We start from the raw sequence: 56,053 nt of genomic DNA, 5'->3' as shown, positions 1-56,053 counted from the left end.
CGCCGATCGCGCGGCATTCCTGCGCCGTGGTGCGCATCAGCGTGACGTTAGGATTGTGTTCGTAGAACAGCCGACCGTGATAGTGCTCCGGAATGGTCGAAGGAGCCCAGAAGTTCACCATGTCGAGCGCGCCGACCGAACCGACATAAGGCAGCCTGGTGCGGGCGATCGCTCCGAAACGATCCTCCGTCGCCGGTAAAACACCGCCGAACAAGAGATCGCAGACCTCGGTCGTGGTGATATCGATGACGCCGGACAGCAGGCCACTGTCGGCCAGCTTCTCCATGCTGCGGCCGCCAGTGCCGGTGGCGTGGAAGACCATGCAGTCATAGGCCGAACGGAGTTGGTCGGCGATCGCGGTTACGCAAGGCGTGGTGACGCCGAACATGGTGAGGCCGATCGACGGCTTGCCGTCGGGCGGTGGCGCCGGCGTTGCCGCCATGCCCGATATCGCCTGGGCGGCATTGTGCAGGATGACGCGGGACAGCCGGTTCAGTCCGGCCATGTCGGTCACCGCAGGCATCATGATGATGTCGGAAACGTCGACGTAAGGCGCGGTATCGCCGGAGGCGAGCGTCGAAACCATGATTTTGGGCAGGCCGAGCGGCAGGGCACGCATGCCCGACGTGATGATCGAGGTGCCGCCGCCACCGCCAATGCCGATCATGGCGGCGATATCGTTTCGCGATTGGGCAAAGCGGGCAAAGGCGATGCCCATCGCGGCGACCGCGGCGCCACGGTCATTGCCGCCGAGCACGGCGTCACGGCCGTCGGGATGATGGCCGGCAATTTCCTTTGCGGTGATGTCGACGGGAACTGTTGCTTCGCGTGTTCCGACATCGACGCGGGACACCGCGGCACCGGTGGCGGCGATCGCATCGGCCAGGAAGGCGAGTTCCTCACCTTTGGTGTCGGCGGTGCCCACCACATAGATGCGCTTCATCGCGTTTCCCCGCCGGCTGCTTGCCCGACCTTCCGGCAAGCGAAGGCCATTGCAAATTTTTGAGACGCGCGTATCGTATTGATATGGATGTCTCACGTCAACAATCCACAGCGAGCGACAGCACTGAGCCGGGAAACGGCCAGGCGATAGAGCGCGGGCCGCGCGCGCGCACGAAACGACTGATGCTGGAGACGGCGACGAGGCTGATGCAGGCGGGCGTCACGCCCTCGGTCAGCGAAGTCGCCGAGGCGGCACAGGTTTCCCGTGCCACCGCCTACCGGTATTTCCCGAGCCAGGCAGCACTGGTGCAAGCGGTAGTCGACGAGGGGCTAGGGCCAATCCTCACCTGGCAATCGACCTCCGCGGATGCGGAGCGCCGGGTCGCCGATCTGTTCGACACGGCCATGCCGCGCATCGAGGCCTTCGAGGCGACGTTCAAGGCAGCGCTGAAGCTGTCGCTCGATCAGTGGGCGCGGCGTCAGGCCGGCACGCTGGACGGCGAGCCGGCTTTCACGCGTGGTCACCGCATCGACTTGCTGAAACAGGCGATCGCACCGCTCAAGGGCCGTTTGCCGCCGCGCGAATTCAAGCGGCTGGCGCAGGCGCTGTCGCTGATCTTCGGCGTCGAGGTGCTGATCGTGCTCAAGGATATCTGGGGGTTGGACAGTCGCCGGACGATGTCGGTCGCGCAATGGGCGGCCGGCGCGCTGGTGCGTGCGGCGGTCGCGGAGTCGGAAGGCAGCGACGGCATTAAAGTACAGGTCTTGTCGGTGGGATAGCGTAAATCTGGTTCGACCAGATTTATTTTCCGACGATTCGATATTTCTGTTGGATCCAAATGTAGGTACAAGCTTTCCGAGCCTGTTGAAACGAAAAAGAAGGAAAAATATAGGGATAGGCGAGAAGATGGAAGATTCCGATTGGCGGCTACGCTCAAGAAAAGCGCTTGACGGGCGTCGGGAATTGGTAATACCAGATGAAGAAGAAAGGGCGGATCAGGAATGACAGCCGCAGTCGATTTCGGCAGGGCGAGGAGGATCATACGGATGGCGCGTGTTCCGTCCGCACGAGGTGGCGCATCGTGACGCAGGCGTCGCCTGGTGCCGGCAACGGCATTGCGCTCCGCCTCGACAGGGTTAGCAAGACCTATGGATCCGTGCGGGCCGTCCACGACCTGAGCTTCGCCGTCGACGAAGGCCGCTTCTTCGTCCTTTTCGGGCCGAGTTCGGTCGGCAAAACGACGACGTTGCGCACGATTGCGGGTCTGGTGCCGCCCGACAGCGGGACTGTCGAGATCGGCGGCAAGGACGTGACCCGCGCGCCGATCATGGGCCGCGGCATCTCGATGGTATTCCAGTCCTTTGCGCTCTATCCGCACCTCAACGTCTACGACAATTTCGCCTATCCGCTGCGCGAGGAAAAAACCGCGCGCGGCGAGATCGACAAGCGGGTGAATGAGACCGCCGAGATCCTCAAGCTGACGCACCGGCTGAGGGCCAAGCCGGCGACCCTGTCCGGCGGCGAGCAGCAGCGCGTCGCGCTCGGCCGCTCGCTCATCCGCCGGCCGAAGATTCTCCTCCTTGACGAGCCGCTCACCAACCTCGATGCCAAGCTTCGCCACGAGACGCGCGCCGAGCTGAAGCGGCTGCACCGCCAGTTCGGCATGACCGTGATCTATGCCACGCCCGATGAGCTAGAGGCGCTGTCGATGGGCGAGGAGATCGCGGTGATGCGCGACGGCAGCATCGTCCAGATCGGTACGCCGGACGAACTCTACGAGCGGCCCGTCCATGCCTATGTCGCCAGCAAGATCGGCTCGCCGCATATGAATCTGTTCAAGGCTTCGGTGCGGGCCGACGCCAAATCTTTCGACACGCCGCTCGGCACTCTGGTTCCGGCGGCGCCATGCAAGACCGCCAATGCCGGCGAGGCGGTGCTGATCGGCATTCGCCCGAGCGACATCCGGCTCGCCGCCAAGGGCGAAGCTGCGGTCGCCTCGAAGGTGCATCTGCTCGAGCCGCTCGGCGACATCACCATCGTCTCGGTCGAGGCGGGCGGCGAAATGTTGCGCATGGTGCTGCCGGAAGCGACCGCCGCCAGCATCAGGACTGGCGATTCGGCATCAATCGCCATCGACAGCAGGAAAATCCACGTCTTCGACGCCGCGAGCGGCCAGGCAATGACCTGACGCGAACGGCGAGAAGTAATCCGGTTTACCAAAGGGAGGAAACCCGAATGACCGCGATGACGAAAGTGAAAGGGCTAGCGACAGCCGCCAGCTTCGCTGCCACGCTACTGGTGGGGGGCGTGACCTATGCCTCTGCCGACGAGGTGAAACTGACGATGGTCGGTCCCGATTGGCCGCCAATGCGCATCATGAAGAAGTTCTTCGACGAGCAATACAAGCCAGCTTCCGGCAACAAGGTGACGCTTGATATCGACTTCATTCCGTGGCCGGATTTCTATACCCGTGTCAATGCGTCTCTTACATCTGGTGAACAGAAGTACAATTTCGCTGTGTCGGATTCTCAGTGGCTTGGAGCGTTTATTGAGGGGGGCTATTTCCGCAAGATCAATGATCTGATCGACGCCGACCCGGAACTGAAGGCCACAATGGACTCTATGCATCCGGCGATTGTGAATGCCTATTCAACCTATCCGAACTCGACGCCGAACTACTATGGTTTCCCGCAGTTCCCGGACGTGCTGGTCACCTACGCCCGCAAGGACGTGATCTGCGACGAAGGCGAGCAGGCCGCCTTCAAGGCGAAGTACAATGAGAAGCTGCCCTGCACCGGCGAAGAACTCGACAACATGGACTGGAACACGTTCGCGCATGTTGGCGAATTCTTCCAGCGCAAGAAGGGCGACAAGCTCGCCGGCCAGGTGCTGGATGACGATTTCTACGGCATCGCCTATCAGGCCGGCAAAGGCTATGACTTCTCGACGAGCTCGGTCCACTCGTTTGTCTGGCAGCATGGCGGCGGCATCTGGGATGAAACGAAGGCACCGACGGGACATGCCGAAGGCGTCGTGAACTCGGCGAAGTCCATCGAGGGCATGGACCATTTCATGAGCATGCTCAAGTGGATGCCCCCGGTGGTCAAGACTGGCACCATGGACATCTTCGTCTCCGACCAGTTGTTCCGTGAGGGCAAGGTCGCCATGAACGTCGACTGGATCGGCCTCGGCGAAGCCTCGCTCGATCCCAAGACCTCGAAGGTTGCCGACAAGTTGGTGTTCGGAATGGCGCCGGGCCTGCGCGGCGCCGACGGCAAGATCAATCGTACGTCACAGATCGGCGGACAGCCTTTCGTGCTGACCACCTGGACAACGGACGCGCAGATCAAGGAAGCGGTCGGCTTCGTCAAGTGGTGGCTCTCGCCCGAGATCCAGCACCAGTTCGCCGCGGCTGGCGGTCAGTCGGCTATCACCTCCGTGTACACCGATCCAAAATACGTGACCTACCGTCCGTGGAACCGCGCCTGGGCAAACTCGCTCGACTGGCAGAAGGATATGTGGCACGTGCCGCAGTTCTTCGAGATGCTCACCCAGCAGCAGGACCAGTACGATCTTGCCATCACCGGCAAGCAAGACGCCAAGACCACCATGAATAATGTCGCCAAGTTCCAGGAGGACCTCCTGAAGAACGCCGGCCTGATCCAGTAACTCTCCAACAAATCTGCGGGGAGCGGCAAAGCCGCTCCCCGTCACTGTAACGTCAGACGCTCCACATTCCGGACTCCCATGACCGCTGCTTCACACTCCCTGCCGGCACCACTGTTCACCGCGGTTGTTGCTCACAACTGGAAACTCGCCATCGCCGTCGCCGTCGTCGTCTCGGCCATATCGATCGCGGTCTTGCCGGCGGCACTATCCTTCTGGGTGGTGGGCGTGACGGCGACGTTGGTCGCGGCCGCATTTACCGTCAACGCGTATCGGCGCCACTACTTCGGCGCCCTGCTGGTTGCCCCGGCGATCGCCGTTCTGTTCGTGATGAATATCTTCCCCCTGCTGTGGTCGCTGGGCCTTTCGTTCTTCGCCTATCAGGCCAACCAGCAGACGATCCGATTTATCGGCCTCGGAAATTACGCCCGGATTCTCACCAACGATCTCGCCGCCAACGCGACCTGGAGCGCGCTGATCAATACCGCGATGTTCGTGGTGTTCACCGTCTCCGCGCAGATGATCGTCGGCTTTTTGCTGGCCATCCTGTTCTCCAAGCAATTCCCGCTGCGCAAGTATCTGTTGATCCTGGTGCTGACGCCGATGATGCTTTCGGTTGTCGCCTCCGGCGTGTTCTTCACCTACTACTACGACCCGACCTTCGGCATCCTCAGCTACGTCATCAATTCGATCGCCGGCGACCAGTTCATCCTGATGAGCACCAAGGTCGGTGCGGTGACGGGAATCGTTTTCGCCGACGCGTGGATGTGGTCGCCCTTCGTCATGCTCCTTGTCCTGGCGGGCCTCGTATCGGTGCCGAAATACCTCTATGAGGCGGCCGCCATCGACCGTGTGTCGCGATGGCGGCAGTTCTGGATGATCACCTTCCCCTACATCCGCGGCCTTCTTATGCTGGCCCTGCTGTTCCGCACGATCGAGGCCTTCAAGCTGGCGGATCTGGTCATCCTGCTCACCAAGGGGGGCAACGACACGCTGACGATTTCCTATCACCTGATCCGCATCGCCAACGAGCAGAACAAGACGAGCGAGGGCGCGGCGATCTCCTATCTGATGCTTTTCATGGTGATTGTTCTCACCAACCTCTACCTTTACCTCGCCAACCGCCGCACGCTGGGAGCCTGACCTGTGGCCGAATCGATATGGGGAAAGCTCGGCCTGCGTAGGGCGAGCGGTGTGGACAAAGCCGGCTGGGGGCGGACGCTCGGCGTGGCCGTCGTCGCCTTTATCTATTTTCTGCCGGTGCTGTTCATCATATTCACCGCCTTCAAACCGCAGGGCGACGCGCTCCTCGTCCCGCCGACGCTATCGCCCACCTCGCTGTTCGGTTTGATTCCAGACCATTTTGTCTTCACGCCGACGCTCGAAAATTTCGGGTCCGTGTTCTCGCGCTCGATGACCCCGGGCGGCGCCCCCGAAGCGACGGGGTTCGATCGTTACTTCTTCAATTCGATCTTCATCGCGTCGGTGTCGGTGCTGCTCGCCCTCGCCATCGGCACCCTCGCGGCCTTCGGCTTCTCGCGCTATCCGCTGAAAGGCAACGACACCTACCTGTTCATCATCCTGACCACGCGCATGCTGCCGGCGATCGTGGTGATCATTCCCGTGATCCTGATGTTCCGCGTGGTGGGCCTGTCGGGTTCATATTTCGGCATCATCATGCTCTACACCGCCTTCAATCTTGCCTTCACCATCTGGATGATGAAAAGCTTCTTTGACGAATTGTCGCCCGACGTCGAGGATGCGGCCCGCATCGACGGATCCTCTGGAATCCGGGTGTTCTTCAAGATTGCCCTTCCCCAGGTCATCGCCGGCCTCGCCGCGACGTTTGTGTTTGGCCTGATCCTCACCTGGAACGAGTTCCTGTTCGCCCTGTTGCTGTCGGGACCCGACACGCGGACGGTCCCGGTTGCCATGAACCAGGCCGTGTCTTCGGGCGGACGCGGCACCGATTGGACCTTGCTTGCCGCCATTGAAACCCTGTTTCTCATTCCCGTGTTCCTGGTCACCTTCTTCCTGCAAGACCATCTGTTGCGCGGCGTCACCTTCGGCACGGTGAAGCGCTGACATGTCAACCATCGAACTCCGTAAAGTCACCAAGCGCTTCGGCTCCTTCACGGCGGTCAGGGACGTCGACCTGTCGGTGGCTGCCGGCGAGGTCGTCTGCCTTCTCGGCCCGTCCGGCTGTGGCAAGACGACTACCCTGCGCGTGATCGCCGGGCTCGAAAGCGTCTCAGGCGGCGAGGTCGTCCTCGCCGGCAGGGTGATGAACAACCTGCCGCCCGAAAAGCGCGACATCGCAATGGTGTTCCAATTTTACGCCCTCTACCCGTCGGCGTCGGTCGGAGAGAACATCGCCTTCCCGCTCTACCATGACGGCATTTCCGCGGCTGCCCGCACTGCCCGCGTCAACCGCGTCGCGGCGATCCTGCACCTGGAGCAAGTCCTCGACAGGCTGCCCAGCCAGATATCCGAAGGTGAAAAGCAGCGCGTCGCCATGGCCCGCGCCATCGTCCGCGATCCCAATTGCTTCCTCTTCGATGAGCCGTTGTCGCGTCTTGATGTCGAGCTCCGCCAGACCATGCGTGGCCAGATCAAGGAGGTGCTGCAAGGCCTATCCAAAGCGACCGTGATCGTCACCCACGACCAGCTCGAAGCCCTGACCATGGCCGACCGCATCGCCATCATGAGGGACGGCCTGATCGAGCAAGTGGGCTCACCGCACGAAGTGTTCGCCAAGCCCGCCAATGTTTTTGTGGCGAGCTTCATCGGTACGCCGCAGATGAATCTTCTGGAGGCCGACCTCAAGACGTTCGCCGATGGCATGGCCGACATGACCGTCGCCGGCAATACCCTGGCGATCACCACCGACGCGGCCGTCGAGCACCTGCGGCCCGGAAAGGTAACGATCGGCATCCGCCCCCGTGCCTTCACCGCAACCGACGCGGCAGACCGCGGCACCATCGCCGCCCAGGCCGAACTCATCGAGCCCATGGGCGCCGAAACCCTTATTCATGCCCGCACGGCCATGGGCGGCGACATCCGCGTCGTGGTGCCACGCAGCCAGCGGGTCAAGATCGGCGAGGCTCTGAACCTGCGCCCCGATCCCAGGCAAACCCACGTCTTCGATGATGCCGGAAGGGCGGTGCGGTCATGAGCGACAGTTCTTCCGGCATCAGCCCCGCCGGCGCGTTTCGCCTCGAGGTCTTCATTATCGGCCTCGGTGTCCTGGCGCTGGTGCTGATCTTCCAGCCTTTTTCTATCGGGCTGTACGCGGTCGGCAGCGGTCTCGTGGTGCTCGCCGGACTCGTCAACAACCTGCTGCCGTTGGCCGAGCCAGGCGTCAAGCCACGCAGCGTAGTGAAGGTTGCGCTGGTGGTGGCGATGATCTTCTGCATTGTGCTGCTGGTTTCGATGACGGTAGCCCATCTCTACGGCGCCTTCTTCCTCAAGCCGCCGGACCCCAATACGATCGGCGGCAAGGCGCAGCTCGCCACGCCGCCGTTCTACAAGCAGGTTTTCGTGTGGGAAGTTGCCGCCGCGACAGTGATTCTCGCGGCGATCGTCACGGTTCTCAACAAGACTACGAGATGATCAGCAGCTGACGCTATCCGGCAGGTCGCGTTTGCGCCGGTCCGCGCCGGTCGGTGTGCGTCGCCCTCTCAACTCTCACGCCGTCATCCTCCGGCTTGACCGGAGGACCTGACGCCGAGATCAAGGATCGCGTCGACCGTGCCGCCCGAACGCTGCGGATTGAGCATCTGCTCGACCGCAAGACCGACAAGCTGTCAGGCGGTGAGATGCAGCGCGTATCGATCGGCCGCGCCATCGTGCGCAAGCCACGCGTGTTCTTGATGGACGAGCCGCTGTCGGCGCTTGACGCCAAGCTGCGCGAGGCGCTGCGCACGGAACTGAAGAACCTGCAGATGCAGCTCGGCGCCACGTTCCTGTTCGTCACCCATGACCAGATCGAGGCGATGTCGATGGGCGACAAGGTCGGCGTGCTCAACCATGGCCGCATCGTGCAGACGGGTACGCCGCACGAGATCTACAACAATCCGCGCGATACCTATGTGGCGAGCTTCGTTGGCTCGCCGCCGGCCAGGACCGATGTTGCGATCGAGCAATCGGTGCGTTTCGCCTGGAACCCGGACAAGGTGGTGCTGTTCGATAAGGGCAGCGGCGTCAGCTTGCGGCACGCTGTGTGAACTCCAGCTGGAGCGGGTGTTGGAGGCAGCTCAGCCGGCCTGGCGGATAGCAGTCTGTTCCTCGGCGCGAAGGTGGCCGGGCGCCGAGCCGATGACGCGTTTGAAGGCGCGGCTGAAGGCGGCATCCGATTCGTAACCGAGACGCCCGGCAACGACGGAGATTTTCATCCGGTCGCGGATCAGCCATTGTCTCGCCTGATGCAGCCTGACCTGGGTGACATATTTTGCCGGCGTTCCTCCAACGACGGTGGCGAAGCGCTCGGCAAATCCCGATCGCGAGGCGCCCATCATCCGGGCCAGGGACTCAACCGTCCAGCCGTGGTTCGGCTCGAGATGGATGGCGGCCAGCACGCGGCCGATTTCGCGGTCCCTGACTGCGGCGATCCATCACGGCAGCCGCGTTCGACCCATGAGCGGATCACCGTGGCGGCAAGCACGTCGGCCAGCCGCGCCAGGATGCCGCCGGAGCCGACGTGCTCTTTGGCGGCCTGCTGGTCGACCATGCCGGCGTGGCCACTGCCTTCGCCTATTGCGGCGCGGCGACACTGCTGGCGGCCGTCGTGGTGTTCCTGCGCGGTCCGAAACGCGCCGAATAGCTTCCTATTGCCAGGACCAAGCCTCCCCGACGCCGCGCATCGGCCCGATAACCATCACGGTTTCGAGCCGCTGCCGTTCTGATGGCGGCGGCAAAGCTGCCGTTGACACAAGGCGCCGGCGGCGGGTTCAGACAGCGCGCCCGTCGAAGTCGAATATCGACAGGGTAGAGGGATCGAGATTTGCGACGCAGTTGATGTTGACGTAGGCATTGCGGTCACCGTCTTCACGGACATCCTCTGCAAAGGGATGGATGCCGCAAGTGCGACAGAAGCGGTGCGCGATGGCATGGTTGCCGAATGTGTAGGTGCCGAGATCGTCGCCCCAAGCCAGCACCTGCAAGGTTTCGTGCGGGATGGCGCACAAGAGGGCGCCTTTGCGCGCGCATATCGAGCAATTGCACCGCACGGCCCCGGTCAGTTTGGCCTTGAATTCAAGCGTGACCTTTCCGCAGTGACAGCTACCCTTATAGAGCATCGGTGTCTTCCTTCCGTTCGGCAGGGGTGCAAAACCGTCCGCGCCGGGTTAAGTCTCGGCAAGCCATGCCGCTGCACTAAGGACGTTCGAGGCGTCTGGAGTCCGACACCGAAATGCAATCAGTCCGGGATCATCTGGAAATCATCCTCGCGCGCCTTGCCGCCCGTGCCGGTGAAGAGCGCGTGTTCACCAAGGTTTATGCGGAAGTCGCACGAGCGGCGGCTGACGCCAGCGATGCCCGCAAGCGGGCGGGGGTGAAGCTCGGACCGCTCGACGGCACCATTGTCTCGATCAAGGATCTGTTCGATGTCGCCGGCGAAGCGACCACGGCCGGTTCGCTGATGCNTCGACGGCACCATTGTCTCGATCAAGGATCTGTTCGATGTCGCCGGCGAAGCGACCACGGCCGGTTCGCTGATGCGCAAGACCGCCGCGCCTGCACTGCTCGACGCCGCGATCGTCAGCCGGCTGCGGCAGGCCGGCGCTGTCATAATCGGCAAGACCAACATGACCGAATTCGCGTTCACCGCGATCGGTGACAACCAGCATTTTGGCACGCCCGGCAATGCCGTTGACGCCAGCCGCATACCCGGCGGATCCTCCTCGGGCGCCGGCGTTTCCGTCGGTGAGGCGACGAGCGAGATATCGATCGGTTCCGACACCGGTGGTTCGGTACGCATTCCGGCATCGCTCAATGGCGTGGTCGGCTTCAAGCCGACGGCGCGGCGTGTGCCGCTGACCGGTGCCTTCCCGTTGTCCGCCACGTTGGACTCGATCGGGCCGCTTGCCAGAACCGTCGCTCAGTGTGCCGCTGCCGACGCCGTGATGGCCGGCGAGATACCGACCGCGCTGGCGCAGATTGCTCTTAGGGGGCTTCGTATTGGCATCCCGCGCGGCATTCTTTTCGAAGAGACGGAAGGCGAGGTGACGACCGCGTTTGACCACTACCTTGGCAAGATCGAGCAGGCAGGCACGCAGGTCGCAGACCTGCCGATCGACGATCTGCTTGGAGAGATGCGCGCGGCCACCAAGCGCGGTTCGATCGCAGCGATGGAGGGTGCCGAAGTGCATGCCGACTGGTTGGCGACGGGAGCGTCGGTGCCTGTCGACCCGCACGTCAGCGGGCCTCTGTCACGGGCAGCAATGCTGCCGACGCCTGTCTATATCAGGGCGATACGCCGTCGTGCAGCGCTCGCCGCCGCCATGGATGAGCGGCTGGCATCGCTCGATGTGCTGGTCTTGCCGACCACACCTGTGATGGCGCCGACCATCGCTTCGATGGCCGGAGATGCCGAACTGCGCGACCGCATCGAAGGCCTGCTGCTGCGCAACACACAGGTCGCCAACCAGTTCGACCTCTGCGCGATCTCGCTGCCTATGCCGCGCACGGCGCTGCCTGCCGGATTGATGCTTGCGGCGCGCAGCGGCCATGACCGGCGTCTGTTGCGGATTGCTGCTGAAATTGAGTCGCTGCTTGGCTCGTGACCGGAGCTGGACCGACGATCAGTGCGACGAACAGTGCTTGCGTTCACTATCCTTGGCGGTCCGTACGATGCGGGTCGCGACCAGCCAGGGGAGGGTGTATTCCTTGCCGGTGACGGTCTGGGTGCGTTGCTCGATCGATCCCCTGACGACGATCTTTCCGGCATAAAGCGCGTCGGAGAGATCCGTTATCGCCTTGTCGGCCTGCGGCAATCCGCTGGGGTCGATCGCCACGCCCTTGACGATCGTGCCGGTGCCAAGGTCAAGCGCGCTGCTCGATGGGCACGGCGCCTTGAAGCAGCGCAGCCCGTTATCGCAATAGACGTAGCTGCTCTGGGCCTCCGCAAATGACGGCAAGACGCAGAGTGAAGACGCGGCAACGGTCAGACATTTGAGGCGAAGGCCGAACATAGTTCTCAGCGTCTCCGAGAATTGGGGCGAAACCGCGATGCTTCAGCTGTCGGCCGGAAACCGCCGCCGGTAGTGATCGACCACTTCGGGGTTGCGCAGGTTGACCGGCAATTTGCCCGCCAGCACCAGCAAGGCTTCGCCCGCCGCGCCAATGCCCATCCGCATCATCGACTCCTCGGTGATGCCGGCCATATGCGGAGTGATGATGACATTGTCGAAGCTGAAATAAGGATGATTTGACGGCAGCGGCTGCGTCGTAAAGACATCGAGCGCAGCGCCGCCAATCCGGCGCTTCCGCAAGGCTTCGATCAGTGCGTCGTCGTCGACGACCGGTCCGCGCGAGACGTTGATCAGCAACGCATGCGGCTTCATGCGCGCGATCCGCTCGCGGTTGATCAAGCCGCGCGTCTCCGGCGTCAGCGGGCAGCACAGAACGATGATGTCGCTCTGCTCGACCAGGGCATCGATCGACAGGAAGCCGACCTTCTCCGGCGCCGGCTGCATGCTGCGCGTCGTTGCCACCACATTCAGGTCGAAACCGTGCGCCGCAATGTGGCCGACAGCCTGGCCGACGGCACCAAGGCCGACGATGCCGATCGTCTTGCCGGCGAGTTCGCTGTTGGCGTTGGCGTGCTCGCGGCCGGCGAGCCAACCTCTTGCCCGCAGGTCGCGGTCGACGACGCGGAAGTTGCGCAGCAAGGCAAGGGCCACGAACATGACGTGTTCCGCCACCGAGCGCGCGTTGACCGCCGGCACGTTCGCCACCAGCACGCCGGCGGCGGTCGCAGCTTCCATCGGGATCATGTCGAGCCCGGCGCCATGGCGGATCGCCGCCCGCAGCTTCCAGGCGCCCTCGAACAGCGCCGGCGGCAGCGGCGCGCGGACGATGACGATGTCGGCATTCCTCGCCTCGGCGGCCAGCGTGGCTGGATCGATGGCAGAAGCGACGACGAGTTCGCCGGCGCCGGCCAGCATGGCCGAGGCGCGCTGATGTAGCGGGTGTGTCGTGAGGATGCGGGCCATGTCGATCAGGCTTTTTCGAGCGCCGGGCTTTGCGGTTGCTCGCCATGGCCCTCGATCAGCCCCTTCCAATAGCTCTCGGCGCCCTGCAGATGGGCGCTCATCAGCGCCTGGGCGAGATTGCCGTCGCGGCGCAGCAGCGCCTCATAGATCTGGATGTGCTCGGCGTGCGAGCGCACGCTGCGCTCCAGATCGTTGAAATAGATTGGCAGGCGCTGTTCGCCCATCATGTAGTAGACGCTGCAGACATTGTGGAAGACGCTGTTCTTGGTGGCACGCACGATCTCGAGGTGGAATTCGCGGTCCTCCTTGGCGAGGCCTTCGCCCGCCGCGATGCGCTTTTCCGAAGCTTTCAGGATTTCGCGCAGTCGCTCGAAATTCTCCTCGGTGGCGCGCGAACAGGCTAGCTCGGCCGCCTTGATCTCGTGGATCTTGCGCAGTTCGACCGTCTCGTAGATCTGGATCGGGTCGAGCGGCAGGCCGGCGCGCGCAAAAAGCGCCATGGCTTCGACGCTGGCCTGCTTGGTGTCGATATAGATGCCGGACTTGGCGCGGCGCTCGACGATGCGCATGGCCTCGAGGATGGCGAGCGCCTCGCGGATCTGGCCGCGGCTGACGCCGAAATGCTCCGCCAGTTCGCGTTCCGACGGCGTTCGGCCGGTCTCCTTGTCCGAATGGGAGAACAGGTAGGCGGCGAGTTCCGCAAGAAGGTTCTTTTCTTTCATCTTCAATCGCGTTGCGCGTGCGCCTCCAGGAATCGCTCCGAAATCGTGAATCCCAGACCCGGCCTTTCGGGGATCGCTATCATACCGTCCTTGGCTTCGACAGTCTCCTCGATCAGATCGTGGATCATCGGGTTCGCGCCGAGCGAATATTCGACGGTGAAACTCGACGGCGAGGCAGCGCAGACATGCAGCCCGGCGAAGAAGCAGGGCGCACCTGCCCACAGATGCGGCGCAAAGCGCAGGTTGAAGGCACTGGCGATGGTGCCGATCTTCATCGCCTCGCTGATGCCGCCGCAGAAAGCAGGGTCGGGCTGAAAGATGTCGGCGGCCTTGAGCATGGCGAGGTCGCGAAAAGCATAGCGGGTCGCTTCGCTTTCGCCAGTCGCGATCGGAACCGCGCCCGATGCCCGCACTTCAGCCATGCCGGGCTTGTCATCGGCAATAACAGGCTCCTCGAACCAGGCGAGGTCGAGGTCGTTGACGAGGTGGATGAAGCGCTTGGCTTCGGCCACGGTGTAGGTGCCATGTGCGTCGACCATCAACTCGATATCGGGGCCGAGCGCCTGCCGTGCGGCATGGACACGGGCGGCAGACACGTGTGCTGCGCCGTCCATGGCACCAACCCGCATCTTCAGCGCCTTGAAACCGCCTCTGGCGATATACGATTTCAACTGCTCGCCGATGGCGTCGGTCGCCGCCCAGCCGCCTGATGCGTAGGCCGGCATGCGGTCGAGCTTGCGGCCACCCAGCAGCCGCCAAACTGGAACCCCAAGCGATTTGCCCAGAATGTCCCACAGCGCGATGTCGACGGCGCTGATGGCGGCGATGCTCATGCCGCGCCGCGCCAGTTGCGGCATGGCGTGGCCAGCGCGGGCGGCGCTATCGTGGCGCACGCCATTGTAGAGCATTTCCCAGATCACACCGATATCGGCCGGATCGCGGCCGATCAATTGCGGCCCGACCTCACAGTTCAGCATGTGGACCAGGGCGCCATAGCTGCCGGCGCTGCCGGCGGCGTTCTTGCCTTCACCCCAGCCGACCAGTCCGTCATCGGTCTCGATGCGCAGGATGGCGGCGTCGAAGGTCGTCACCTGGCCGAAATCGCTGCGGTGTTGCCGAGCGGCTTCGATCGGGACGCGGACCCACCAGGCTAGGACGGTCTTGATGCGCATATTCTTCCCCAACCCTGCCGCCCGGTCAGGGCGGAAAGGCGAATTTCCCAGAGGTAGTCGGCTACTTGATCAGCGGCAGCAACGTTTCGGCGTTGATGCGCATCTGGTCGGTGTAGAATTTTTCCGTGAGCACGCTCGAGCCGTGATCCTGGATGAACTTCAGCTGTTCCGGCGAGATGTCGACCGGATTGCGCTCGACCATGTCGGGATAAGGGGCAGCCGGCGTGCGGTCGACAGGAGCGACGAATTCGTTGGTCAGCGCGCCGTCGTAGCCGATCTCCCGCAAGGTGGCGACGATCTTCGGCCAGTCGATCTGGCCGAGGCCGGCGGCGAAGCGGTTGTTGTCGGCGACGTGGAAATCGAACAGGCGCTTTCCTGCCTGCCGGATCGCGTCATAGACATTAAATTCCTCCATATGGATGTGGTAGGCATCCAGGCAGACGCCGCACTCGGGACTGACTGCATCGGCCAGCGCCAGCGCCTGGGCGCCGCGATTGAACAGATAGGTTTCAAAGCGGTTGAGCGGCTCGACCGCAATCTTGACGCCGACTTTCTTGGCGTGGGCGAAGCATTCACGAGTGGCGTCGACAACCCACTTCCATTCCTCTTCCTCGGTGCCGTCAGGAACGACCTTGCCGACTGTCGCCGGAACAAGCGTGATGATCTCGCCGTCGAGCTCGCTGACCATCGTCAGCACGTCCTTGACATACTGAACGGAACGCTCGCGCTGGCCCTGGTTCCTGGCAGCGAGATTGCGCTCGCCCAACATCAAGGTCACCGCACCCCAGCAGCGGATGCCATGCTCCTTCAGCAGCGCCCGGGTCTCCTTGGTCTTGTACTGCTCCGGCTCGCCGGAAATCTCGATCGACTCGTAGCCGAATTTCTTGATGCGCTTGAGCGTCGTCTCCAACGGTTCCGCGCGCATCCAGTTGTGCGTCGAAAGATGCATCGTCTGTCCTTCCCAAAAATCGCCTGCGACGTGCGTCGCTAAAGGCGACGCATGGGTTCCTCCCCAGGCCATCCCCAGCCATTTTTCACAAACTGGTTCGACCAATTGGGTCTGAAACGAGGTCTACAGCAATTTCTTCTGGACGGCAAGAAGACTGGCGGTGCTAGCCCATTATTTCGTTGATTACATTGATGTATATGCCCCTGCTTTCCACGTCGGGAGGGCTTCCATAGCGCATTGCGAGACTTGACCAAATTCCCGCTTTTGGTAATACCAGAATTATGGCGTACACAATGCGCCGATGTGAAAAAGACCAAAGTGGCTGGCCCTGCTTCCAATCGGCGCTATGCTCGGTCGCGGGACAAATTGAGGAGATTGCCGATGCCGACGACAATGAAGGGCCCTGGACTGTTTCTGGCACAATTCGCGGGCGATGCCGCGCCGTTCAATTCACTGGCATCGATCACCAAATGGGCGGCCGGTCTCGGCTACAAGGGCGTACAGATCCCCACTTGGGACGCGCGGCTGTTCGATCTCGAGAAGGCGGCCTCATCCAAGACCTATTGCGACGAAGTTAAGGGCATCTGCGCGGACGCCGGCGTCGAGATCACCGAACTATCGACCCATCTGCAGGGGCAATTGGTGGCGGTGCATCCGGCCTATGACGCGCAGTTCGACGGTTTTGCACCGGCTTCGGTGCACAACAATCCCAAAGCGCGGCAGCAGTGGGCGGTCGAGCAGATGACGTTCGGCGCCAAGGCCTCGAAGAATCTCGCCCTTGGGGCTTCGGTGAGCTTCTCCGGAGCATTGGCCTTTCCTTACCTTTACCCTTGGCCGCAACGGCCGGCCGGGCTGATCGAGGAAGCATTCGCCGAACTCGGCAAGCGCTGGAAGCCGATCCTCGATGTCTATGAGGACAATGGCGTCGACGTCGGTTACGAAATTCATCCGGGCGAGGACGTATTCGACGGTGCGACCTTCGAGATGTTCCTCGACGCGGTCGGCGGCCACAGACGCTGCAACATCAATTACGATCCGTCGCACTTCCTGCTCCAGCAACTCGACTATCTCGAATTCATCGACATCTATCACGAGCGCATCAAGGCGTTCCACGTCAAGGACGCCGAGTTCAATCCGACCGGCCGGCAAGGCGTCTATTCCGGCTATCAGAGTTGGACCAACCGAGCCGGCCGCTTCCGTTCGCTGGGCGACGGACAGGTGGATTTCGGCGGCATCTTTTCCAAGCTCACCCAATATGGCTATGATTCCTGGGCGGTGCTGGAGTGGGAGTGCTGCTTGAAACATCCGGAAGATGGCGCGGCCGAGGGCGCCCCCTTCATCCAGCACCACATCATACGGGTGACGGAAAAGGCGTTCGACGATTTCGCTGGCGGCACCACTGACAAGAAGGTGCTGCGGGCCATGATGGGAATTTAAAGGACATACTCTCCCCCTTGAGGGGAGGGTGGCCGAAGGGCCGGGTGGGTCGGTTCATGCCGAGTTCTATGCCCGGCAAACCCACCCGATCCGCGCGCGGATCGACCTCCCTTCAAGGGGGTGAGCAACACGAGGGAGAAAGACATGGTCGCCGCATCGAAGTCGGAAACGGGAGGCGGCCCGATCCGCTATGGCATGGTTGGCGGCGGGCAAGGTGCCTTCATCGGCGCGGTGCACCGGATCGCGGCGCGCCTGGATAATGACTTCGTGTTGGTCGCCGGCGCTTTGTCATCCGACCCGGCGCGTGCAAAAGCCTCTGCCGCCGAACTCGGGCTCGACCCCGATCGCAGTTACGCGTCGTATGCCGAAATGGCCAAGGCCGAGGCCAAGCGGTCCGACGGCATCGAGGCGGTGGCCGTCGTCACGCCCAACAATGTTCATGTGCCGGCGGCCAAGGCCTTCCTGGAGGCCGGTATCCACGTCATATGCGACAAGCCGCTGGCGACGACGCTGGCCGAAGCCAAGAAGCTCGCGGCGATAGTCGAGAAGACTGGCAAGGTGTTCGTGCTGACCCACAACTACACCGCCTATNGAAGCCAAGAAGCTCGCGGCGATAGTCGAGAAGACTGGCAAGGTGTTCGTGCTGACCCACAACTACACCGCCTATCCGATGGTGCGGCAGGCGCGCGAAATGGTCGCCAAGGGCCTGCTCGGCGACATCCGCATCGTGCAGTCCGAATATCCGCAGGACTGGCTGACCGAGGACCTTGCGGCCACAGGCCAGAAGCAGGCGGCGTGGCGCGGCGATCCGAAACAGGCAGGCGCCGGCGGCGCCCTGGGCGATATCGGCACGCATGCCTACAATCTCGCCCGCTTCGTTTCCGGGTTGGAGCTGGATTCCCTTTCAGCCGATCTCGACGCCTTCGTGCCGGGCCGGCTGCTAGATGACAACGTCAATGTCATGCTGCGCTTCAAACCGGCCGGCAAGACGCACCCGGCCAAGGGCATGATCTGGGCCAGCCAGGTGGCGCCCGGCCATGAGAACGGGCTGAAGCTGCGCATCTATGGCTCCAAGGGCGGGCTGGAATGGGTGCAGGCGGACCCGAACTATCTCTGGTACACGCCGTTTGGCCAGCCCAAGCAGTTGCTCACCCGCAATGGCGCCGGCGCGCTGCCGGTAGCAGGCCGTGTCAGTCGCGTGCCGCCAGGTCATCCCGAGGGCTATCTCGAAGGTTTCGCCAACATCTACCAGGAGGCCGCGCGCGCCATCCGCGCGGCGCGCCGCAAGGGCGGCAAGCCGGCAAAGGATGTCGTCTTTCCAACCGTTCAGGACGGCGTCGAAGGCATGGCCTTCATCGAGGCCTGTGTGAAGTCGTCGAAGAAGAATGGGGCGTGGACGAAGCTATAGCTCCGACCTCGCGGGAGAATTGATGGGGGAGAGGCGTCGATGAAGATCGGCATGTGCATGTTCTTGTGGACGACGGCCGTATCGAAGAAACACGAACCGTTGCTCAAGGATATCAAGGCGACCGGCTTCGATGGCGTCGAAATACCGATCTTCGCCGGCGCGCCCGATGACTATAAGAAACTCGGCGATCTGCTCGACCGTATCGGGCTGGAGCGGACCGCGGTTTCAGCCATCGGCGATCCGGCGATGAATTTGATCTCGGCCGATGCCGCAACGCGCAAGGCCGGTGTCAGCTACATGAAATGGGCGATCGACTGCGCGCAATCGCTTGGCGCGGACACGCTGAGTGGCCCGCTGCATTCGACGCTCGGCGCCTTTTCCGGCTCAGGGCCGACGGCTGCAGAGAAGAAGCGTTCCGTCGCCTCGCAACGCGCGATCGGCGACCATGCCGGCAAGAATGGCGTCACTATCGGTCTTGAGGCGCTCAACCGTTTCGAATGCTATCTGCTCAACACGATGGCGGACCTGTCGGAACATATCGACGCCATCGACCGGCCGCACGTCAAGGCGATGTATGACACCTTCCACGCCAATATCGAGGAGACCGACCCGATCGGCGCCTATGCAAAACACCGCCGGAATGTCGTGCATATCCATATCTCGGAAAACGATCGCGGTGTGCCGGGCCGCGGCAACATTCCCTGGAAGGAAACTTTTTCCGCCATCCGCAAGAGCGGCTATGACGACTGGCTGACGATCGAGGCGTTCGGGCGCTCGCTGAAGGATTTGGCGGCGGCGACCAAGGTATGGCGCGATTTTTCCGAGACGCCGGAGGCGGTCTATCGCGATGGCTACAAGCACATCAGGAACGGGTGGAAACGAGCGGCTTAGGCACCCTGATCTGGCGACAGTCACGCGAAGAAGACCTGCGTCGACGATCCTAGGCGCGAGGCGAGACGATGATTGGGCTTCTGCGTCACAAGGCTACCCCTGCTCGGCCTGGATCCTGTTGTAGTCGTGGATGGTCTGGCTCAGCCGGCGGCGCAGGAAGTTGGAAATGTTGTCGAAGATGAAGACCACGAGCAGGATCAGCAGCACCATGTAGAAGACGTTGGCCCAGTTGGAATTGGTGCGCATCGCTTCCCATAGTTTCAGGCCGATGCCGCCGGCGCCGACGGCGCCGATGATTGTCGCGCCGCGGGTGTTGGATTCCCACTGGTAGAGCGTCTGGCTGATGAAAACCGGCACCACTTCCGGCAACACGCCGTAGCGCTGCACCAAAAGGCCGTTGGCCCCGGTCGAGACGACGCCTTCGCGCGGCTTGTCGTCGATGTTCTCCAGCGCCTCGGAATAGGTTTTGCCGAGCGTGCCGATCTCGGTGAAGAAAACGGCTGCACTGCCCGCCAGTGGTCCCGGCCCGAAGGCGCGGGTGAAGAACAGTGCCCAGATCAGCATGTCGATGGAGCGCATGAAGTCGAAGAAGCGCTTGAGCACCTGGTTGACCAGCCGGCTGGGCGTGATGTTGCGGGCGGCGAAGAAGGCGAGCGGGAAGGCGACGATGCCGCCAAGCAAGGTGCCGAGAAAAGCCATGACGATGGTCTGCAAGAGTTTCGTCCAGACATCGCCATGCTGCCACTGGGCGTTGTTCCAGATGTTGTCGCCGGCCAGCGCCAGGTTGGACGTGCCCGGTTTCAGTTCCGGTCCGGAGACGATCATCGAGGCGACTTCGCCTGCCGACTTGCCGAAGAAAGGCGAGCGGGTGTCGAAGACGAAGTTTGCCCAGCCGAGAAAACGCTTGCGTATCCTGACGCGGTCAGCGGCGACGCGGACCTCGCCGGCGAAGCCCATGTCGGCCACGACCTCATCTTCATGCGCTGTGATCCAGCCGGGAACCGGTCCGGAGATCAGCGGCCTGCCGGTGCTTAGCCCGACCGCAACGGTTTCATCATTGGCAATGATTGTGGCTTGCGTCTTGTTGAAGGTGACCGACTTGGCTGTGCCGTCGATCAGGATCGTTACCGAACCATCGGGATTGGCCTTGACCCAGTCCGGGCTGGGATTCGGGCCGAGCACCGAGAAGCGCGGGTATTTGGCGGTGATCTGCGGTTCATCGAGCCGGAAGATCGGCTGCACATCGTAGCTGATCCATTGAGTCAGGAACAGCGGCAGGCGCTCCCAGTGCGATTCCCGCATGACTTGCGGCAGGTTGAAGAACCACAGTGCGTAGAGGAGATAGAAAAAGGTGCCGCCAAGCAACAGCAGCGGCCCGAAGCGTTTTTGGAATGGCCGCTTGAATACCTGCGGAAAGCGTTCCTCGATCGACCGGATTTCATCGGCGGTCATGGTCGTCGTCATTTACGAACCCACAGCAAAAGCCTGTTCGCCGACCAGCTTGCGACGCAACCAGGCGGAGAACTGGTCGACGATGAAGATCGTCGTGAACAGGAGCAGCACGAGAGCTATCGTCTTGGCGCCGAAGCCTCGCGAGATGGACAGCTTCAGTTCCTCACCGATGCCGCCGCCGCCGACCGCGCCCATAATGGTGGAAATGCGGACGTTTATTTCAACACGCAGCAGCGTGTAGGACATGAAGTTGGGCAGCACCTGCGGCAGGCCGGCAAAGCGCACCCGCTCGAACCAATTGGCGCCGACGGCTCGCAGGCCTTCCTCGGGTCGCATGTCGATGTTCTCGTTTATCTCGTAAAACAGCTTGCCCAGCGCGCCGATCGAATGCAGGCCGATGGCGATGATGGCGGCGATCGGGCCGATCGAGACGATGGCCGCGAACAAGCCGGCGATGACGATCTCCGGGAAGGCGCGCAGCAACTCCATGAAGCGCTTGACGATCAGCCGCAGCACCGGATGCGGCGTCAGATTGCGCGCCGCGATGAAGGAAAACGGCACTGCAAAGAGGAAGCCGACGAAGGTCGAGACCAGCGCCACGTTGAGCGTGGTCAGCATCAGCTCGAAATATTCGGGAATATAGAAGCTGCCCCAGACATAAGCGCGGCCCAGCGGAAAGTTGAATTCCTGTGTGCCGGTGTCATGCGGGGAAGCGATGTCGAACATCGCCCGCCAGACATCGTTCCAGTCCTTGGGAACGAGCCAGCTCAGAAAATCCAGCAAATGCGGCAGCCGGTCGAAGAAATGCCCGGCATTGGCCTCGTCGGCGAACCACATGGTGCCGCCGAGCCCGACAAGAAGCAGGCCGAAGCCGATGGCGGTGTAAAGCCGGCGCAACGATGTCTGGCGACGCCAGGCGTCGGCCATCTGGTGAGTGGCGCCGGAAGGGGCTGTCTCGGAAAGGGTCATGATCGGACATGCAAGAAGGGCGGCGTTTGCTAACGCCGCCCTTCCTGATTTTGCCATTAGCCGCCAATGGCTGCCTTACGGGCTTCGATGATGACTTTGTAGAAGTCTGCCTTCACCGGAACGTAGCCGGTAAAGTCGCCGCCTTCGACGCCTTCGAAGCAGGCCTTGTCCTTCTTGGGCAGCTGCGTGAAGAAGTCGGTGAGCTTGGCGGTCATTTCTTTGCCGAGCGCGGTGCGCACGACCAGCGGGCCGTTCGGGATCAGGCCGGAGCGCCAGACTTCAACGAAGTCGTTGGGATCGACGGCGCCCTTGGCGACTTCCTTGTGGAAGGTGCCGGAGGTGTAGCCGTCCTTGAAGTGGCCAATGCCGGACGAATCGTCCACCGCCACGTCGACCTTGCCGTCACGCACGGCCAGAACGTTGTTCTCGTGGCCGCCATTGAACTGAGTCGAAGCGAAGAAGGTTTCGTTCGAAGCGCCGGTGTCCTTCGGAATTTGGGTCAGCGGGATTAGATAGCCGGAGGTCGAATCCGGATCGGCGTAACCAAGCTTCTTGCCCTTGGCCGACTTGATGTCGGTGATGCCGGAGGATTTCAGGGCGAGGCCGATCGAATAGTAGCCTGTGGCGCCGTCGGTCTGCTGGGTGGTGAGGATCGGGGTGACTGCCTTCGGGTCCTTTAGAGCGACACTGGCATAGCCGGAAGCGCCGAGCTCGGCGAAGTCGAGCGTGCCACCGAGCAGGCCCTGGATCACGCCATCATAATCGGCGGCGGGGAACAGCGAGACCTTTTCGAAGCCGAATTCGGTCTTCAAATGGTCGGCGAGGCACTGGTAGTTGCGCAGCCGGTCGGTTTCGTTTTCGCCGCCGAGAATGCCGACGCGAAATTCCTTCATATCGGCCGCGTGGGCCATGCTGGTCGCCATGGCGAGCACCGAAACGGCGCTAAAAACCATCTTCCTGAACATTGGATATCTCTCCTGTAGGTTCCGGCCCCGCGCCGGCAGCGTTATCGATTTTGACAGGTGCCCTTGACGTGGGCTGGCGATCCCAACCGCTCTCAGTATCCCGGGAATGCGGGCTCGAGCGGTCCGGCGGATGCGGCGATCTTTCGGCTGAAGGCAACGCTGGTCGAGGTGATGGCCTCTGAGATTTCCTGGCCATTGTTGTCTGCGCCGTAGACGAGGCGCACGGCTTCGCGGTTGAGCTCTTCCGGCGGCCCGTCGAAAACGACCTTGCCGGCGGCCATGCCGACAATGCGGTTGCAATAGGTGCGGGCGGTGTCCAGCGTGTGCAGATTGGTGACGACGGTGATGCCTTCGCGCAAATTGATGTCCTGCAGCGAGTCCATCACCACCTTGGCGTTGAGTGGATCGAGCGAAGCGATCGGCTCGTCTGCGAGGATAACCCTGGGCTGCTGCATCATGGCGCGGGCAATGGCGACGCGCTGCTGCTGCCCGCCCGACAAAGTGCCGGCGGGCTGCAGCGCTGTACGGGCAATGTCGAGCCGCTCGAGTGCCGCGACCGCCTCGGCGCATTCGGCGCGAGAGAACATGCCGAACAGGTTTGACATGGTCGAACGGTGGTTCAGCTTGCCGAGCAGCACATTGGTCAGCACGTCGAGGCGCGGCACCAGGTTGAACTGCTGGAAGATCATGGCGCAGTCGCGTTGCCAGCGCCGCAGCGGCGAGCCGCTCAACTGGGAGACCTCGGCGCCGTCAAAAAAAATCGACCCCTGGCTGGGATCGATGAGGCGGTTGATCATGCGAAGAAGGGTTGATTTGCCGGCGCCCGAACGACCGATAATGCCAACCATCTGACCCTGCGGGATCGCGATGTTGATGTCGCTGACGGCGGTGTTCTTGCCAAATCGTCGGGTGACACCGCGGATTTCGAGCGTGGCAGAGGTTACTGACATGGGGCAGGTTCCAGTCCGGACCATATTGATCGTCAGGCACTCGCCTAACGCAGCCACATGAACCTGCCGTGTCGCGATGATGTCAGTTTTGTTACGCTCCACAGGCGTGGAGTTACGGTCGGCCCAAGACCTGCAGTTCCTCGCAGTGGAGGCATCGAACAGGTCCTGCCATGCGGCTGCCATGACGATGATGTGAAGAATTATCCTTCGTATTTTTCCAGGAAGGCCTCGGCCGATAGTTCCCGGAAATCGTCGAGCGAAGCGCGCAGCCTGGCATGATCCCAGTCCCACCAGGCAAGCGCCTGGTAGCGTTCGGCGGTTCGGCGGTCGAAGCGCTCACGGATCGGTTTTGCCGGCACGCCGGCGACGATGGTGTAGGGGGCGACATCCTTCGAGACGACAGCGCCGGCACCGACCGCCGCACCGTCGCCGACTGTGACGCCGGGCAGGATAGTCGAGCCATGGCCGAGCCAGGTGTCGTGGCCGATGGTGACGCGTTTGGCGCGGCGCTGGGCGAAGAACTCGCTCTCGTGTTCGGCGTCGTCCCAATAATCCGAGGCGCGATAGGTGAAGTGATGCAGTGTCGGCCGCCAAGTCGGGTGGTTGGTGGCGTTGATGCGCACGCTTGCCGCGATGTTGGAAAACTTGCCGATCGTGGCGCACCAGACAGCGCAATCCTGCATCATGTAGGAATAGTCGCCGAGTTCGCTCTCCAACACCCGGCTGCGGTCGGCGATCTCGGTCCAGCGGCCGAGCGTCGAGTTCTGCACCTCCGCCGTCGGGTGGACCAGCGGTGTCCCCGATAATTTCCTGGTCATGCGGCGACTTTTCCGGGAGCGAAAGCGGTAACGTCGATGATGCGGTCGGCAACCGCCTCGCGCACGTCGTGGTCATGGAAGATGCCGAGCAGGGCGACATCAGCCGCTTTCTTGGCGGCGATGAGTTCGATCACGACGTCGCGGTTCCTGGCATCGAGCGAGGCGGTCGGCTCGTCGAGCAGCAGGATCGGGTGCTCGGTGATGAAGCCGCGCGCGATGTTGACGCGCTGCTGCTCGCCGCCGGAGAAGGTCGCCGGCGGCAATGCCCAGAGTTTTTCCGGCAGGTTGAGTTGCGCCAGCAAGCCGCGTGCCTTGTCGCGGGCAATCTCGCGGTCCTCGCCGCGCTCGACCAGCGGTTCGGCGACGACATCGAGCGCCGAGACGCGCGGCACGGTGCGCAGGAACTGGCTGACATAGCCGATCGTTTGCCGGCGCACGGCAAGCACGGTGCGCGGGCTGGCGGTGGCAAGGTCGATCAGTCCGTCGTCATGCGTGACGATGATCTGGCCTTCATCGACGGCATAGTTGCCGTAGAGCATCTTCAGGATCGAGCTCTTGCCGGCACCGGACGGGCCGCCGAGCACGGTGCATTCGCCCGCCCTGATCGAGAACGAGACACCGGCGATCACCGGCAGTTTGATGCCGTCGCGCAGATGCATGGTGAAGCTCTTGGCGACGTCCGAGACAACAAGCGGGGTGGCCATCAGAAGGTGCTCCCATCGTCATTCGTTTGCGGGCCAACACCCCCCTCTGGCCAATGCAATTGCACGTGCGGAATAACGGTGAAATCTCGAAGCGGGTGGTTGCGAGGTGTCGGCGCGAGGCACCCCCCTCTGTCCTGCCGGACATCTCCCCCGGAAGGGTGGAGATTGGCAGTTTCACCCGCAGCGCTTTTCTTGCAGCCTTGGTAATTGGTGAAAGCAGCAGGGACAGCCGATCTCCCTCCTTGCGGGGGAGATGGCCGGCAGGCCAGAGGGGGGTGCCTCGCGCTAAGGTTTCGCGAACACGCACTTTGAGACTTCATCGTCAAACCTGTAGAATCGAGGAAACGAGCAACTGGGTGTAGGGCGCGCGCGGGTCGTCGAGCACGCGGTCGGTGAGACCGCTTTCGACGACGCGGCCGTCCTTCATCACCATCATGCGCTGCGACAACAGCCGCGCTACCGCGAGGTCATGGGTGACGACGATTGCCGCCAGGCCGAGATCGGTGACCAGACCGCGCAGCAGGTCGAGCAGGCGTGCCTGAACCGAGACGTCGAGGCCGCCGGTCGGCTCGTCCATGAACACTAGCCGTGGGCCGGTGACGAGGTTGCGAGCGATCTGCAGGCGCTGGCGCATGCCGCCGGAGAAGGCGCGCGGCTCGTCGTCGATGCGGTCCTCGTCGATCTCGACGCGCGACAGCCAGTCGACGGCGGTGGCGCGGATCTTGCCGTAGTGGCGGTCGCCGACAGCCATCAGCCGTTCGCCGACATTGGCGCCGGCCGACACCGTCATGCGCAGGCCGTCGGCAGGGTTCTGATGGACGAAACCCCAGTCGGTGCGCATCAGGAAGCGGCGCTCGGCCTCGCTCATGCGATAAAGCTCGCGGAACTGGCCGTCGCGCATGCGGTAGCTGGCGGTACCGGAACTCGGCAGCAGCCGCGTCGACAGGCAGTTGAGCAATGTCGTCTTGCCGGAGCCGGACTCACCGACGACAGCCAGGACTTCGCCCGGCCACAGGTCGAAGGAGACGTTGTCGCAGCCGACGCGCGAGCCGTAGAATTTGGACAGCGCCGAGACGCGCAGCAGCGGTTCGTCGGTCATTGCTTCTCCTTACCCTCCCCCTTGTGGGGAGGGTCGGCGCGCAGCGCCGGGGTGGGGGCTGAGTGGAGTGTGGATTGGTCAAGCCCCCCACCCGCGCCTTCGGCGCGACCTCCCCACAAGGGGGAGGTAGGGGCGTTGCGCCGCTTCTCGCAGTGGTCGGTGTCGGAGCAGACGAACATGTGGCCGCCATGGTCGTCGAGGATGACCTCGTCGAGATAGACATTCTCGGCCGCGCACAGCGCGCAGGGCTGGTCGAAGGTCTGCACCTCGAACGGATGATCCTCGAAGTCGAGGCTGACCACTTCGGTGAAGGGCGGCACCGCATAGATGCGCTTTTCGCGGCCGGCGCCGAACAGCTGCAGGGCCGGCGAGCGGTGCATCTTGGGATTGTCGAACTTAGGCGTCGGCGACGGGTCCATCACATAGCGGCCCTCGACCTTGACCGGATAGGCATAGGTGGTGGCGATGCGGCCGTGCTTGGCGATGTCCTCGTAGAGCTTGACATGCATGAGGCCGTATTCCTCCAGCGCATGCATCTTGCGCGTTTCGGTCTCTCGCGGTTCAAGGAAGCGCAGCGGCTCGGGGATAGGCACCTGGTAGACAAGCACCTGGCCCGCAGTCAGCGGATGCTCGGGGATGCGGTGACGGGTCTGGATGATGGTGGCGCTGGCTGTGTCGGTGGTCACCGCGACATTGGCGACCTTCTTGAAGAAGGCGCGGATCGAGACGGCATTGGTGGTGTCGTCGGCGCCCTGGTCGATCACCTTCAGCACATCGTCGGGGCCGATGATCGAGGCGGTGACCTGCACGCCGCCGGTGCCCCAGCCATAGGGCATCGGCATTTCGCGCGAGGCGAACGGCACCTGATAGCCTGGGATGGCGATGCCCTTGAGGATGGCGCGGCGGATCATCCGCTTGGTCTGTTCGTCGAGATAGGCGAAGTTGTAGGTTGCGATGTCGGTCATTGCGCGACTTCCAGTCCCTTGGCGTAGCGTGCCAGCCGCTCCGCGAGCGTGCCTGTGTGCAGTTCGAACATGTGGTTGTCGTCGTCGTAGAAATAGATCGAGCGGCCTTCATCCTCGACGCGTGGGCGCGGCGGGCGCATGTCGAGGCCAAGCGTTTTGACGCGCTCGGCGTAGCGGTCGAAATCGGCGTCATCGATCTTGAAGGCGATGTGGTTGTAGCTGCGTTCCGGCAAGGGCTCGCCCTCCATAATGGCGATCCAGATGTCGCCGATCAGGAAGAACTTTTCGCGCGACAGCGAGAACTGTTCGGCGCCGCTGGCATAGACCTCTCGGGCGTCGAGTATGCCCTCGAGGATCTCGGTCATCCGGTCGAGATCGCGGACGATGAAGGTCATGTGGGAGAGGCCTTCGATCATTCCGCGGCCTCCCGCTTCTCTTCGGCCTTGGCGGGGTTTTCGCGGGCGTCGTATTCGGCGCGCATGCGGCGCACGAGGTCGAGTTCGGCCTGAAAGTCGACATAGTGCGGCAGCTTCAGATGTTCGACGAAGCCGGTCGCCTGGACGTTGTCGGAATGCGAGATGACGAACTCCTCATCCTGGGCAGCGGCGACGACATCCTCGCCCAACTCGCTGGCGCGCAGCGCGCGGTCGCAGAGCGCCATCGCCATCGCCTTGCGCTCGCTCTGGCCGAAGACCAGGCCGTAGCCGCGGGTGAATTGCGGCGGCGCTTTCGCCGACCCTTTGAACTGGTTGACCATCTGGCATTCGGTGATGCGCACCGTGCCGAGCGGGACAGCAAAAGGCAGTTCGGGCACATCTAGCTCCAGCTCGACCTCGCCGATGCGGATTTCGCCGACAAAGGGATGGTTGCGGGCATAGCCGCGCTGCGTGGAATAGCCGAGCGCCAGCAGGAAGCCCTCGTCGCCGCGCGACAGCGCCTGCAGGCGAATGTCGCGCGCCATCGGGAACTCCAGCGGCTCGCGGGTGATGTCGCCGGGGACGTGATCCTGCGGCATGTCGCCATCCGGCTCGATCAGGCCTTCGCGGGCAAGGATGGCCGAGACGCGCGGCATGGCTTGCGCCTCGGTCTCGCGCTGCAGCGGCTCGGCGACGTCGGCGCCGGCGGCAAGCTCGGGATCGAGCAGCCGGTGGGTGTAATCGAAAGTAGGCCCAAGCAACTGGCCGCCGGGCAGGTCCTTATAGGTCGCCGATACCCGCCGCTCGACCAGCATGGCGGCGGTGTCGATGGGCTTGGTGTAGCCGAAGCGCGGCAGCGTGGTGCGATAGGCGCGTACCAGGAAGATTGCCTCGATCATGTCGCCGCGCGCCTGGACGATGGCGAGTGCAGCCAATTCCCGGTCGTAGAGCGAGCCTTCACTCATCACCCGGTCGACGCCGAGCGCCAGCTGCTCGACGATCTGATCGAGACGAAGCGCCGGCACCGAACGGTCGCCGCGCCGGCGGTCGGCAAGCAGGCTGTGGGCATTGGCAATTGCGGCTTCGCCGCCTTTTACCGCGACATACATATTACGTCTCCATCGTCTTGACGCGCGTCGTGCGCGGCAGGCAGGCTATGCCATCAGCGGCGGCGAGGATGATGTCGACGCCGCGCGGGAAGCGCTTGATGTTCTGCTTCCACTGTTCGACGAAATGGCGCGGCATCTGCGCCGGCGCGATCGTGGCGCTGGTTTCGATGCCGGGACCTTCGAGCAACAATGGCGTGCCGGAGACGAGATCGCTGACGTGCAGGATCAGCGTGGTCGAACGGTCGGGATAATCCTGCGTGCCTTGCGAAAAGCCGTCGAGCGCCATCATCTCGGCCGGCGTGGCGATCAACGCAAAATGCGCATCGGCCGGCGTGTTGGCCAATGGTGCGCCGGTGTGGAAACCAAGCCAGGATTTGATGGCGGTGGAAGCCTGTAAAGCCGGGTCGAGCCACAGCGGAGTGTCGTTGTCGCAAAGCGCCAGCGCAATGGCACCGGCGGTCGCCGAGAGCGGCGCCGGCGGGCGGGCGAAGGCCGGCAGCGGCTGCATGCTGCCCGGCCGCGCCATTGCGTCCATGACCGCGCGGAACACAGTCTGGGCATTGAAGACCGGATCGGCGAAACCGCCTTCGATCGATTGCGCTGCGATGTCCATCAGTCTTCTCCGCGAACCATGGTGAAGAAATCCACCTTCGTGGCCGCCGTCTCGGCGCGGCGGCGTTCATGCGTCGTGGTCAGGGCCGACCGCAGAGGCGCTATCAGCCCGGTCTCGACCTCGGCGCGGCAGGCCGGGTCCTGCCACAATGCGTCGGCGATGGCCGCCAGCTTCGCCTTCTGCTTGTCGCGGCCAAGCGCATAGCAATGGCCGACCTGTCCGGACGGCAGCCGGACGGTGGCGCGGGTGACCGTCGCCTCGCCGACATTGAAGGGCGCGCCGCCACCGCCGATGCGGCCGCGCACGGTGACTAGGCCGGTTTCGGGGCCGCGCAGCAACTCTGCGTCCGAAGGCAGTCCGGCCTCGTTCCAGAGCCGAACGATGTCGTCGCCGCTGGATTGCGCCAGGGTTGCCATGACAGCCTTGCGTTCGGCCTGGTCGCGGGCTTCCTGTCCTCGCATCAGCAACATTCCTCTTCGCCAAATTTGTCTATTGATATAGACAATTATACAAATTATACCTATTATCTAGCGCGAGTCCATGACGGGTGGATGACAAGCACTTGAAGACTGGGGGCAATCAATGGTCGGGCGGCTGGCAGCGGACAGCATCGAGCGGCGCAGCGGCGTCTCGCTGTGGCGGCAGATCGCCGAGAAGATCCTGCAGGCGATCGCCGTCGGCGATTTCGCAGAAAGCGCCGCGCTGCCGCCGGAGATGGCACTGGCTGAGCGCTATGGCGTCAACCGCCACACCGTGCGCAGCGCCATATCGGCCCTTGTGCAGGAAGGGGTGCTGCGGGCCGAGCAGGGGCGCGGCACCTTCGTGCTGTCGCGCAGGCGGCTGTCCTATCCCATCGGTGCGCGCACACGCTTTTCAACGGGCCTGCAAGGGCAGACATCGGAACGGCATATCGTCCTGCTGGCGTCCTCGGTCGAGCCGGCCAGCCAGCGCGTCGCCGAGGGGCTGGGGCTCGCCAAGGGAGCCGATGTGATCCGCCTGGAAACGCGCGGCGAAGCCGACGGACGGCCTGTGTCGCGCGCTGCCGGCTGGTTCGATGCCCGGCGCTTTGCCGGTATCGATGCTGCAATGGCGGAGACCGGCTCGATCACCGCATCGCTCGCCCGGTTCGGTATCGACGACTATCTCAGGCAATCGACAGTGCTATCGGCGCGCCACGCCGATGCGGCGGACCTTGCCGACCTCGACCTGCAACCGGGCGCCATCGTGCTGGTTACGGTCGCTATCAACGTCACGCCGGACGGCCAGCCGATCCAGTTTTCGGAGTCCCGGTTTCCGGCGGAACGGGTGGAGTTGAAGCTGTCGGCACTGTAGGGAGTGGCGGCCTCATACGAGACCGTGACTTCTGACTCGCGCTGATCGGTCGCGCGCTCCCCTGTCAGCGGCTTGGCGTTTGAGGACCGCCTTCCCCCACTCCGTCTCGGCTTCGCCGAGCCACCTCTCCCCCCTCCGGAGGGAGAGGAAGGGAGNCCTTCCTCTACCCCGTCGATCGGGGGAGAGGTGGCTCGGCGAAGCCGAGACGGAGTGGGGGTCGATCTGCGCGGGGCCGCGTCAATTCGGGCCGGGTTCACCGCCTGCTAAGTTATGCTCCCACCTCGATCACAGCCTTGATCAGGCCGGATTTCTCATGCGCCCAGCGGGCGAGATCGCGCGGCGTGGCCGCGAGCGTGGTGCGGTGGGTGACGAGTTTTGCCAGCGGAACGGCGCCGTTGCTGATCGAAGCGGCAACATGATCGAAGTCGGCGCGCAATGCGTTGCGGCTGCCGATCAGCGTCATCTCGCGTTTGTGGAATTCGGGATCGGAAAAGCTGATGTCGTCCTTGACGACGCTGACCAGCACCAGTGTCCCGCCATGCGCGACATGGGCGAAGGCCGACTGCACGGACTGGGCGTTGCCGGTGGCGTCGAAGACCACATCGAAACCTTCGCCTGATGTCGCCTCCTTGACCATGTCGGGCACCGCGCCGCGCGAACCGTCGAGGGTCTGGAACCCAAGCTCATTCTCGGCGAAGGCGAGCCTTTCACTGCTCATGTCGAGCAGTGCCACGTGGAGGCCGGCGATGCGGGCGAAGATGGCGGTGCCGAGCCCGATCGGGCCGGCGCCGATGACCAGCGTGCGTCCACCCGGATCGGCCCGTGCACGCCGCACGGCATGCGCGCCGATGGCCAGGAATTCGACGGCAGCGGCGTCGGCCAGCGACAGGCCGTTGGCCGGATAGAGATTTTGTGCCGGAACCAGGATGCGTTCGCACATGGCGCCGTCGCGATGCACGCCGAGCACCTCGATGCTGACGCAGCAATTCGGCTTGCCGTGCCGGCAGGCTATGCACTTGCCGCAAGAAAGATAGGGGTTGATGACGACCGGTTCGCCAACGGCCAGTTCGACACCTTCCCCGGGCTCCACCACGGTACCCGATACTTCATGGCCCATGATGCGGGGATAGGCGAGGAACGGGTGCTTGCCCTCGAAGATGTGATAGTCGGTGCCGCAGATGCCGACATGGCTGACGGACACCAGCGCCCAGCCGGGAGGCGGCGCGCCGGGGGCCGGACGGTCTTCCAGGATAAGATCGCCGGGCGAACGGCAGACGACGGCCTTCATGCTTCAATCCAGTCTGTAATGAATCGCCGGCCCGTCGATCGTGACGGGCCGGCAATTGATCGAGGGGTTTACTTGCCGCGGCGGCGCAGCCCGTCGAAGTAGACGATGATGATGATGAGCGCGCCGGTGATGATGCGCTGCCAGAACGAGTTGACGTTGAGCAGGTTGGCGCCATTGTTGATGGTGGCCAGGATGAAAGCACCGAGCAGCGGTCCGTGCACCGAGCCGACGGCACCGAACAGCGAGGTGCCGCCGATGACCGACGAGGCGATCGCCTGCAACTCCCAGCCCTCAGCCTGGGTCGGATTGCCGATGCCGATGCGGGCGGCCAGCAGCACGCCGACGAAAGCCGCGCAGAGGCCGGACAGCGTGTAGGCCATGTAGATGGTGCGCTGGACATTGACGCCGGACAGGCGCGAGGCCTCGGCGTTGGAGCCGACCGAGAACAGATACCGGCCCCAGCGGCTGTGATGCAGGAAGATATAGGCCGGAATGCCGACCAGGATCACCATCCAGAACAGGTTGGGGATGCCGATGAAGGAACTGCGCGAGAACGCGGTGAAGGTGTCGCTGTTGATGTTGATCGAATTGCCGTTGGTCATCAAAAGGCCGATGCCGCGCAGCGAGGTCAGCGTCGCCAACGTGATGATGAACGGCGGCAAGCCCATCTTGACGATGCCGAAGCCGTGAAACATGCCGATGGCAACACCGACCAGCAGCGTCACCAGAATGGCGAGCCAGATCGGGAAGCCGGCATTGATCATCATGGCGGCGACGACGGTGGCGAAGCCGACCACGGCGCCGACGGACAGGTCGATGCCGCCGGTGATGATGACGAAAGTCTGGCCGACCGCCATGATGGCGATCATCGAACCCTGCCGCAGCAGGTTGGCGATGTTATTGGAAGAGGCGAAGCTCGGCGTCGCGACCGACAGGACGATCCAGAGCAGAACCAGCAACGCCAGAAGCGTCAGCCCGAACAGGACATTGTAGTTCCGTTTCGGCTTTTCGACAGCAATCGCCTCGGTGCTCATATCTGTCCTCCCTGCTTTTCTTGTTTCTCGGCGAGCGCCTGCGTGAGAATGTCCTCGTGGCTGGCGCCGCGAAAACCATGAGTCGCCACCAGTTTGCCGCGCCGGAACACATGCAGCGTGTCGGCCAGTTCGTAGACTTCCGGCAGATAGGACGAGATCAGGATGATGCCGGCGCCTTTCGACAGCAGCGCGCCGAACAATCGGTAGATCTCGGCCTTGGTGCCGACATCGACGCCGACAGTCGGTTCGTCGAAGATGAACAGCTTGGCGCCGTGCGCCAGCCATTTGCCGATGACGATCTTCTGCTGGTTGCCGCCCGACAGGCTGGACGCCAGAGCGCCGCGCGTCGGTGTCTTGATGCGCAGATCGGCGATCTGGCGATCGGCCTGCGTCTTTTCCTGCGCACTCGAGATCAGCAGATTGTTCGAGATGCGCTTGTAGATCGGCAGGTTGAGATTGAGGCCAACCGGCAGGTTGAGGCAGAGGCCCTGGTCGCGGCGGCTTTCCGGCGCCAGCGCCATGCCGAGCTTGATCGCGTCATGCTCGGATTTGACCTGAACCTCCTTGCCTGCCCAGAGAATCTGGCCGGCCGATTTGCGGTGGCGGCCATAAAGTGTCGTGACGAACTCGCTGCGCCCGGCGCCGATCAGGCCATAGAGCCCGACGATCTCGCCGGCGCGAACCGTCATCGAGACATTTTCAAACCCTTTGCCGGAAAGGTTCCGGGCTTCGATGATCGCGGCGCCCGGCGTGAAATGCTCCTTGTGGTAGACCTGCTCGATAGAGCGGTTGATCATCATCTTGACCAACTCGGCGTCGTTGGTCTCGGCGATGTTGCGGGTGCCGACCAGCATGCCGTCGCGCAGCACGGAAACACGATCGGCGAGTTCGAACACTTCCTCCATGCGGTGGCTGATGTAGATGATCGTCACGCCTTCGCCCTTCAGCCGGCGGATCAGGGTGAAAAGCTGGTCGGCCTCCTTGCGGGTGAGGTAGGCGGTCGGCTCGTCGAAGATCAGGAATTTGGTACCGCGCACGGTGGCGCGGGCCGCCGCTATCAGCTGTTGTTGGCCGATTGTCAGGTCGCCCAGCGTGACATGCGCCGGCAGGTCGAAGCCGAGATCGTCGATGATCTTCTGCGCTTGCCTGACCATGGAGCGCTGCTGCAGGATGCCGAAGCGCGAATTTTCTTCGCCGAGGAACATGTTGGCGGCGACGGTCAGGTGACGGCACAGCACGACCTCCTGGTGCACGGCATTGATGCCGAGCGCCATCGCCTCATGCGGCGTCGCCAAAGCAGCCGGCTGGCCTTCCCAGACGACCTCTCCGGAGGTGCGCGGCATGACGCCGGTCAAAAGCTTGATGAGGGTCGATTTGCCGGCGCCGTTCTCGCCGACGATGGCGTGGATCTCGCCGGACTTGAAGGCGAGGTTAACCGGCTTGAGCGCGTGGGTGCCGGGATAACGCTTCTCCAGCCCGCGCAATTCGAGGATGGTCCTGCCAGGCTCCAGCACAGGGGCCGGATGCAGTTCCTGCGCCGTCGATGTCATGACAATCCTCCCAGATTGGCCTCCCAGATCGGCCTCACGATTGGCACGCGGCGAGGCAAGGATATGCCGCGAAGACAGCCTAGCTCAGGCTCGTGGATTGCCAAGCCGTTTGTGCCGGCAGCGAATGTTTCCGGGGCGCGAGGCCCCGGAAACGATTTGGATGCGAAGGCTTAGAGCTTCGGATTGAGCAGCGCGTCGATTTTGGGGTCCTTCATGTTGTCCTTGGTCACCAGATTGGCGCCGGTGTCGACATTGGCCTCGACCTTTTCGCCCTTAGAGGCGGCGAGTGCGGTCTTGATGCCGTCATAACCCATCCGGTACGGATCCTGGACGACGAGGGCGGAAATGACGCCGTCGTTGAGGAACTTGATCAGCTTCTCGTCGCTGTCGAAGCCGACCAGCGCCAGCTTGCCGCCAAGGTTGTTTTCGGCGACAGCCTGACCGACGCCCTGCGCCATGATCAGGTTGGAGGCGAAGATGCCCTTGAGATTCGGGTTGGCGGTGATCAGGTCGGTGGCGATGTTGAGGCCGGTTGTGGCCTGGCCGTCGGCATATTTGTCGGCGACCAGCTTCAGGCCCGGATATTTGGCGGCCAGCTGTTCGGTGAAGCCCTGCTTGCGCTGTTCGAGCGAGCCGGCGCCCGGTGCGTTGGTGATCAGGGCGACGTCGCCCTCGATCTTACCGCCGTTGGCGGCGCCGATAGCGGCTGCAAGGCCGTCGGCAGCAACGCGGCCGCCCTGCACATTGTCGGTGGTCAGGAACGATGTGAAGGCCTTGGAGTCGGCGCCGGAGTCGATGCCGATAACCTTGACCTTGGCAGCGGCTTCATCGATCGGCTTGCCAAGCGCCTTGAACTCGGTCGGCGCAATGACGATGGCCCCCGGGTTGCTGGCAACGGCGTTCTCGAGGATCGAGACTTGGCCGTTGACGTCGGTTTCAGCCTGGGCGCCAAGTTCCGGCACGTTGACGCCGAGATCCTTGCCGGCCTTGCGGGCGCCGGCCAGAACGATCTGCCAGTAGAAGGACGTGGTGTCCTTGACGATGATCGGAATGGTCACATCCGCCGCCGAAACCGGCGCCGAATGCATGACGCCGGTGAGCATCGAAGCTGCTGCCAGCGCCATGACAGCGCGGCGGTTGAGAATGCTGGTCACGAATTTCATGAGGTTCCTCCCTAAGTCGCCCGGTGAACGTTACGGAAGCTCCGTTCGGATAGGCGTAGCCCAAACAGAACTTTATCAATAAAAAACAGTTGCCATGTTTTGATAGTGCATCGAACCGGCCGATGCAAGCGGTGTTTGACCAGTTCTCGGGAAGCCTGGCAGAGGCAGAGCCACCGCACTGCTTTCCCTCGCCGTCATCGAATGCTCCCGTTTCCATTCCGTGAGCGTATGGAATATTAATTCCACCCATTCGTCAATATGGAATATTCATTCTCTTATAGATTGCAAGGGTGTGAAACCGGATCGCCGTTCACCGAGCGGATCGCGTTTCACGCCAGCTCCTGCACCAGGGTATGGGGGCGATATCTGGCGTATTCCGTCTCAGGAACGTCGATGTCGAGCAACTCGAGGTTGCGGATCAGGTTTGCCAGCTTGGCGGTACCGGTCAGCACGGTAGCGACCATTGGTTCATGCAGCGGGAACTGGAACGCGGCCGCGGCCAGCGGATAACCGCCCTCGGCTGCGATCCTTTCCATCGCACCGACGCGATCGAGCACGTCATGGCTGGCAGGGCGGTAATCGAAATGCGAGCCTTGCACCGGCCCGGTCGCCAGGATGCCGGAGTTGAAGACGCCGCCGATGACCAAGGAGGTCTGTTGCGCACCGCACAGCGGCAGCAATTCCGCTTCGGCGCTGCGGTCGAGCAGGGAATAGCGGCTGGCGAGCAGGATGCAATCGAGCGGCGCCCGGCGCATCACGTCGAGACAGATCTGCACCTCGTTGACGCCGAGCCCATAGGCGGAAATGACACCTGTTCTCTTCAGCTCTTCGAGCGCCTTGAGGCCGCCATCCATCAGATCGCGAAAGTGCAGCTTGGTCTTCTCGGCGCCATGCGTGTAGGCGCCGATATCGTGGACGAACAGGATGTCGATCTTGTTCAGGCCAAGCCGCGCATAGCTGAACTCGACCGAGCGCATGATGCCGTCATAGGAATAGTCGTAATCGAGGGCGAAGGGCAGCGGATCGACATAGGAGTGATCGGGAACTTGGTCATCCGGCACCGGGCGGAACAGGCGGCCGACCTTGGTGGACAGCACATAGGAATCGCGCGGCTTGTAGCGCAGGAAGTCGCCGAAGCGTCGTTCCGACAGGCCGAAACCATAGAAGGGTGCGGTGTCGAAATAGCGCAGGCCGGCTTCCCAGGCGCCTTGCAGCGTCTCCATCGCGGCTTCGCGCGGACAGGCGCGGTACAGGCCGCCGAGGGCTGCGCCGCCAAAGCTGACCTCGGTGACCTCGAGCGCGGTGCGACCGATGCGACGCTTGTTCATGCGAAAACCTCCCCGTTCCCGACCATTGTCCGGCCGGGTCATCTTCAGATATCAGTGGAAACTAAAGCGTCGCGCCCAGGTGCCAGGGCACGAACTCGTTGTCGCCGTAGCCGAAATCCTCGCTCTTGGTCTTGCGGCCGGAAGCCGTCTCCACAATCAGTTCGAAGATCTCGCGGCCCATGCCGGCGATGGTCTTTTCACCGGAGGCAATGACGCCGCAATTGACGTCCATGTCCTCTTCCATCTGATGATACATGGTCGAGTTGGTGGCGACCTTGATCGACGGTGTCGGCCGGCAACCGAAGCAGGAGCCGCGGCCCGTGGTGAAGACGATGATGTTGGCGCCGCCCGCCACCTGGCCGGTCGCCGAGACCGGGTCGTAGCCGGGGGTGTCCATGAACACCAAGCCGCTGCCGGTGACCTTTTCGGCATAGCCGAAGACACCATTGAGCGGCGTCTGGCCGCCCTTGGCGACCGCGCCGAGCGATTTCTCCAGGATGGTGGTGAGGCCGCCGCGCTTGTTGCCGGGCGAGGGGTTGTTGTCGATCGAGGCGCCGTGCTTGGCGACGTGATCTTCCCACCACTTCACGAAGCCGTCGAGCTTCTGCGCGATCTCCGGCGTTGCCGCGCGATAGGCAAGCAGATGTTCGGCGCCGTATATTTCCGTGGTCTCGGAGAGAATGCCGATGCCGCCGACGCCAGCCAAGATATCGACGGCAGCACCCAGCGCCGGATTGGCTGTAATGCCCGACATGCCGTCGGAGCCGCCGCATTGAAGGCCGACGACGATCTCGCTGACCGGGATCGGCTCACGCTTCAACTGGCCGACTTCCTCGGCAATCTCAGCCAGCACGCCCATCGCCTTTTCGACCGATTTACGCGAACCGCCGGCGTCCTGGATGTTGAAATGGCGTTTGCCGGCAGCGACGCCCTTCTGGCCGTAAAGGGTGAGCTGGTTGACCTCGCAGCCGAGGCCGACCATCAGCACGCCGCCGAAATTCGGGTGGCGGGCATAACCGGCAAGCGTGCGGTGCAGCACCATCATGCCGTCGCCGGTGGCGCTCATGCCGCAGCCTTGGCCGTGGACGATCGGCACGAACCCGTCAATGCCGGGATATTTCGGCAGCAGGGTTCGGTTGGCGGTATCGGCGATCGAATGGCATACGGTGGCCGAGCAATTGACGCTCGCGACGATGCCAATGAAGTTGCGTGTGCCTGCGCGGCCATCGGCGCGGCGATAGCCCATGAAGGTGCGGGCGCGGTCTGCTTCCGTTGCGTGCTCGGCCTCGCTCGGCGGCACGACCGGCAAGCGACCGGACTCGAAAACGAGATTGTGGGAATGAACGTGCTCGCCGGCTGCAATATCCTGTGTCGCACGGCCGATCGCCTGCGCGTATTTGACCACGGCCTCGCCACCGGCGATCGGCTTGATCGCCACCTTATGGCCAGGTTCGATCGGAGCAGCGGCGAGGGCGCCGCCCGGCAGCACGGTGCCGATCTCGATGCGGCCGTTAGCGACGGCGACATTGTCGGCGGGGGACAGGAGGATGCAGTTGGAGGCGTTCACGGGCGGTTTCCTGGGTGATCCTGGGGTGCGCGGGCGGATTGACACGCGCCTGTTTAGATATAATGTCTTTTATCGTGAAAAAACAATTTTGCGTCAATTGTTTTTTCGCGGGGGAGTTCCGCATGTCCATCGGCGTTCAGGAAAGCGAATTTCGCTTTCAGGGGTCATGGGAACATCATATTGCGCTTCCGGCCGACGGCCGCAAGCGACGGCGTGCAACGGGTCAGGGATGTCGAAGAGCAACAACGTCTATAAGGATGCCTACAACCGCTGCCTGCGGCTGCTCGGCGAGACGCGCAGCCTGCCTTCGGAGCCGGAACTGGGCACTTTGCTTGGCGTCAGCCGCACCACGGTACGAACGATTCTTGCGCGCATGGAAGAGACCGGGCTGATCGCCTGGAACAAACGTGCCAAGACGGTGCTGCGCGAACCGCGTCCCGATGATTTCTTCCCCGAGGAAGAAACCGACACGCTGGCCGAGATCATCGAGCGGTCGTTCATGCGGCGCCTGCTTGCCGGCGGAGCGGAAGCCGGCATGCAGATCAACGAACTCGAACTGGCGCGCGAGATCGGCGTCGGCACCACCAGCGTGCGCGAGTTCCTGATCCGCTTCTCGCGCTTCGGCCTGATCGAGAAGCGCCGCAACAGCCACTGGGTGCTTAAGGGTTTCACGCGCGCTTTCGCGCTGGAGTTGACTGAAATCCGTGAGATGTTCGAACTGCGCTCGGCGGCAGCCTTCGCCGACCTGCACCATGATCTATGGTGATGGCTTCCAGGGCGCCAAGCCNGGCAAGCGAGATCGCCACCCGCTTCAACGAATTCTCCGAGTTGGACGAGCGCTTCCACCGGCTCATCCACCGGGCGTCGCATAACCGGTTCATCGTGGATTTCTACGATGTCATCGCCATGATCTTTCACTATCACTACCAATGGAACAAGACGCGAGAACGCGAACGCAACGAAGTCGCGATCAATGAGCATCTGGTCTATATAGAGGCGCTGAAATCACGCGATCTCGGCAAGGTCGACGCCGCCTGCCGCAAGCACCTGAAGTCGGCGCGCCAGACCTTGCTGACCTCGATCCCCGAAATGCGGTCGCCCCAAAAATCATAAGGCGCGTCGCATCTGAAGGGCTGCGACGCGCTTCCTGCCGCGTTGCCGCAGCATCGAATTGGCGATTTTCCACCCGACGGCCTCGTGCTAGGAATGTTGCATTGCTGCGAAGAGGCAGGGTTTTGGGCGTATCGAGGAGACGGTGGAGCATACCGGTCGCGCTTGTCGCGGCCTATCTGCTGTTGCTCCAGTCGACGCTCGGCGCTTTCGCCTTCGGAAACGTGCCGAATGCGTCACAACTCGATGCCTTTGGCAACGTCATCTGCACCCATGGGGGTGCCACCCAGCTTCCCGGCGGCAACCAGCCGCCATCCCATCAGCCGGCATGCTGCGTGTTCGGCTGCGGCATGTTTTCGCCGGCCTTTGCGCCGCCGCCCGATGCCGGGCCTACACTGGACAGTCGGTCCTTTGAAACGGTAGCCTTTGTCTTCCGGGCGGCCATCCATCTCGACTTCGCGCGTGAGCGGTCGCCATCGAACCCGCGCGCGCCGCCGCCGACGGCCTGAGCCTGCTTGCCCGCCGGAACCTTTAGTGGGCGTACCCATCCAAAGATCAAACTGCTCGCGACCCGCAACGGGCGCGACCATCACTTCATGGAGCAACCATGTCCTATTTTTTCCCGGACGCCGCGCGTCCTATGCTCGGCAGCATTCTACACAGCATCGAAGAGCGTGTCGGCATTGCCATGCTGGCTTTTGCGCTGCTGTTCGTCGGCGCCCATACTGTCGTCGCGCATGAGTTCAAGGTCGGCGATATCGAGATCGGCCATCCCTGGTCGCGCGCCACACCGGCGGGCGCCAAGGTCGCCGGCGGCTATTTCACGATCACCAACAATGGCAGCGCGCCGGATCGGCTGGTGTCGATTTCCTCCGATATTTCTGGAAAAGCCGAGCTGCATGAAATGGGCGTCAAGGACGGCGTCATGACCATGCGACCGGTTGCCGGCGGCCTGGAAATTCCGGCCGGCGGCAAGGTGGCACTGGCGCCTGGCGGCTATCATCTGATGTTCTTCGGCCTGAAGCGCCAACCCAAGCAGGGCGAAAAGTTTTCCGCCACGCTGACCTTCGAGAAGGCCGGCGCCGTCAGCGTCGATTTCGCCGTCGAAGGCATCGGTGGTGGCGCCACGGACGATCACGCCAATTGATCCGGCCAGCTTCGCCAGTTTGAAATCAGAGGAACCATCATGAACAAGTATCTTTTGTCCGCCGCAGCACTTTTCGTGCTCGGGACAAATGCCGCTTTCGCGCATATCACGCTCGAAACCCAGGAAGCGGCCGTCGGCTCGACCTACAAGGCAATCTTACGCGTGCCGCATGGCTGCGACGGCAAGGCTACGACTGCAGTGCGCGTGCAGATCCCGGAAGGGGTGATCGCGGTGAAGCCGATGCCGAAGCCTGGCTGGACGCTACAGGCCAAGAAGGGCAAGTACGACAAATCCTATCAACTCTACGGTCAGGCGGTGAGCGATGGGGTCAAGGAAGTCGACTGGAGCGGCGGCAGCCTACCGGATGAATTCTACGACGAGTTCGTCTTTCGCGCGACGCTGACGGAGGATCTCCCGGTGGGCCAGACGCTTTACTTTCCGGTGGTGCAGGAATGCGACGGTGCCACCGTCCGCTGGATCGAAATCCCCGCAGCGGGCCAGGATGAAGACGCCCTCGAAAACCCGGCGCCCGGCATCAAACTGCTGCCGAAGAAATGATCTTTTCGGGCGGCGCGCTCGCAAGAGCGCGCCGCTATCTTTTGTGGTGGTGACATGAGCATGACGTCCTACCTGCAAACGGCTTCCACGACCGGCCACCGCGCCGGCCGGCTTGTCGTCGGCCTGCTGGCCCTGATCGTGTTTCTCGCCATCATGGCAAATCAGGCCTTCGCCCATGCCGCGCTGATCAAGACCGATCCGGCCGACGGCGCGGTGCTGGAACAGGGGCCGGCACAGTTCTCGCTCACCTTCAGCGAGCCGGTCTCGCCGCTGGTGCTGACCCTGGTGAAGCCCGATGGCACGCCGGTCCCGCTGACTGCCTTCCGTCTCAACGACCAGACGGTCGAAATCGACAACCCGCAGGAGCTCGCACCCGGCACGCACGTTTTGAGCTGGCGCGTCATTTCCGCCGACGGCCATCCGGTCGGTGGCTCCCTCCTGTTTTCCATCGGCGCGCCAAGTGCGCCGCCGGCGGTGTCCGAAGCCGTCGACTGGTCGCTGCGATCGGCGATCTGGATCGGCAAGGTCTTTCTCTACATCGGGCTCTTGCTCGGCGTCGGCGGCGCCTTTGCCCTTGCCTGGCTGGCCCGGGATGCCCACGCCGGACAGCGCTTCATCGCGGCTGCAATCTTGGGTGGGTTGGTCGCGGCACCGCTGTCGCTCGGCTTGCAGGGGCTTGATGCGCTCGGGGCACCGCTCTCCAATCTGGCGCAGCCGGTCATCTGGCGGACCGGGCTCGGCACCAGCTTCGGCTGGACGGTGCTGGTCGCGCTGATCGCGCTGGGGCTCGGCCTGCTGTCGCTGGCCGGACCGCGCGCCGCCGCCAAGCCATTTGCGCTGGCCGGCCTGGCCGGGGTGGGTGTCGCGCTTGCCGCCAGCGGCCATGCCAGTGCCGCCGAGCCGCAATGGCTGACGCGGCCAATGGTGTTCCTGCACGGCGTTGGCATTGCCTTCTGGGCCGGCGCGCTGATGCCGCTCGGCCTGGCGCTGAAGGGGCAATCGGCGGAGGCCGCGCCATTCCTACGTGCGTTTTCTAGGCTGATCGTGCCGGTAGTGGCCGCGCTAGCGGCTGCCGGTGTCGTGCTTGCCGTCATCCAGGTGCAAACGCCCTCGGCGCTGATCAACACGGCCTATGGCTGGCTGCTGTTGGTCAAGCTCGGGCTGCTGGTCTTTCTCTTCACGCTCGCCGCCGTCAATCGCTGGAAACTCACTGCGGCGGCCGAGACCGGATCGACGCAGGTGCAACGCAGGCTCTCCCACTCGATCGGCGTCGAACTGCTGATCGTGCTGGCTATCTTCGGCGTGGCCGCGGGCTGGCGTTTCACGCCGCCGCCACGGGCACTGGCGATCGCTGCGGCGCAACCGGCCTCGGTTCACATCCATGCGCTGCAAGCGATGGCCGATCTCAGCATCACGCCCGGCCATGCCGGACCAGTTGTCGCCTCGATGATCATCATGACCGGCGATTTCGGACCGTTCGACGCCAAGGAGGTGACGCTGGTGCTGTCGAAGCCCGATTCCGGCATCGAACCGCTCAAACGCGCGGCGACCAAGCCCGGCGACGGCAGCTGGCGCGTCGACAATCTCGTCATACCGGTGCCCGGCCGATGGACGGTGCGCATCGACATTCTGGTGTCGGACTTCGAGTTGGTAAAGATCGAGGCGCCAATCGACATCAGGCCCTGACCGCCAGACGCTCTCAAGGCCAAACTCATCATGGTCTGCTGCAACACAATTCGGCAAGGCGGTTGACGCGACCCAAAAGGCCCGTCAATCATCCCGACAAAATTGCGGGCTGCAATCAACAAACCCGAAGGGTAGGAAAACGATGGAAAAAGCCGAAATCGGCCTGATCGGCCTTGGCACGATGGGCTCCAACCTGGCGCTCAACATCGCCGAGCACGGGCATCGCATCGCCGTCTTCAACCGCACCAGGGCGCGCACCGACGCTTTCGTCGAGAATGCCGGCGCGCTCAGGAGTAGGGTGGTGCCCTGCTACAGCCTGGAAGAGCTTGCCGCCGCCATCCGTCCACCGCGCCCGATCATCATCATGGTGCTGGCCGGCAAGCCGGTCGACGAACAGATCGCCGCCTTGCGCGGCGTGCTGTCGGCCAACGACATCGTCATTGATGCCGGCAATGCCAATTTCCGCGATACGATGCGGCGCTTCGCCGAGCTTTCCGGCTCGGACCTCACCTTTATCGGCATGGGCGTGTCCGGCGGCGAGGAGGGCGCGCGCCACGGACCGTCGATCATGGTTGGCGGCACGGAGGATTCCTGGAAGCGCGTCGAGAAGGTGCTGACCGCGATCTCCGCCAAGTTCAAGGACGAACCGTGCGCGGCATGGCTTGGCACGGACGGCGCCGGGCATTTCGTAAAAACCATCCACAATGGCATTGAATATGCCGACATGCAGATGATCGCCGAGATCTACGGCATTCTGCGCGACGGCCTTGGCATGGGACCGAAGGACATCGGCACGGTGTTTTCCAACTGGAACAAGGGCCGGCTCAATTCCTACCTGATCGAGATCACTGCCAAGGTGCTGGCCGCCGACGATCCGAAGACCGGCAGGCCGGTGGTCGACATCATCCTCGACCGTGCCGGCCAGAAGGGCACCGGCAAATGGTCGGTCATCGAGGCGCAGCAGCTCGGCATTCCGGCGACCGCGATCGAAGCGGCGGTGGCGGCGCGCGTTCTGTCGTCGATCAAGGACGAGCGACTGGCGGCGGAAAAGGCCTATGGCAATATCGGCGTGACCAGGATTTCCGGTGACAGGGATGCCTTGTTGAAAGACCTCGAACTGGCGCTGTTCGCCGGCAAGATATCAGCCTATGCGCAAGGTTTCGCTGTGATGAGCGGCGCCTCCAAGGAGTTCAACTGGAACCTGCCGATGCCGACCATCGCCAAGATCTGGCGCGCCGGCTGCATCATCCGCTCGCAGATGCTCGACACCATGGCGGAAGCCTTCAGCAATGGCGGCGCCTCGACCAATCTTCTGATGGCGCCGGCCTTCATCTCATTGATGCAGGAGGCGCATCCCTCGCTGCGTCGTGTCGTGGCACGGGCATCGGAGGCCGGTTCGCCGGTGCCGGCGCTGTCTTCGGCACTTGCCTATTTCGACAGTTACCGCCAGGGCCGCGGCACCTCGAACCTGATCCAGGCTCAGCGCGACTTCTTCGGCGCGCACGGTTTTGAACGCATCGACGATGCGGGCGCGTTCCACGGGCCGTGGGGCAGCGGAGCGGCTGGCTAGCATCGCGGGTTAGGCGGGCACTGGCGAGCTGAACGCCTGGACGTCGCCGGCGACGACAAGGCTCTGCAAAGAGCCTGGTGCGGCGCCGCCAATCAAGCCGAGCACCGAGCGGGCAAGTTCGGAGCCAGCCAACCGGAAATTCTCGTTGACGACCAGCAATTCCCTGCGGAACAGGTGCAGCAGGTCCGACGACTGCTTCGATACGACATCGACATCGCGGCCGAGCTTGAGACCGGCATCCTCGATGCCGGCGACGATGGCCAGCGTCGCCGCGGCGGCGCTGCTGACGAAGCCGTCCGGCCTGACATCACGGCGCATCACCTGAGCCGTCCTCATCCTGATCTGCTCGATCGTGTGATCGATGGAAACGGTGTTGAACGGAATTTCGCTGGCGCCGACCTCGCTTAGCGCATCGGCAAAGCCGTTCAACGTATGGCTGTAGTAGGTCAGTCCGGGCGGTGGCGACAGAAGTGCCAGCCTGCGCCGGCCTATGCTGGCCAACCGGCGCACGGCTGCACTCGCGAACGCATGGTTGTCGAAGTCATGGTAGGGGTGCACGAGACCCATGTCGGTGCGGCCATGCGTGGCAAAAGGCATGCCGTGCTCAAGCATATAGCGGGCGCGCGGATCGTTGGGCTGGGTGCGTGAGATGATGACGCCGTCGGCCGAGCCGGTCTCGACCAGATAGCGGATCGGCTCCATCGGATCCTGCGAGCGCGAATAGGGCGTGACGATCAGGTGATAGGGCGTTTCGGCGAGCACTTCCGAAACGCCGTAGATGATATCCGAGACGAAGCTCATGATCTCGCGATCGGTGTTGAGCACCAGGCTGATGACATTGGTCCGGCCCGTGCGCAGGCGCACGCCAGCGCGGTTCGGCCGATAGCCGATCTGCTTGGCAACGAGTTGGACGCGGCGCCTGGTTTCGGCGCCGATTTCCGGGGCATCCTTCAGGGCGCGCGACACGGTGGTGACGCCGAGCCCGGTCATGAAGGCAAGCGTTTTCAGCGTCGGTCGCCCCTGCGCCGACGCTTCCTCGTTCTTTTCCGTATGCCGTCTGTCCATTCGTCCCGCCCGTCAGGCGCATAGCAGCCGTAGGCCGGGCGGGCAATCGTCGTCATTGCGATATGGTATGCGTTCCAGCCCGGCGGGGCTTCAATATACTGAAACGTTACAGATTGCCAATGTCGAGATGCCGACCACTCGTGGCGAGGTAGACGCCCGCTTTGCGAAACCCACTGGAATCCAGAAGAAATCGCCCTCGTCATCGGTTTTGCCGGCTCTTACGCATCATTTTGGCATTTTGCATTGCAGCAAGCCATGTTGCAGCGCACATGCTCATGCGAATTTGTTCGTCACTCGAAAAAATGTGGAACTCGCTTGGTTCATGGGGTTGCGCAGGCCGCGCAATTCCCGTATCGAAAATCTGTAACGTTTCAGATTCTGGGAGGAACCGAAATGCGCTATAAACTTTTGACCGCTGCGCTGGCGGCGACAGCCGCACTGCAGTTCGCCGGTCCGGCCGCCGCAACCGACCTGGAGGTCACCCATTGGTGGACTTCAGGCGGCGAGGCCGCGGCTGTCGCCGAGTTGGCCAAGGCTTTCGACGCCACCGGCAATCACTGGGTCGACGGCGCCATCGCCGGCTCCGGCGGCACGGCGCGGCCGATCATGATCAGCCGCATCACCGGTGGCGATCCGATGGGCGCCACCCAGTTCAATCATGGCCGGCAGGCTGAAGAGCTGGTCCAGGCCGGCCTGATGCGCGACCTCACCGATGTCGCAACCAAGGGCAAGTGGACGGAAGTCGTGCGGCCGAAGAGCCTGCTCGACAGCTGCACCATCGACGGCAAGATTTATTGCGTGCCGGTCAACATCCATTCCTGGCAGTGGCTGTGGCTGTCGAACGAGGCCTTCGAGAAGGCCGGCGTGCCATTGCCGAAGGACTGGAATGAATTCGTTGCGGCAGCGCCCGCGCTGGAGAAGGCGGGCATCATCCCGCTCGCCGTCGGCGGACAGGCCTGGCAATCCTCAGGCGCCTTCGACGTGCTTTTGGCAGCGGTCGGTGGCACAGACACCTTCCTCAAGGTCTACAAGGACAAGGACGCGACTTTTGCCGCCGGGCCAGAAGTAGCCAAGGTCTTCAAGGCTGCGGACGATGCCCGCAAGATGGCGAAGAACACCAATGTGCAGGACTGGAACCAGGCGACCAACCTCGTCATCACCGGCAAGGCCGGCGGCCAGATCATGGGCGACTGGGCACAGGGTGAGTTCCAGGTTGCCGGCAAGACCGCAGGCAAGGACTATACGTGTCTGCCAGGACTGGGGCTGAATGAAGTCATCGCCACAGGCGGCGACGCGTTCTACTTCCCGCTGCTGAAGGATGCCGACAAGTCCAAGGCGCAGGAGGTGCTGGCCGAAACGCTGCTCGATCCCAAGACGCAGGTTGCCTTCAATCTCAAGAAGGGTTCGCTGCCGGTACGCGGCGACGTCGATCTCAATGCCGCGAACGACTGCATGAAGAAAGGCCTCGCGATCCTCGCCAAGGGCGCCGTCATACCGTGGACGGACCAGTTGCTTTCACAAGACACCCAGAAGCAGAAGGAAGATCTCTTCGCCGAATTTTTCGCCAAGCCGGACTTGACCGTGGAAGAGGCGCAGAAGCGCTTCGCCGCCCTCATCGCTTCGGCGGACTGACGTTGAAGTCTACTCACCTCGCTCCCGGCCGTAACAGGGCCGGGAGCAGACCGTCCTTACCCAGCCGGCTGACGACATGAGCAAGAGCGAACGCCCCAACCCGCTGTTCCGCAACCTCAATGCGAAGGTCGCCTCGATCCCGATGATCCTAACCGCGATGGCGGTTTTCGTCGGCGGTACCGTTTGGACGGTGCTCTACTCCTTCACCAATTCGAAGCTCTTGCCGCGGCTGAATTTCGTCGGGCTTGACCAATATTACCGGCTGTGGGCGACGCCACGCTGGCTGATCTCGATCGAGAACCTGCTAATCTACGGCGCGATCTCACTGGTGTTCTCACTGGTCGTCGGCTTCCTCCTTGCCGCGCTGCTCGACCAGAAGATACGCTTCGAGGACACGTTCCGGACCATCTTCCTCTATCCCTTTGCGCTCTCGTTCATCGTTACCGGCCTAGTATGGCAGTGGCTGCTCAACCCGGACTTCGGCATTCAGCATGTGGTGCGGGGGCTGGGCTGGGAGAGCTTCAGCTTCGACCCGCTCTACAATTCCAGCATCGTCATCTACGGCATATCGATCGCGGCACTGTGGCAAGGCACCGGGCTCATCATGTGCCTGATGCTGGCCGGACTGCGTGGCATCGACGAGGACATCTGGAAAGCCGCGCGGGTGGATGGGATACCGATGTGGAAAACCTATCTGTTCATCGTCATCCCGATGATGCGGCCGGTCTTCATCACCACGCTCGTCATCATCGCGTCCGGCATCGTGAAGGTCTACGACCTCGTCGTGGCCCAGACCAGCGGCGGCCCGGGCATCGCTTCCGAAGTGCCCGCCAAATACGTCTATGACTACATGTTCTTCGCCCAGAACCTCGGCCAGGGTTTTGCCGCCTCGACCATGATGCTGCTTTCGGTGGTAATCGTCATCGTGCCTTGGGCCTATCTCGAATTCGGGCGGCGCAAATGAACATTGCAAACACCACCGCTGAAACAAGCGTTGCCGCCGGCGCGCGCCAGGACATCATCGGTCCCTACGGCCCGAAGCCGCGCCGCATGATTTCGCGCCGCAACATCTTTCTCTACGGCACATTGTTTGTCATGGCGGCCTACTACCTGTTGCCGCTCTATGTGATGGTCGTCACCTCGCTCAAGGGCATGCCGGAGATCCGGCTCGGCAACATCTTTTCGCCGCCACTCGAGATCACCTTCGAGCCCTGGGTCAAGGCGTGGTCGACCGCCTGCACCGGGCTCAACTGCGACGGGCTTTCGCGCGGCTTCTGGAATTCGGTGCGCATTACCGTGCCGTCGGTGCTGCTGTCGATCGCTATAGCCTCGGTGAACGGTTACGCGCTGGCCAACTGGCGCTTCAAGGGCGCCGACACATTTTTCGTCATCCTGATCGTCGGCGCCTTCATCCCCTATCAGGTGATGATCTATCCGATCGTCATCATCCTGCGCGAGATCGGCCTCTATGGGAGTCTCAGCGGGCTGGTGATCGTCCATTCCATTTTCGGCATGCCGATCCTGACGCTGCTTTTCCGAAATTATTTTGCCTCGATGCCGGAAGAGCTGTTCAGGGCGGCGCGCGTCGACGGGGCAGGCTTCTGGGGCATCTTCCTGCGGATCATGCTGCCGATGTCGCTGCCGATCTTCGTCGTGGCCATCATCCTGCAGGTGACCGGCATCTGGAACGACTTCCTGTTTGGCGTCGTCTACACCCGCCCCGATACCTATCCGATGACGGTGCAGCTCAACAACATCGTCAACTCGGTGCAAGGCGTGAAGGAGTACAATGTCAACATGGCCGCCACCATCCTCACCGGGCTCGTGCCGCTCGTCGTCTACTTCATTTCCGGTAAGCTTTTCGTGCGGGGCATCGCCGCCGGCGCGGTGAAGGGATGACGGCGATGACGGCAGCCAACGGCACCAGCGTTTCTATCCAGGACCTGTCGCTGAATTTCGGTGTGGTGACTGTCCTGGAGACGCTCAATCTCGACGTCGCCGAGGGCGAGTTCATCGTGCTGCTCGGGCCTTCCGGCTGCGGCAAGTCGACCTTGCTCAACTGCATAGCCGGCCTGCTCGACGTTTCCGAAGGCCGCATCTTCATCAAGGGCAAGAATGTCACCTGGGAAGAGCCCAAGGACCGCGGCATCGGCATGGTCTTCCAGTCCTACGCGCTCTACCCGCAAATGACGGTAGAGAAGAACCTGTCCTTCGGCCTGCGTGTCGCCGGCACGCCGAAAGACGAGATCGCCAAGCGCATCGCACGGGCCGCCGAGATCCTGCAGATCGAGCCCCTGCTGCAGCGCAAACCGGCGGCACTCTCCGGCGGCCAGCGCCAGCGCGTGGCGATCGGACGGGCCCTGGTGCGCGATGTCGATGTTTTCCTGTTCGACGAGCCGCTGTCCAATCTTGATGCCAAGCTGCGGGCCGAGTTGCGCGTCGAGATCAAGCTGCTGCATCGCAAGTTGCAGAACACCATGATCTACGTCACCCACGACCAGATCGAGGCGATGACGCTGGCCGACCGTATCGCGGTGATGAAGGGCGGCGTCATCCAGCAGCTCGATGCGCCGCAAACCATCTATAACAGGCCGGTCAACCGCTTCGTCGCCGGCTTCCTCGGCTCGCCGGCGATGAACTTCATCAACGGCCGTCTTGAAGACGCCGACGGCGGTTGGCGGTTCGTGGCCGACTCTCTCGAGATACCACTCGGCACTTATGACTTTGCCGGTCCTCCAGCCGCCGGCCCCGCCGTATTCGGTATCAGGCCCGAGCATGTCAGCCTGAACAGCGGCACGGGCTGGCCATTCTCGACCGCCGCCAATGTCGAGGTGGTCGAACCGATGGGCTCCGACACGCTGGTCTGGCTGAAGCTTGCCCAGCAGAATTTCAGCGTCCGGGTGACGTCGGAACGCACGCCCAACAATGATGAGGCGGTGACGGTCGGCTTCGATCCGATGCGGGCCTCGCTTTTCGACGCCGAAACCGGCAACCGCATCTAGCTCTCGACAACCATCCTCCACCGACAATCCCAAGCAAAACGGACAGAGACGATGAACTGGTCATTCCAACTCTACAGCGCCCGCAATTTCCAGCCCTGGGAAGGTGTGCTCGCCACGCTCGGCAAGCTCGGCTACACCCAGGTCGAAGGCTTTGGCGGCGTCTATGATGATCCCAAGGCCTTTCGCGCTGAACTCGACAAGAACGGGCTCGCCATGCCGACGGGACATTTCTCGATCGACGCGCTCGAGAACGATTTCGACGGCGTGTGCAAGATTGCAGACGCGCTTGGCATCAACCTGCTCATCTGCCCTTTCCTGATGCCCGACCAGCGGCCATCCGATGCGGCCGGCTGGCGCGGCTTCGGCGAGCGGCTGGCCAAGGTCGGCGACGCCGCGAAGAGGGCCGGCTACGGCTTTGCCTGGCACAACCATGATTTCGAATTCAAGAAGCTCGCCGACGGCTCGGTGCCGCAGGATCTCATTCTGTCGGCAGCACCCGACATCGGCTGGGAGATGGACGTCGCCTGGGTGGTGCGCGGTGGCGATGATCCGTTGCCCTGGATCGAGAAGTACGGCAAGCGCATCAGCGCCGTCCATGTCAAGGACATGGCCAAGCCGGGCGAGGGGCTGGATGAGGATGGCTGGTCGGATGTCGGCCATGGCACCATCGACTGGGCCGGTCTGATAAAGGTGCTGCGCGCCAAAAGTGCTGCCCAATACTACGTCATGGAACAGGACAACCCCAACGACATCGAGCGCTTCGCCCGCCGCTCCATCGCAGCCGTCAAGACCTATTAGGAGCAATCAGCATGGCAAAGAAACTTGGGATCGGCGTCATCGGCTGCGGCAACATCTCGAAGGCATATTTTTCACTGGCGCCGCTGTTTCGCGGCATTGAGATGCGCGCTTGCGCCGACATCAACATGGATGCGGCGAAGGCGCGGGCGAAGGAGTTCAAGCTGCGCGCCGAGACCGTCGACGGACTGCTGAAGGCCGATGACATCGACATCATCGTCAACCTGACCATCCCGGCGGTGCACTACGAGGTGTCGAAGCAGATCCTCGACGCCGGTAAGCACGTCTATTCGGAAAAGCCGTTCGTGCTGTCGGTCGAGGAAGGACTCGACCTGAAGAAACGCGCCGAGGCGAAAGGCCTTCGCATCGGCTCGGCTCCCGACACATTCCTGGGCGGCGCGCATCAACTGGTCCGCGACTTGATCGACACCGGCAAGCTCGGCAAGATTACCAGCGGCACCTGTCACGTCATGGGCCACGGCATGGAGCACTGGCACCCCAATCCCGATTTCTTCTTCCAGCCAGGCGCAGGTCCGGTGCTCGACATCGGACCGTACTACATCACCAATCTGATCCAGCTGATCGGACCGGTGAAGCAGGTCGCTGCCTTCGCAACGACGCCGGCCAAGGAACGCACGATCAGTTCAAAGCCGCGCGCGGGTGAAAGGATTCCGGTCAACACGCCGACGACCATCCATGGCCTGCTGGAGTTCGAAAACGGTGCGGTGGTGACGCTCAACACCAGCTGGGACGTTTGGGCCCACGGCCACGCGCCGATGGAACTCTACGGTGAAGGGGGTACGGTGTTCGTGCCTGATCCAAACTTCTTCGGTGGCGACGTGCGCTTCACTAACTCGGCCAAGCCGGTCAAGAAGGCGCCGAAATGGTCGCATCCGTTCGGCGTTCCCAACGAAATGCATTCGCAAGGCATGATGGCCAATTACCGCACATCAGGCCTCGCCGACATGGCGGTGGCGATCGCGGAAGGCCGGCCGCACCGCTGCTCGATGGAACTGGCGCTGCATGCCGTCGATGTGATGACCGGCCTGTTGCGCTCCGGCGAAACCGGCAAGTTCGTCGCCATGCAGACCACCTGCGAACGGCCGGCCGCACTTGGCGTCAAGGAAGCGAAAGAGCTCTTGGCAAAGAAGAAGTAGGCAGCGCACCTCAACCCTCTCCCCGTTCCGACGGGGAGAGGGTAAGGGTGCGGGGCGAAGCCTGCTCGCTGCGTTGCCGCGATGCCTGGCTTGCTTCCGTTTGAGGATTTTCCGATGCCCTACATGCCCGCCGAAACCCGCTACGAGAAAATGATCTACAATCGCTGCGGCCGCTCCGGCCTGAAGCTGCCGGCGATCTCGCTGGGGCTATGGCACAATTTCGGCAACGACACGCCGCACCGCACGAAGCAGGCGATCGCGCGCAAGGCCTTCGACCTGGGCATCACGCATTTCGACCTCGCCAACAATTACGGCCCGCCGCCCGGCTCGGCCGAGACCGCTTTCGGTGAAATACTGCGCACCGATTTCGCCGTCTACCGCGACGAGCTAATCATCTCGACCAAGGCCGGCTATGAGATGTGGGCCGGCCCTTACGGCGAATGGGGCGGGCGTAAATATGTGCTGGCCAGCCTCGACCAGAGCCTGAAGCGGATGGGACTCGACTACGTCGACATCTTCTATTCGCATCGTTTCGACCCAGATACGCCGCTGGAAGAAACCATGGGCGCGCTCGACCATGCCGTGCGCTCGGGCAAGGCACTCTATGCCGGCATCTCGTCCTACAATTCGCAGCGCACGCGCGAGGCCGCCGATATTTTGAAGCAGCTTGGCACGCCTTGCATCATCCACCAGCCGAGCTATTCCATGCTGAACCGCTGGGTGGAGGACGACGGTCTGCTCGATACGCTCGAAGGGCTCGGCGTCGGCTCCATCGTGTTCTCGCCGCTGGCGCAAGGCATGCTCACCAACAAATATCTTGGCGGTATTCCTGATGGCAGCCGCGCCTCTCAGGGAAAGTCGCTGAAGACAGCTTTCATCAACGACAAGACCATCGCCAGCATCAAGGCGCTCGACGCCATCGCCGGCAAGCGCGGGCAGACGCTGGCGCAGATGGCGCTGGCCTGGGTGCTGCGAAAGGGCAAGGTGACCTCGGCGCTGATCGGCGCCAGCCGGCCGGAGCAGGTCGAGGACTGTGTAGGCGCGCTCAAGGTGCTCGACTTCAGCGACGCCGAACTCGCCGAGATCGATACCTATGCGCGCGAATCCGACATCAATCTGTGGGCGTCTTCGGCCGAGCGCAAAGGTCCGCCGAGGAAGTAAACCCGCTCGATAAGCCGGCAAAGCAAAAAACGGCGGGCGTTCCCGCCGTTTTTTCATGTGAATCGAGATAGCCGTAGTTCAGGGCGTCTTCGGCTTCTGAGCCGTGCCCAGTCCCGCCTTGGGCTTTGCAGGCGCCGGAGCAGAAGTTTTCATTTTGGCCTCGATCCAGCCGGTGTAATTGGCCAGCCGGGTGTAGATGCCATAAGCGTCCTTGTGGCCGCAAGCAGCACTGCCGTCCGCAGGGCCTTCGCCCCAACTGACGACGCCGACCTGGACCCGGCCGCCGGTGCCGGTCATGAACAGCGGGCCGCCGCTGTCGCCGTTGCAGGCATCGCGCACGCCGCTCGTGGTGCCGGCGCAGATCATGTTGCCGGTCAGTGGGTCGGTCATGTCGGCGGCGATCGCATTGGCGGCCGCGTCGATGCCTTTTTCCGAATAGCGCATACGGTGGGACAGATCGCCAAGTGCTGCCTTCAGGTCATGCGCATAGATGGCCTTGATGCCGCTGTTGCAGGCGGTGTTGGGCTCCAGATCGAGGTCGGCAACCATCAGTGTCGTCGGGAAGGTGCCATCCTGCATCTTGCCCCAGCCGGTGACCGTCGTCTTGCCGGTATCGGGCGTTGCGTCATGGGTGATCTTGATGGTCGGCGCATCGGCCGGTTCAGCAAGCCGGAGCAGACCGAGGTCGTTGTCGAGAGTTTGCTCGCTGTAGCCTTCGTTGACGATAACCTCCACCACCTTGTGGCGTTTACCCTCGCTGAGATCGGTGGCGCCGGTCAGCACGGTGACGCTCTCCGGCGAAATCGGCCGGCCCTCATCATTGAGACAGTGTGCCGCCGTCANTGGCGCCGGTCAGCACGGTGACGCTCTCCGGCGAAATCGGCCGGCCCTCATCATTGAGACAGTGTGCCGCCGTCAGCACCCATTGCGGTGCGATCAGGCTGCCGCCGCAGAACTGGGCATTGGCCTGCGAGACCGGGTTCTCGTCCAGCCTGTCGGTGGTGAGCAGCGCCACCTGAAATGGATAGGCGCCCTTTTCTGCCTGGTTGCCGCCATAGACGCGGTCGGCGCCGTCGGGGTTCTCCGCCGCGGCCTTCGCTCTTGCATCGGTCACCCTCTTCATTGGCGAAACCGCCGCTTCGGGCTTGGCGGCAGCTTCGTCCGCCTGGGTGGAGTTGGCGCCCGCAAGGGCGGCAGCGATGCCGAGCAACGACGCGGCGGCGATCGGCTTGAACCGATGGATAATGTGCACCTGAAATCCTCCTGAGACACGTTCCCGAACGAGCCAGCCCCGGTGCATGATCAACGAAACAGTCGCCGGCAAGCAGGCGTTGCTTCGCGGACCGCGTTCCCGTGCGGAACCCACTCAAAACCCTATAGCCCCCCACGGGCTACGTGGAAGCGATTTGTCATTCCAATGTTGTATTAATTTAGGCAATATATCTGTGCGGGGTGTCTTTGGCGGGGCCTTCGATAGACCGTATGGGGTGATGATCAGGTTCAGGCGCCGGTAATCAGGCCCGTTTTTCGGCTTCACCACGATCTCGACAATATTTCTATATCTTGATCCAGTCCTTGCTGACTTTTGGGAGAGTCTCACCATGACAAAACTGACAAACGTACTTATTGCGTCCGCATTGCTTTCCACCGCAATGTGGGCGGTACCGGTTTTCGCCGCCGATCCTGGCTCGGCCAGTGCCGGCAATGGCGAAAGCATGCGAGACGTGACTTCAGGCAACTACAAGCCAGGGCGGGCAAAGCCAATCGCGCCGCCGAAGCTGACTGACGAGGACAGCCGCGCCGCGCCGCTTGCTGACGAAGCAACGGCTGTCAAATCCTATGGCATCGTCGGACGGTCCGCCGATGGCAAGGAGATCAAGATCGAGCCGAGCGAAGCGCTGAGGGATCTTATCATCAAGGAACTGAATGCTCCGGCCAATGGAAAAGACGGGGCTGAGCGGAAGACCGAGGATCCGGATCTCGGCGAAGGCGAAGCCGGCCGCCAGGTTTTCGGCACCGACGATCGCGAGCAGGTCAAGAACACCAAGACCTATCCGTTCTCGGCGATAGGCTATCTCGAAGCCAAGTCGGCGAAGACGGGCAGTTATGGCAGCTGTTCGGCAACGCTGATCGGCCCGCGCACGGTGCTCACGGCGGCGCACTGCCTCTATAGCCATGAGGACAAGGACTGGCTCTCCGAGTATCTGTTCGTGCCAGGGCTCAATGGCAGCACCGCCGATGACGCACCATTCGGCGCCTTCGCCTTTGAAAGCGCCTATGTGCTGCAAGGCTTCATCGACAACTACCAGGGCTATTATGGCTCCGTGATCCCGTGGGATCTTGGCATCATCACGCTGAAGGAGGATGTCGGCACCAACCTCGGCTGGCTGGGCTACGCCAACTATGACGATCTCGGCGACTTCACCGCCAACCTCGTCGGCTATCCC

Annotated in this window: 51 protein-coding genes and 6 pseudogenes (2 of these 57 only partly in view); 28 read left to right on the top strand and 29 right to left on the bottom strand. The window is 62.8% G+C overall.

The window, feature by feature from the left end:
* Positions 1-943 carry the 5' portion of a Tm-1-like ATP-binding domain-containing protein gene (locus X744_RS149820; protein ID WP_023760836.1) on the bottom strand. Its footprint begins 254 nt before the window's first position, so the window shows 943 of its 1,197 coding nt (coding positions 1-943); the start codon lies at positions 941-943; its stop codon lies beyond the left edge, outside the window.
* Between the two features lie 83 nt (positions 944-1,026).
* On the opposite strand from X744_RS149820, the gene X744_RS149825 reads away from it, so the two are divergent.
* The 8 genes and pseudogenes from X744_RS149825 to X744_RS149855 all read left to right on the top strand — a co-directional run.
* Positions 1,027-1,722, top strand: a complete 696-nt coding sequence (locus X744_RS149825; RefSeq protein ID WP_023760835.1) for a TetR/AcrR family transcriptional regulator — start codon at positions 1,027-1,029, stop codon at positions 1,720-1,722.
* Positions 1,723-2,024: 302 nt separating this feature from the next.
* Positions 2,025-3,131, top strand: a complete 1,107-nt coding sequence (locus X744_RS149830; RefSeq protein ID WP_050589569.1) for an ABC transporter ATP-binding protein — start codon at positions 2,025-2,027, stop codon at positions 3,129-3,131.
* Positions 3,132-3,178: 47 nt separating this feature from the next.
* Entirely contained in the window at positions 3,179-4,612 is a 1,434-nt protein-coding gene (locus X744_RS149835; protein WP_023760833.1) for an ABC transporter substrate-binding protein, read from the top strand.
* A gap of 78 nt (positions 4,613-4,690) precedes the next feature.
* Positions 4,691-5,752, top strand: coding sequence for a sugar ABC transporter permease (locus X744_RS0137620; RefSeq protein WP_031260686.1), 1,062 nt, complete (start codon positions 4,691-4,693; stop codon positions 5,750-5,752).
* Between the two features lie 3 nt (positions 5,753-5,755).
* Positions 5,756-6,694 carry a carbohydrate ABC transporter permease gene (locus X744_RS149840; protein ID WP_050589568.1) on the top strand — a complete coding sequence of 313 codons (939 nt, stop codon included), beginning with the start codon at positions 5,756-5,758 and terminating at the stop codon, positions 6,692-6,694.
* Between the two features lies 1 nt (position 6,695).
* Positions 6,696-7,784, top strand: a complete 1,089-nt coding sequence (locus X744_RS149845) for an ABC transporter ATP-binding protein (protein WP_023760830.1) — start codon at positions 6,696-6,698, stop codon at positions 7,782-7,784.
* Positions 7,781-8,221: a hypothetical protein gene (locus X744_RS149850; RefSeq protein ID WP_023760829.1), complete on the top strand. Its 441-nt coding sequence runs from the start codon at positions 7,781-7,783 to the stop codon at positions 8,219-8,221. The genes X744_RS149845 and X744_RS149850 overlap by 4 nt, the downstream gene beginning before the upstream one ends.
* A 113-nt stretch (positions 8,222-8,334) precedes the next feature.
* Positions 8,335-8,835 (top strand): annotated as a pseudogene (locus X744_RS149855) (ABC transporter ATP-binding protein); the annotation flags it as partial.
* A gap of 30 nt (positions 8,836-8,865) precedes the next feature.
* Here X744_RS149855 and X744_RS01000000170020 read toward each other — a convergent pair.
* A pseudogene (locus X744_RS01000000170020) lies at positions 8,866-9,308 on the bottom strand (AraC family transcriptional regulator); the annotation flags it as partial.
* Here X744_RS01000000170020 and X744_RS1000000176035 point away from each other — a divergent pair.
* Positions 9,309-9,431, top strand: a complete 123-nt coding sequence (locus X744_RS1000000176035; protein ID WP_023760826.1) for a hypothetical protein — start codon at positions 9,309-9,311, stop codon at positions 9,429-9,431. It abuts the pseudogene before it with no gap.
* Between the two features lie 127 nt (positions 9,432-9,558).
* Here the strand turns inward: X744_RS1000000176035 and X744_RS149860 are convergent, their stop codons facing one another.
* Entirely contained in the window at positions 9,559-9,906 is a 348-nt protein-coding gene (locus X744_RS149860) for a GFA family protein (RefSeq protein WP_023760825.1), read from the bottom strand.
* Between the two features lie 113 nt (positions 9,907-10,019).
* Here X744_RS149860 and X744_RS01000000170015 point away from each other — a divergent pair.
* Positions 10,020-11,391 (top strand): annotated as a pseudogene (locus X744_RS01000000170015) (amidase).
* A gap of 18 nt (positions 11,392-11,409) precedes the next feature.
* Here the strand turns inward: X744_RS01000000170015 and X744_RS149865 are convergent.
* From X744_RS149865 to X744_RS149885, 5 genes are all read right to left on the bottom strand, one after another.
* Positions 11,410-11,799, bottom strand: a complete 390-nt coding sequence (locus tag X744_RS149865; protein WP_023760824.1) for a hypothetical protein — start codon at positions 11,797-11,799, stop codon at positions 11,410-11,412.
* A gap of 42 nt (positions 11,800-11,841) precedes the next feature.
* Positions 11,842-12,822, bottom strand: a complete 981-nt coding sequence (locus X744_RS149870) for a hydroxyacid dehydrogenase (protein ID WP_023760823.1) — start codon at positions 12,820-12,822, stop codon at positions 11,842-11,844.
* 5 nt (positions 12,823-12,827) lie between these two features.
* Entirely contained in the window at positions 12,828-13,544 is a 717-nt protein-coding gene (locus X744_RS149875) for a FadR/GntR family transcriptional regulator (protein WP_023760822.1), read from the bottom strand.
* 2 nt (positions 13,545-13,546) lie between these two features.
* Positions 13,547-14,716 (bottom strand): mandelate racemase/muconate lactonizing enzyme family protein, encoded by a 1,170-nt coding sequence (locus X744_RS149880; protein ID WP_023760821.1) that lies wholly within the window; start codon positions 14,714-14,716, stop codon positions 13,547-13,549.
* Positions 14,717-14,777: 61 nt separating this feature from the next.
* Complete coding sequence (locus X744_RS149885) at positions 14,778-15,665, bottom strand: sugar phosphate isomerase/epimerase (RefSeq protein ID WP_023760820.1); 888 nt, start codon at positions 15,663-15,665, stop codon at positions 14,778-14,780.
* A gap of 381 nt (positions 15,666-16,046) precedes the next feature.
* Between X744_RS149885 and X744_RS149890 the strand changes: the two genes are divergently transcribed.
* The 3 genes and pseudogenes from X744_RS149890 to X744_RS149895 all read left to right on the top strand — a co-directional run bounded on the left by X744_RS149890 (position 16,047) and on the right by X744_RS149895 (position 19,401).
* Complete coding sequence (locus tag X744_RS149890; RefSeq protein WP_023760819.1) at positions 16,047-17,102, top strand: sugar phosphate isomerase/epimerase; 1,056 nt, start codon at positions 16,047-16,049, stop codon at positions 17,100-17,102.
* A 144-nt stretch (positions 17,103-17,246) separates the two neighbouring features.
* A pseudogene (locus X744_RS01000000170010) lies at positions 17,247-18,510 on the top strand (Gfo/Idh/MocA family oxidoreductase).
* Positions 18,511-18,549: 39 nt separating this feature from the next.
* Complete coding sequence (locus X744_RS149895; RefSeq protein WP_023760818.1) at positions 18,550-19,401, top strand: sugar phosphate isomerase/epimerase; 852 nt, start codon at positions 18,550-18,552, stop codon at positions 19,399-19,401.
* 93 nt (positions 19,402-19,494) lie between these two features.
* Here the strand turns inward: X744_RS149895 and phnE (X744_RS149900) are convergent, their stop codons facing one another.
* From phnE (X744_RS149900) to phnG, 12 genes and pseudogenes are all read right to left on the bottom strand, one after another.
* Positions 19,495-20,865: a phosphonate ABC transporter, permease protein PhnE gene (phnE, locus tag X744_RS149900; protein WP_023760817.1), complete on the bottom strand. Its 1,371-nt coding sequence runs from the start codon at positions 20,863-20,865 to the stop codon at positions 19,495-19,497.
* Entirely contained in the window at positions 20,866-21,822 is a 957-nt protein-coding gene (phnE, locus tag X744_RS149905) for a phosphonate ABC transporter, permease protein PhnE (protein WP_023760816.1), read from the bottom strand.
* Positions 21,823-21,878: 56 nt separating this feature from the next.
* Positions 21,879-22,787 (bottom strand): phosphonate ABC transporter substrate-binding protein, encoded by a 909-nt coding sequence (gene phnD / locus X744_RS149910; RefSeq protein ID WP_023760815.1) that lies wholly within the window; start codon positions 22,785-22,787, stop codon positions 21,879-21,881.
* Between the two features lie 92 nt (positions 22,788-22,879).
* Positions 22,880-23,737 (bottom strand): phosphonate ABC transporter ATP-binding protein, encoded by an 858-nt coding sequence (gene phnC / locus X744_RS149915; RefSeq protein ID WP_023760814.1) that lies wholly within the window; start codon positions 23,735-23,737, stop codon positions 22,880-22,882.
* A 200-nt stretch (positions 23,738-23,937) separates the two neighbouring features.
* Entirely contained in the window at positions 23,938-24,555 is a 618-nt protein-coding gene (locus tag X744_RS149920) for a DapH/DapD/GlmU-related protein (RefSeq protein ID WP_023760813.1), read from the bottom strand.
* Entirely contained in the window at positions 24,552-25,259 is a 708-nt protein-coding gene (phnL, locus tag X744_RS149925) for a phosphonate C-P lyase system protein PhnL (protein ID WP_023760812.1), read from the bottom strand. Before phnL ends, X744_RS149920 begins: the two co-directional genes overlap by 4 nt.
* A 322-nt stretch (positions 25,260-25,581) precedes the next feature.
* A complete protein-coding gene (gene phnK / locus X744_RS149930; protein ID WP_023760811.1) occupies positions 25,582-26,358 on the bottom strand; it encodes a phosphonate C-P lyase system protein PhnK in 777 nt (258 codons plus the stop codon).
* 137 nt (positions 26,359-26,495) lie between these two features.
* Positions 26,496-27,323, bottom strand: a pseudogene (locus X744_RS149935) (alpha-D-ribose 1-methylphosphonate 5-phosphate C-P-lyase PhnJ); the annotation flags it as partial.
* Positions 27,320-27,739 (bottom strand): FosX/FosE/FosI family fosfomycin resistance hydrolase, encoded by a 420-nt coding sequence (gene fosX / locus X744_RS149940; RefSeq protein WP_023760809.1) that lies wholly within the window; start codon positions 27,737-27,739, stop codon positions 27,320-27,322. The gene fosX and the pseudogene X744_RS149935, both read right to left, overlap by 4 nt.
* Positions 27,736-28,848 (bottom strand): carbon-phosphorus lyase complex subunit PhnI, encoded by a 1,113-nt coding sequence (locus X744_RS149945; protein ID WP_023760808.1) that lies wholly within the window; start codon positions 28,846-28,848, stop codon positions 27,736-27,738. The genes fosX and X744_RS149945 overlap by 4 nt, the downstream gene beginning before the upstream one ends.
* Position 28,849: 1 nt before the next feature.
* On the bottom strand, positions 28,850-29,461 hold the full coding sequence (gene phnH, locus X744_RS149950; protein WP_023760807.1) for a phosphonate C-P lyase system protein PhnH: 612 nt from the start codon (positions 29,459-29,461) through the stop codon (positions 28,850-28,852).
* Positions 29,461-29,922, bottom strand: coding sequence for a phosphonate C-P lyase system protein PhnG (gene phnG / locus X744_RS149955; RefSeq protein ID WP_023760806.1), 462 nt, complete (start codon positions 29,920-29,922; stop codon positions 29,461-29,463). The genes phnH and phnG overlap by 1 nt, the downstream gene beginning before the upstream one ends.
* A 121-nt stretch (positions 29,923-30,043) precedes the next feature.
* Between phnG and phnF the strand changes: the two genes are divergently transcribed.
* A complete protein-coding gene (phnF, locus tag X744_RS149960) occupies positions 30,044-30,793 on the top strand; it encodes a phosphonate metabolism transcriptional regulator PhnF (protein WP_023760805.1) in 750 nt (249 codons plus the stop codon).
* 268 nt (positions 30,794-31,061) lie between these two features.
* Here the strand turns inward: phnF and X744_RS149965 are convergent, their stop codons facing one another.
* The 6 genes from X744_RS149965 to X744_RS149990 form a co-directional block, all read right to left on the bottom strand.
* Entirely contained in the window at positions 31,062-32,081 is a 1,020-nt protein-coding gene (locus X744_RS149965) for a zinc-binding alcohol dehydrogenase family protein (RefSeq protein WP_023760804.1), read from the bottom strand.
* Between the two features lie 68 nt (positions 32,082-32,149).
* Positions 32,150-33,115 carry an ABC transporter permease gene (locus tag X744_RS149970; protein WP_023760803.1) on the bottom strand — a complete coding sequence of 322 codons (966 nt, stop codon included), beginning with the start codon at positions 33,113-33,115 and terminating at the stop codon, positions 32,150-32,152.
* On the bottom strand, positions 33,112-34,665 hold the full coding sequence (locus X744_RS149975) for a sugar ABC transporter ATP-binding protein (RefSeq protein ID WP_023760802.1): 1,554 nt from the start codon (positions 34,663-34,665) through the stop codon (positions 33,112-33,114). Before X744_RS149975 ends, X744_RS149970 begins: the two co-directional genes overlap by 4 nt.
* A 170-nt stretch (positions 34,666-34,835) precedes the next feature.
* On the bottom strand, positions 34,836-35,828 hold the full coding sequence (locus X744_RS149980; RefSeq protein ID WP_023760801.1) for an ABC transporter substrate-binding protein: 993 nt from the start codon (positions 35,826-35,828) through the stop codon (positions 34,836-34,838).
* A 329-nt stretch (positions 35,829-36,157) separates the two neighbouring features.
* Positions 36,158-37,156, bottom strand: coding sequence for an aldo/keto reductase (locus tag X744_RS149985; RefSeq protein WP_023760800.1), 999 nt, complete (start codon positions 37,154-37,156; stop codon positions 36,158-36,160).
* Between the two features lie 61 nt (positions 37,157-37,217).
* Entirely contained in the window at positions 37,218-38,723 is a 1,506-nt protein-coding gene (locus X744_RS149990; protein ID WP_023760799.1) for an altronate dehydratase family protein, read from the bottom strand.
* A 229-nt stretch (positions 38,724-38,952) separates the two neighbouring features.
* Here X744_RS149990 and X744_RS01000000170005 point away from each other — a divergent pair.
* The 6 genes and pseudogenes from X744_RS01000000170005 (at position 38,953) to gndA (ending at position 44,794) form a co-directional block, all read left to right on the top strand.
* A pseudogene (locus X744_RS01000000170005) lies at positions 38,953-39,836 on the top strand (GntR family transcriptional regulator).
* 149 nt (positions 39,837-39,985) lie between these two features.
* Entirely contained in the window at positions 39,986-40,342 is a 357-nt protein-coding gene (locus X744_RS149995) for a DUF2946 family protein (RefSeq protein WP_023760798.1), read from the top strand.
* Between the two features lie 98 nt (positions 40,343-40,440).
* Complete coding sequence (locus tag X744_RS150000) at positions 40,441-40,980, top strand: copper chaperone PCu(A)C (protein ID WP_023760797.1); 540 nt, start codon at positions 40,441-40,443, stop codon at positions 40,978-40,980.
* Between the two features lie 39 nt (positions 40,981-41,019).
* Positions 41,020-41,538: a YcnI family protein gene (locus X744_RS150005; RefSeq protein WP_023760796.1), complete on the top strand. Its 519-nt coding sequence runs from the start codon at positions 41,020-41,022 to the stop codon at positions 41,536-41,538.
* Between the two features lie 54 nt (positions 41,539-41,592).
* Positions 41,593-43,224 (top strand): copper resistance CopC/CopD family protein, encoded by a 1,632-nt coding sequence (locus X744_RS150010; protein ID WP_023760795.1) that lies wholly within the window; start codon positions 41,593-41,595, stop codon positions 43,222-43,224.
* A gap of 142 nt (positions 43,225-43,366) precedes the next feature.
* On the top strand, positions 43,367-44,794 hold the full coding sequence (gene gndA, locus X744_RS150015) for an NADP-dependent phosphogluconate dehydrogenase (protein WP_023760794.1): 1,428 nt from the start codon (positions 43,367-43,369) through the stop codon (positions 44,792-44,794).
* A gap of 9 nt (positions 44,795-44,803) precedes the next feature.
* Here the strand turns inward: gndA and X744_RS150020 are convergent, their stop codons facing one another.
* On the bottom strand, positions 44,804-45,859 hold the full coding sequence (locus X744_RS150020) for a LacI family transcriptional regulator (RefSeq protein ID WP_023760793.1): 1,056 nt from the start codon (positions 45,857-45,859) through the stop codon (positions 44,804-44,806).
* 393 nt (positions 45,860-46,252) lie between these two features.
* On the opposite strand from X744_RS150020, the gene X744_RS150025 reads away from it, so the two are divergent.
* The 7 genes from X744_RS150025 (at position 46,253) to mgrA (ending at position 53,606) form a co-directional block, all read left to right on the top strand.
* A complete protein-coding gene (locus X744_RS150025; RefSeq protein ID WP_023760792.1) occupies positions 46,253-47,491 on the top strand; it encodes an ABC transporter substrate-binding protein in 1,239 nt (412 codons plus the stop codon).
* A gap of 76 nt (positions 47,492-47,567) precedes the next feature.
* The gene (locus X744_RS150030) at positions 47,568-48,455 is read left to right on the top strand and encodes a sugar ABC transporter permease (protein ID WP_023760791.1); all 888 of its coding nucleotides are present in this window, start codon (positions 47,568-47,570) and stop codon (positions 48,453-48,455) included.
* Positions 48,452-49,390 (top strand): carbohydrate ABC transporter permease, encoded by a 939-nt coding sequence (locus X744_RS150035; RefSeq protein ID WP_031260681.1) that lies wholly within the window; start codon positions 48,452-48,454, stop codon positions 49,388-49,390. Before X744_RS150030 ends, X744_RS150035 begins: the two co-directional genes overlap by 4 nt.
* A 5-nt stretch (positions 49,391-49,395) precedes the next feature.
* On the top strand, positions 49,396-50,493 hold the full coding sequence (gene ugpC / locus X744_RS150040; protein WP_023760789.1) for a sn-glycerol-3-phosphate ABC transporter ATP-binding protein UgpC: 1,098 nt from the start codon (positions 49,396-49,398) through the stop codon (positions 50,491-50,493).
* Between the two features lie 51 nt (positions 50,494-50,544).
* A complete protein-coding gene (locus X744_RS150045; RefSeq protein WP_023760788.1) occupies positions 50,545-51,291 on the top strand; it encodes a sugar phosphate isomerase/epimerase in 747 nt (248 codons plus the stop codon).
* Between the two features lie 11 nt (positions 51,292-51,302).
* Positions 51,303-52,445 (top strand): Gfo/Idh/MocA family oxidoreductase, encoded by a 1,143-nt coding sequence (locus X744_RS150050; protein WP_023760787.1) that lies wholly within the window; start codon positions 51,303-51,305, stop codon positions 52,443-52,445.
* Positions 52,446-52,559: 114 nt separating this feature from the next.
* A complete protein-coding gene (mgrA, locus tag X744_RS150055; RefSeq protein ID WP_023760786.1) occupies positions 52,560-53,606 on the top strand; it encodes an L-glyceraldehyde 3-phosphate reductase in 1,047 nt (348 codons plus the stop codon).
* Between the two features lie 78 nt (positions 53,607-53,684).
* Here mgrA and X744_RS01000000170000 read toward each other — a convergent pair whose 3' ends face one another.
* Together X744_RS01000000170000 and X744_RS1000000176030 are read right to left on the bottom strand one after the other, a co-directional pair.
* Complete coding sequence (locus X744_RS01000000170000) at positions 53,685-54,389, bottom strand: trypsin-like serine protease (RefSeq protein ID WP_280948958.1); 705 nt, start codon at positions 54,387-54,389, stop codon at positions 53,685-53,687.
* A 34-nt stretch (positions 54,390-54,423) separates the two neighbouring features.
* Positions 54,424-54,858 carry a trypsin-like serine protease gene (locus X744_RS1000000176030; protein WP_280948957.1) on the bottom strand — a complete coding sequence of 145 codons (435 nt, stop codon included), beginning with the start codon at positions 54,856-54,858 and terminating at the stop codon, positions 54,424-54,426.
* Between the two features lie 349 nt (positions 54,859-55,207).
* Here X744_RS1000000176030 and X744_RS150060 point away from each other — a divergent pair, with 349 nt between their 5' ends.
* A protein-coding gene (locus X744_RS150060) for a serine protease (protein WP_023760785.1) crosses the window boundary here: on the top strand, positions 55,208-56,053 show its 5' portion. It continues 249 nt past the right edge of the window; the window shows 846 of its 1,095 coding nt (coding positions 1-846); it begins with the start codon at positions 55,208-55,210; its stop codon lies off the right edge, out of view.

It is taken from the genome of Mesorhizobium sp. LNHC252B00, from assembly GCF_000502955.1.
GTDB lineage: Bacteria > Pseudomonadota > Alphaproteobacteria > Rhizobiales > Rhizobiaceae > Mesorhizobium.
Note: the sequence above shows the minus strand (reverse complement) of the source record. Positions and strands in the feature narration are given on the sequence as shown.

What these genes read in the sequence shown, in the direction of transcription:
- X744_RS149965 (WP_023760804.1), bottom strand. Translation starts at nt 32,081, where the DNA reads ATGAAGGCCGTCGTCTGCCGTTCGCCCGGCGATCTTATCCTGGAAGAC.
- X744_RS149970 (WP_023760803.1), bottom strand. Translation starts at nt 33,115, where the DNA reads ATGAGCACCGAGGCGATTGCTGTCGAAAAGCCGAAACGGAACTACAAT.
- X744_RS149985 (WP_023760800.1), bottom strand. Translation starts at nt 37,156, where the DNA reads ATGAACAAGCGTCGCATCGGTCGCACCGCGCTCGAGGTCACCGAGGTC.
- X744_RS149920 (WP_023760813.1), bottom strand. Translation starts at nt 24,555, where the DNA reads ATGACCAGGAAATTATCGGGGACACCGCTGGTCCACCCGACGGCGGAG.
- phnL (WP_023760812.1), bottom strand. Translation starts at nt 25,259, where the DNA reads ATGGCCACCCCGCTTGTTGTCTCGGACGTCGCCAAGAGCTTCACCATG.
- X744_RS149860 (WP_023760825.1), bottom strand. Translation starts at nt 9,906, where the DNA reads ATGCTCTATAAGGGTAGCTGTCACTGCGGAAAGGTCACGCTTGAATTC.
- X744_RS150020 (WP_023760793.1), bottom strand. Translation starts at nt 45,859, where the DNA reads ATGGACAGACGGCATACGGAAAAGAACGAGGAAGCGTCGGCGCAGGGG.
- phnE (WP_023760816.1), bottom strand. Translation starts at nt 21,822, where the DNA reads ATGACCCTTTCCGAGACAGCCCCTTCCGGCGCCACTCACCAGATGGCC.
- X744_RS150045 (WP_023760788.1), top strand. Translation starts at nt 50,545, where the DNA reads ATGAACTGGTCATTCCAACTCTACAGCGCCCGCAATTTCCAGCCCTGG.
- X744_RS149870 (WP_023760823.1), bottom strand. Translation starts at nt 12,822, where the DNA reads ATGGCCCGCATCCTCACGACACACCCGCTACATCAGCGCGCCTCGGCC.
- mgrA (WP_023760786.1), top strand. Translation starts at nt 52,560, where the DNA reads ATGCCCTACATGCCCGCCGAAACCCGCTACGAGAAAATGATCTACAAT.
- X744_RS149880 (WP_023760821.1), bottom strand. Translation starts at nt 14,716, where the DNA reads ATGCGCATCAAGACCGTCCTAGCCTGGTGGGTCCGCGTCCCGATCGAA.
- X744_RS150005 (WP_023760796.1), top strand. Translation starts at nt 41,020, where the DNA reads ATGAACAAGTATCTTTTGTCCGCCGCAGCACTTTTCGTGCTCGGGACA.
- phnH (WP_023760807.1), bottom strand. Translation starts at nt 29,461, where the DNA reads ATGGACATCGCAGCGCAATCGATCGAAGGCGGTTTCGCCGATCCGGTC.
- X744_RS150010 (WP_023760795.1), top strand. Translation starts at nt 41,593, where the DNA reads ATGAGCATGACGTCCTACCTGCAAACGGCTTCCACGACCGGCCACCGC.
- phnC (WP_023760814.1), bottom strand. Translation starts at nt 23,737, where the DNA reads ATGTCAGTAACCTCTGCCACGCTCGAAATCCGCGGTGTCACCCGACGA.
- phnF (WP_023760805.1), top strand. Translation starts at nt 30,044, where the DNA reads ATGGTCGGGCGGCTGGCAGCGGACAGCATCGAGCGGCGCAGCGGCGTC.
- phnE (WP_023760817.1), bottom strand. Translation starts at nt 20,865, where the DNA reads ATGACGACGACCATGACCGCCGATGAAATCCGGTCGATCGAGGAACGC.
- X744_RS149875 (WP_023760822.1), bottom strand. Translation starts at nt 13,544, where the DNA reads ATGAAAGAAAAGAACCTTCTTGCGGAACTCGCCGCCTACCTGTTCTCC.
- X744_RS149890 (WP_023760819.1), top strand. Translation starts at nt 16,047, where the DNA reads ATGCCGACGACAATGAAGGGCCCTGGACTGTTTCTGGCACAATTCGCG.
- X744_RS149945 (WP_023760808.1), bottom strand. Translation starts at nt 28,848, where the DNA reads ATGTATGTCGCGGTAAAAGGCGGCGAAGCCGCAATTGCCAATGCCCAC.
- X744_RS149885 (WP_023760820.1), bottom strand. Translation starts at nt 15,665, where the DNA reads ATGCATCTTTCGACGCACAACTGGATGCGCGCGGAACCGTTGGAGACG.
- X744_RS150035 (WP_031260681.1), top strand. Translation starts at nt 48,452, where the DNA reads ATGAACATTGCAAACACCACCGCTGAAACAAGCGTTGCCGCCGGCGCG.
- X744_RS149825 (WP_023760835.1), top strand. Translation starts at nt 1,027, where the DNA reads ATGGATGTCTCACGTCAACAATCCACAGCGAGCGACAGCACTGAGCCG.
- ugpC (WP_023760789.1), top strand. Translation starts at nt 49,396, where the DNA reads ATGACGGCAGCCAACGGCACCAGCGTTTCTATCCAGGACCTGTCGCTG.
- phnD (WP_023760815.1), bottom strand. Translation starts at nt 22,787, where the DNA reads ATGTTCAGGAAGATGGTTTTTAGCGCCGTTTCGGTGCTCGCCATGGCG.
- X744_RS150025 (WP_023760792.1), top strand. Translation starts at nt 46,253, where the DNA reads ATGCGCTATAAACTTTTGACCGCTGCGCTGGCGGCGACAGCCGCACTG.
- X744_RS149835 (WP_023760833.1), top strand. Translation starts at nt 3,179, where the DNA reads ATGACCGCGATGACGAAAGTGAAAGGGCTAGCGACAGCCGCCAGCTTC.
- phnG (WP_023760806.1), bottom strand. Translation starts at nt 29,922, where the DNA reads ATGCGAGGACAGGAAGCCCGCGACCAGGCCGAACGCAAGGCTGTCATG.
- X744_RS149850 (WP_023760829.1), top strand. Translation starts at nt 7,781, where the DNA reads ATGAGCGACAGTTCTTCCGGCATCAGCCCCGCCGGCGCGTTTCGCCTC.
- X744_RS149865 (WP_023760824.1), bottom strand. Translation starts at nt 11,799, where the DNA reads ATGTTCGGCCTTCGCCTCAAATGTCTGACCGTTGCCGCGTCTTCACTC.
- X744_RS150000 (WP_023760797.1), top strand. Translation starts at nt 40,441, where the DNA reads ATGTCCTATTTTTTCCCGGACGCCGCGCGTCCTATGCTCGGCAGCATT.
- X744_RS149845 (WP_023760830.1), top strand. Translation starts at nt 6,696, where the DNA reads ATGTCAACCATCGAACTCCGTAAAGTCACCAAGCGCTTCGGCTCCTTC.
- X744_RS149895 (WP_023760818.1), top strand. Translation starts at nt 18,550, where the DNA reads ATGAAGATCGGCATGTGCATGTTCTTGTGGACGACGGCCGTATCGAAG.
- phnK (WP_023760811.1), bottom strand. Translation starts at nt 26,358, where the DNA reads ATGACCGACGAACCGCTGCTGCGCGTCTCGGCGCTGTCCAAATTCTAC.
- X744_RS149975 (WP_023760802.1), bottom strand. Translation starts at nt 34,665, where the DNA reads ATGACATCGACGGCGCAGGAACTGCATCCGGCCCCTGTGCTGGAGCCT.
- X744_RS0137620 (WP_031260686.1), top strand. Translation starts at nt 4,691, where the DNA reads ATGACCGCTGCTTCACACTCCCTGCCGGCACCACTGTTCACCGCGGTT.
- X744_RS149980 (WP_023760801.1), bottom strand. Translation starts at nt 35,828, where the DNA reads ATGAAATTCGTGACCAGCATTCTCAACCGCCGCGCTGTCATGGCGCTG.
- fosX (WP_023760809.1), bottom strand. Translation starts at nt 27,739, where the DNA reads ATGATCGAAGGCCTCTCCCACATGACCTTCATCGTCCGCGATCTCGAC.
- X744_RS150030 (WP_023760791.1), top strand. Translation starts at nt 47,568, where the DNA reads ATGAGCAAGAGCGAACGCCCCAACCCGCTGTTCCGCAACCTCAATGCG.
- X744_RS150050 (WP_023760787.1), top strand. Translation starts at nt 51,303, where the DNA reads ATGGCAAAGAAACTTGGGATCGGCGTCATCGGCTGCGGCAACATCTCG.
- gndA (WP_023760794.1), top strand. Translation starts at nt 43,367, where the DNA reads ATGGAAAAAGCCGAAATCGGCCTGATCGGCCTTGGCACGATGGGCTCC.